Source organism: Wolbachia endosymbiont (group A) of Brachyopa scutellaris (genome assembly GCF_964026995.1).
Classification (GTDB): domain Bacteria; phylum Pseudomonadota; class Alphaproteobacteria; order Rickettsiales; family Anaplasmataceae; genus Wolbachia; species Wolbachia pipientis.
Map to the genome: position 1 here is coordinate 865074 of NZ_OZ034720.1, position 57208 is coordinate 922281.

At 35.4% G+C, this 57208-nt stretch carries 61 protein-coding genes, 1 tRNA gene and 3 pseudogenes (2 of these 65 only partly in view); 31 read left to right on the top strand and 34 right to left on the bottom strand.

All coding sequences use genetic code 11. The features are described 5' to 3' along the window. From AAGD93_RS04325 to AAGD93_RS04350, 6 genes are all read right to left on the bottom strand, one after another. A protein-coding gene (locus AAGD93_RS04325) for a PD-(D/E)XK nuclease family transposase (protein WP_341819139.1) crosses the window boundary here: on the bottom strand, window positions 1-57 show its 5' portion. Its footprint begins 387 nt before the window's first position; 57 of the gene's 444 nt are visible here — the first part of the coding sequence; the start codon lies at window positions 55-57; its stop codon lies off the left edge, out of view. Window positions 58-119: 62 nt separating this feature from the next. Further along, the gene (gene typA, locus AAGD93_RS04330; RefSeq protein WP_341819141.1) at window positions 120-1949 is read right to left on the bottom strand and encodes a translational GTPase TypA; all 1830 of its coding nucleotides are present in this window, start codon (window positions 1947-1949) and stop codon (window positions 120-122) included. Window positions 1950-2046: 97 nt separating this feature from the next. Continuing rightward, window positions 2047-2643 (bottom strand): orotate phosphoribosyltransferase, encoded by a 597-nt coding sequence (gene pyrE / locus AAGD93_RS04335; protein ID WP_182319415.1) that lies wholly within the window; start codon window positions 2641-2643, stop codon window positions 2047-2049. A 3-nt stretch (window positions 2644-2646) separates the two neighbouring features. Continuing rightward, a complete protein-coding gene (locus tag AAGD93_RS04340; protein WP_010082165.1) occupies window positions 2647-3831 on the bottom strand; it encodes a dicarboxylate/amino acid:cation symporter in 1185 nt (394 codons plus the stop codon). Window positions 3832-4029: 198 nt separating this feature from the next. After that, window positions 4030-5355 (bottom strand): dihydroorotase, encoded by a 1326-nt coding sequence (locus AAGD93_RS04345; protein ID WP_341819142.1) that lies wholly within the window; start codon window positions 5353-5355, stop codon window positions 4030-4032. A 122-nt stretch (window positions 5356-5477) separates the two neighbouring features. Next, complete coding sequence (locus tag AAGD93_RS04350) at window positions 5478-6719, bottom strand: hypothetical protein (RefSeq protein ID WP_341819143.1); 1242 nt, start codon at window positions 6717-6719, stop codon at window positions 5478-5480. A 168-nt stretch (window positions 6720-6887) separates the two neighbouring features. Here AAGD93_RS04350 and AAGD93_RS04355 point away from each other — a divergent pair, with 168 nt between their 5' ends. The 3 genes from AAGD93_RS04355 to secF all read left to right on the top strand — a co-directional run bounded on the left by AAGD93_RS04355 (window position 6888) and on the right by secF (window position 12326). Further along, window positions 6888-9014: a heme lyase CcmF/NrfE family subunit gene (locus tag AAGD93_RS04355; protein ID WP_341819144.1), complete on the top strand. Its 2127-nt coding sequence runs from the start codon at window positions 6888-6890 to the stop codon at window positions 9012-9014. Between the two features lie 173 nt (window positions 9015-9187). Continuing rightward, a complete protein-coding gene (locus AAGD93_RS04360) occupies window positions 9188-11269 on the top strand; it encodes a hypothetical protein (RefSeq protein WP_341819146.1) in 2082 nt (693 codons plus the stop codon). A gap of 181 nt (window positions 11270-11450) precedes the next feature. Further along, on the top strand, window positions 11451-12326 hold the full coding sequence (gene secF, locus AAGD93_RS04365) for a protein translocase subunit SecF (protein ID WP_341819147.1): 876 nt from the start codon (window positions 11451-11453) through the stop codon (window positions 12324-12326). 6 nt (window positions 12327-12332) lie between these two features. On the opposite strand, the gene AAGD93_RS04370 is transcribed toward secF, so the two are convergent. Next, window positions 12333-12848 (bottom strand): TIGR02281 family clan AA aspartic protease, encoded by a 516-nt coding sequence (locus tag AAGD93_RS04370; protein ID WP_006279648.1) that lies wholly within the window; start codon window positions 12846-12848, stop codon window positions 12333-12335. Between the two features lie 134 nt (window positions 12849-12982). On the opposite strand from AAGD93_RS04370, the gene yidC reads away from it, so the two are divergent. The 4 genes from yidC to AAGD93_RS04390 are packed head-to-tail and all read left to right on the top strand — an operon-like array spanning window position 12983 to window position 15760. Next, entirely contained in the window at window positions 12983-14692 is a 1710-nt protein-coding gene (gene yidC / locus AAGD93_RS04375; RefSeq protein WP_341819148.1) for a membrane protein insertase YidC, read from the top strand. Beyond that, a complete protein-coding gene (locus tag AAGD93_RS04380) occupies window positions 14670-15098 on the top strand; it encodes a 6,7-dimethyl-8-ribityllumazine synthase (RefSeq protein ID WP_182366498.1) in 429 nt (142 codons plus the stop codon). The genes yidC and AAGD93_RS04380 overlap by 23 nt, the downstream gene beginning before the upstream one ends. Beyond that, window positions 15098-15580 carry a transcription antitermination factor NusB gene (gene nusB, locus AAGD93_RS04385; RefSeq protein ID WP_064125037.1) on the top strand — a complete coding sequence of 161 codons (483 nt, stop codon included), beginning with the start codon at window positions 15098-15100 and terminating at the stop codon, window positions 15578-15580. Before AAGD93_RS04380 ends, nusB begins: the two co-directional genes overlap by 1 nt. Window positions 15581-15625: 45 nt before the next feature. Further along, window positions 15626-15760 (top strand): hypothetical protein, encoded by a 135-nt coding sequence (locus AAGD93_RS04390; protein ID WP_341819149.1) that lies wholly within the window; start codon window positions 15626-15628, stop codon window positions 15758-15760. Between the two features lie 187 nt (window positions 15761-15947). On the opposite strand, the gene AAGD93_RS04395 is transcribed toward AAGD93_RS04390, so the two are convergent. The 4 genes from AAGD93_RS04395 to yihA all read right to left on the bottom strand — a co-directional run bounded on the left by AAGD93_RS04395 (window position 15948) and on the right by yihA (window position 19040). Then, the gene (locus AAGD93_RS04395) at window positions 15948-16568 is read right to left on the bottom strand and encodes a hypothetical protein (RefSeq protein ID WP_341819150.1); all 621 of its coding nucleotides are present in this window, start codon (window positions 16566-16568) and stop codon (window positions 15948-15950) included. Between the two features lie 78 nt (window positions 16569-16646). Further along, the gene (gene dut, locus AAGD93_RS04400; protein WP_006279458.1) at window positions 16647-17108 is read right to left on the bottom strand and encodes a dUTP diphosphatase; all 462 of its coding nucleotides are present in this window, start codon (window positions 17106-17108) and stop codon (window positions 16647-16649) included. Between the two features lie 422 nt (window positions 17109-17530). Further along, entirely contained in the window at window positions 17531-18442 is a 912-nt protein-coding gene (gene argB, locus AAGD93_RS04405) for an acetylglutamate kinase (RefSeq protein WP_341819913.1), read from the bottom strand. Window positions 18443-18446: 4 nt separating this feature from the next. Continuing rightward, on the bottom strand, window positions 18447-19040 hold the full coding sequence (gene yihA / locus AAGD93_RS04410; protein ID WP_410529782.1) for a ribosome biogenesis GTP-binding protein YihA/YsxC: 594 nt from the start codon (window positions 19038-19040) through the stop codon (window positions 18447-18449). Between the two features lie 98 nt (window positions 19041-19138). Here yihA and prfA point away from each other — a divergent pair, with 98 nt between their 5' ends. Continuing rightward, window positions 19139-20218: a peptide chain release factor 1 gene (prfA, locus tag AAGD93_RS04415; protein WP_007548640.1), complete on the top strand. Its 1080-nt coding sequence runs from the start codon at window positions 19139-19141 to the stop codon at window positions 20216-20218. A 28-nt stretch (window positions 20219-20246) separates the two neighbouring features. On the opposite strand, the gene AAGD93_RS04420 is transcribed toward prfA, so the two are convergent. Next, complete coding sequence (locus AAGD93_RS04420; RefSeq protein ID WP_341819152.1) at window positions 20247-21410, bottom strand: multidrug effflux MFS transporter; 1164 nt, start codon at window positions 21408-21410, stop codon at window positions 20247-20249. A 463-nt stretch (window positions 21411-21873) separates the two neighbouring features. Here AAGD93_RS04420 and AAGD93_RS04425 point away from each other — a divergent pair, with 463 nt between their 5' ends. The 5 genes from AAGD93_RS04425 to AAGD93_RS04445 all read left to right on the top strand — a co-directional run bounded on the left by AAGD93_RS04425 (window position 21874) and on the right by AAGD93_RS04445 (window position 24934). Continuing rightward, complete coding sequence (locus AAGD93_RS04425; RefSeq protein ID WP_182365630.1) at window positions 21874-22803, top strand: AEC family transporter; 930 nt, start codon at window positions 21874-21876, stop codon at window positions 22801-22803. Between the two features lie 209 nt (window positions 22804-23012). Beyond that, window positions 23013-23147, top strand: a complete 135-nt coding sequence (locus AAGD93_RS04430; protein WP_007548354.1) for an IS3 family transposase — start codon at window positions 23013-23015, stop codon at window positions 23145-23147. Beyond that, window positions 23144-23278: a hypothetical protein gene (locus tag AAGD93_RS04435; protein WP_259349141.1), complete on the top strand. Its 135-nt coding sequence runs from the start codon at window positions 23144-23146 to the stop codon at window positions 23276-23278. The genes AAGD93_RS04430 and AAGD93_RS04435 overlap by 4 nt, the downstream gene beginning before the upstream one ends. 53 nt (window positions 23279-23331) lie before the next feature. Continuing rightward, entirely contained in the window at window positions 23332-23484 is a 153-nt protein-coding gene (locus AAGD93_RS04440; protein ID WP_341819125.1) for a transposase, read from the top strand. Window positions 23485-24074: 590 nt separating this feature from the next. Continuing rightward, a protein-coding gene (locus tag AAGD93_RS04445; protein WP_341819153.1) for an IS630 family transposase occupies window positions 24075-24934 on the top strand; the annotation gives its coding sequence in 2 pieces (ribosomal slippage) (window positions 24075-24399 and window positions 24399-24934; 861 coding nt in all). Window positions 24935-25259: 325 nt separating this feature from the next. Here the strand turns inward: AAGD93_RS04445 and AAGD93_RS04450 are convergent. The 5 genes from AAGD93_RS04450 to rsmA form a co-directional block, all read right to left on the bottom strand. Beyond that, window positions 25260-25412, bottom strand: coding sequence for a transposase (locus tag AAGD93_RS04450; protein WP_341819125.1), 153 nt, complete (start codon window positions 25410-25412; stop codon window positions 25260-25262). A 53-nt stretch (window positions 25413-25465) separates the two neighbouring features. Next, window positions 25466-25600 carry a hypothetical protein gene (locus tag AAGD93_RS04455; protein WP_259349141.1) on the bottom strand — a complete coding sequence of 45 codons (135 nt, stop codon included), beginning with the start codon at window positions 25598-25600 and terminating at the stop codon, window positions 25466-25468. Then, window positions 25597-25731, bottom strand: coding sequence for an IS3 family transposase (locus AAGD93_RS04460; protein ID WP_007548354.1), 135 nt, complete (start codon window positions 25729-25731; stop codon window positions 25597-25599). The genes AAGD93_RS04455 and AAGD93_RS04460 overlap by 4 nt, the downstream gene beginning before the upstream one ends. A 63-nt stretch (window positions 25732-25794) precedes the next feature. Next, a complete protein-coding gene (gene guaB / locus AAGD93_RS04465; RefSeq protein WP_065095043.1) occupies window positions 25795-27288 on the bottom strand; it encodes an IMP dehydrogenase in 1494 nt (497 codons plus the stop codon). A 528-nt stretch (window positions 27289-27816) separates the two neighbouring features. Further along, window positions 27817-28629, bottom strand: a complete 813-nt coding sequence (gene rsmA / locus AAGD93_RS04470; protein ID WP_264338199.1) for a 16S rRNA (adenine(1518)-N(6)/adenine(1519)-N(6))-dimethyltransferase RsmA — start codon at window positions 28627-28629, stop codon at window positions 27817-27819. A gap of 80 nt (window positions 28630-28709) precedes the next feature. On the opposite strand from rsmA, the gene AAGD93_RS04475 reads away from it, so the two are divergent. Continuing rightward, window positions 28710-28782: transfer RNA gene (locus tag AAGD93_RS04475), tRNA-Thr, on the top strand. A gap of 24 nt (window positions 28783-28806) precedes the next feature. Beyond that, on the top strand, window positions 28807-29532 hold the full coding sequence (locus AAGD93_RS04480) for a triosephosphate isomerase (protein WP_341819155.1): 726 nt from the start codon (window positions 28807-28809) through the stop codon (window positions 29530-29532). Window positions 29533-29684: 152 nt separating this feature from the next. Here AAGD93_RS04480 and AAGD93_RS04485 read toward each other — a convergent pair whose 3' ends face one another. After that, window positions 29685-29864 carry a hypothetical protein gene (locus AAGD93_RS04485; protein ID WP_341819156.1) on the bottom strand — a complete coding sequence of 60 codons (180 nt, stop codon included), beginning with the start codon at window positions 29862-29864 and terminating at the stop codon, window positions 29685-29687. 12 nt (window positions 29865-29876) lie between these two features. Further along, complete coding sequence (gene dprA, locus AAGD93_RS04490; protein ID WP_341819158.1) at window positions 29877-30965, bottom strand: DNA-processing protein DprA; 1089 nt, start codon at window positions 30963-30965, stop codon at window positions 29877-29879. A gap of 61 nt (window positions 30966-31026) precedes the next feature. Between dprA and AAGD93_RS04495 the strand changes: the two genes are divergently transcribed. Beyond that, complete coding sequence (locus AAGD93_RS04495) at window positions 31027-31401, top strand: ferredoxin family protein (protein WP_341819159.1); 375 nt, start codon at window positions 31027-31029, stop codon at window positions 31399-31401. Between the two features lie 18 nt (window positions 31402-31419). Here AAGD93_RS04495 and AAGD93_RS04500 read toward each other — a convergent pair whose 3' ends face one another. Continuing rightward, window positions 31420-31548 carry a hypothetical protein gene (locus tag AAGD93_RS04500; RefSeq protein ID WP_341819161.1) on the bottom strand — a complete coding sequence of 43 codons (129 nt, stop codon included), beginning with the start codon at window positions 31546-31548 and terminating at the stop codon, window positions 31420-31422. Window positions 31549-31683: 135 nt separating this feature from the next. Between AAGD93_RS04500 and AAGD93_RS04505 the strand changes: the two genes are divergently transcribed. The 3 genes from AAGD93_RS04505 (at window position 31684) to AAGD93_RS04515 (ending at window position 33719) form a co-directional block, all read left to right on the top strand. Further along, entirely contained in the window at window positions 31684-31845 is a 162-nt protein-coding gene (locus AAGD93_RS04505; protein ID WP_341819162.1) for a hypothetical protein, read from the top strand. 181 nt (window positions 31846-32026) lie between these two features. Then, the gene (locus tag AAGD93_RS04510) at window positions 32027-32980 is read left to right on the top strand and encodes a D-alanine--D-alanine ligase (protein WP_341819163.1); all 954 of its coding nucleotides are present in this window, start codon (window positions 32027-32029) and stop codon (window positions 32978-32980) included. Continuing rightward, the gene (locus tag AAGD93_RS04515) at window positions 32961-33719 is read left to right on the top strand and encodes a cell division protein FtsQ/DivIB (RefSeq protein WP_006280710.1); all 759 of its coding nucleotides are present in this window, start codon (window positions 32961-32963) and stop codon (window positions 33717-33719) included. The genes AAGD93_RS04510 and AAGD93_RS04515 overlap by 20 nt, the downstream gene beginning before the upstream one ends. Window positions 33720-33765: 46 nt before the next feature. Here the strand turns inward: AAGD93_RS04515 and AAGD93_RS04520 are convergent, their stop codons facing one another. Continuing rightward, complete coding sequence (locus AAGD93_RS04520; RefSeq protein WP_341819164.1) at window positions 33766-33927, bottom strand: hypothetical protein; 162 nt, start codon at window positions 33925-33927, stop codon at window positions 33766-33768. A 591-nt stretch (window positions 33928-34518) separates the two neighbouring features. Between AAGD93_RS04520 and AAGD93_RS04525 the strand changes: the two genes are divergently transcribed. From AAGD93_RS04525 to AAGD93_RS04540, 4 genes and pseudogenes are all read left to right on the top strand, one after another. After that, window positions 34519-35625 carry a D-alanyl-D-alanine carboxypeptidase family protein gene (locus AAGD93_RS04525; protein ID WP_341819165.1) on the top strand — a complete coding sequence of 369 codons (1107 nt, stop codon included), beginning with the start codon at window positions 34519-34521 and terminating at the stop codon, window positions 35623-35625. A 99-nt stretch (window positions 35626-35724) separates the two neighbouring features. Beyond that, window positions 35725-36039: a DMT family transporter gene (locus AAGD93_RS04530; RefSeq protein ID WP_341819166.1), complete on the top strand. Its 315-nt coding sequence runs from the start codon at window positions 35725-35727 to the stop codon at window positions 36037-36039. A 15-nt stretch (window positions 36040-36054) separates the two neighbouring features. Continuing rightward, on the top strand, window positions 36055-36399 hold the full coding sequence (locus AAGD93_RS04535) for a DMT family transporter (protein WP_265023425.1): 345 nt from the start codon (window positions 36055-36057) through the stop codon (window positions 36397-36399). 266 nt (window positions 36400-36665) lie between these two features. After that, window positions 36666-37684 (top strand): annotated as a pseudogene (locus AAGD93_RS04540) (transposase); the annotation flags it as partial. A gap of 28 nt (window positions 37685-37712) precedes the next feature. Here AAGD93_RS04540 and AAGD93_RS04545 read toward each other — a convergent pair. From AAGD93_RS04545 to secB, 5 genes are all read right to left on the bottom strand, one after another. Further along, window positions 37713-38572 (bottom strand): IS630 family transposase gene (locus AAGD93_RS04545; RefSeq protein ID WP_341819168.1). Its coding sequence is split into 2 segments (ribosomal slippage): window positions 37713-38248 and window positions 38248-38572, totalling 861 coding nucleotides; the frame shifts between segments, so codons are not numbered across the junction. 330 nt (window positions 38573-38902) lie between these two features. After that, window positions 38903-42043: a bifunctional proline dehydrogenase/L-glutamate gamma-semialdehyde dehydrogenase PutA gene (gene putA, locus AAGD93_RS04550; protein ID WP_341819169.1), complete on the bottom strand. Its 3141-nt coding sequence runs from the start codon at window positions 42041-42043 to the stop codon at window positions 38903-38905. A 131-nt stretch (window positions 42044-42174) separates the two neighbouring features. Further along, complete coding sequence (acnA, locus tag AAGD93_RS04555; protein WP_341819170.1) at window positions 42175-44757, bottom strand: aconitate hydratase AcnA; 2583 nt, start codon at window positions 44755-44757, stop codon at window positions 42175-42177. A gap of 27 nt (window positions 44758-44784) precedes the next feature. Beyond that, complete coding sequence (locus AAGD93_RS04560) at window positions 44785-45288, bottom strand: hypothetical protein (RefSeq protein ID WP_245611052.1); 504 nt, start codon at window positions 45286-45288, stop codon at window positions 44785-44787. A gap of 76 nt (window positions 45289-45364) precedes the next feature. Next, on the bottom strand, window positions 45365-45868 hold the full coding sequence (gene secB / locus AAGD93_RS04565; RefSeq protein ID WP_341819172.1) for a protein-export chaperone SecB: 504 nt from the start codon (window positions 45866-45868) through the stop codon (window positions 45365-45367). 164 nt (window positions 45869-46032) lie between these two features. Between secB and AAGD93_RS04570 the strand changes: the two genes are divergently transcribed. The 7 genes and pseudogenes from AAGD93_RS04570 to AAGD93_RS04600 form a co-directional block, all read left to right on the top strand. Continuing rightward, a complete protein-coding gene (locus AAGD93_RS04570; RefSeq protein ID WP_341819173.1) occupies window positions 46033-46683 on the top strand; it encodes a Tim44/TimA family putative adaptor protein in 651 nt (216 codons plus the stop codon). A 17-nt stretch (window positions 46684-46700) separates the two neighbouring features. Then, a complete protein-coding gene (gene dnaQ / locus AAGD93_RS04575) occupies window positions 46701-47396 on the top strand; it encodes a DNA polymerase III subunit epsilon (RefSeq protein WP_064124802.1) in 696 nt (231 codons plus the stop codon). 44 nt (window positions 47397-47440) lie between these two features. Continuing rightward, the gene (locus tag AAGD93_RS04580) at window positions 47441-48049 is read left to right on the top strand and encodes an SCO family protein (protein ID WP_010962368.1); all 609 of its coding nucleotides are present in this window, start codon (window positions 47441-47443) and stop codon (window positions 48047-48049) included. 30 nt (window positions 48050-48079) lie between these two features. Further along, the gene (locus AAGD93_RS04585; protein WP_341819174.1) at window positions 48080-48427 is read left to right on the top strand and encodes a hypothetical protein; all 348 of its coding nucleotides are present in this window, start codon (window positions 48080-48082) and stop codon (window positions 48425-48427) included. Window positions 48428-48522: 95 nt separating this feature from the next. Continuing rightward, the gene (gene gyrB, locus AAGD93_RS04590; RefSeq protein WP_341819175.1) at window positions 48523-50910 is read left to right on the top strand and encodes a DNA topoisomerase (ATP-hydrolyzing) subunit B; all 2388 of its coding nucleotides are present in this window, start codon (window positions 48523-48525) and stop codon (window positions 50908-50910) included. A gap of 93 nt (window positions 50911-51003) precedes the next feature. Then, complete coding sequence (locus AAGD93_RS04595; protein WP_010962372.1) at window positions 51004-51261, top strand: hypothetical protein; 258 nt, start codon at window positions 51004-51006, stop codon at window positions 51259-51261. Between the two features lie 180 nt (window positions 51262-51441). Further along, window positions 51442-51935 (top strand): annotated as a pseudogene (locus AAGD93_RS04600) (IS630 transposase-related protein); the annotation flags it as partial. Window positions 51936-51982: 47 nt separating this feature from the next. Here AAGD93_RS04600 and AAGD93_RS07685 read toward each other — a convergent pair. From AAGD93_RS07685 to AAGD93_RS04635, 8 genes and pseudogenes are all read right to left on the bottom strand, one after another. Next, window positions 51983-52198: an IS3 family transposase gene (locus AAGD93_RS07685; protein WP_353277370.1), complete on the bottom strand. Its 216-nt coding sequence runs from the start codon at window positions 52196-52198 to the stop codon at window positions 51983-51985. Beyond that, on the bottom strand, window positions 52188-52466 hold the full coding sequence (locus AAGD93_RS04605; RefSeq protein WP_341819176.1) for a DDE-type integrase/transposase/recombinase: 279 nt from the start codon (window positions 52464-52466) through the stop codon (window positions 52188-52190). The genes AAGD93_RS07685 and AAGD93_RS04605 overlap by 11 nt, the downstream gene beginning before the upstream one ends. Then, window positions 52463-53322 (bottom strand): IS630 family transposase gene (locus tag AAGD93_RS04610; RefSeq protein WP_341819153.1). Its coding sequence is split into 2 segments (ribosomal slippage): window positions 52463-52998 and window positions 52998-53322, totalling 861 coding nucleotides; the frame shifts between segments, so codons are not numbered across the junction. Before AAGD93_RS04610 ends, AAGD93_RS04605 begins: the two co-directional genes overlap by 4 nt. A 33-nt stretch (window positions 53323-53355) precedes the next feature. Continuing rightward, on the bottom strand, window positions 53356-53529 hold the full coding sequence (locus tag AAGD93_RS04615; RefSeq protein WP_341819178.1) for a hypothetical protein: 174 nt from the start codon (window positions 53527-53529) through the stop codon (window positions 53356-53358). A gap of 18 nt (window positions 53530-53547) precedes the next feature. Next, window positions 53548-53754 (bottom strand): annotated as a pseudogene (locus AAGD93_RS04620) (IS3 family transposase); the annotation flags it as partial. A 21-nt stretch (window positions 53755-53775) separates the two neighbouring features. Beyond that, entirely contained in the window at window positions 53776-54069 is a 294-nt protein-coding gene (locus AAGD93_RS04625; RefSeq protein ID WP_341819051.1) for a transposase, read from the bottom strand. A 170-nt stretch (window positions 54070-54239) separates the two neighbouring features. Beyond that, the gene (locus AAGD93_RS04630) at window positions 54240-55412 is read right to left on the bottom strand and encodes a porin (protein WP_341819914.1); all 1173 of its coding nucleotides are present in this window, start codon (window positions 55410-55412) and stop codon (window positions 54240-54242) included. A gap of 62 nt (window positions 55413-55474) precedes the next feature. Continuing rightward, a complete protein-coding gene (locus tag AAGD93_RS04635; RefSeq protein ID WP_341819180.1) occupies window positions 55475-56290 on the bottom strand; it encodes a hypothetical protein in 816 nt (271 codons plus the stop codon). Between the two features lie 233 nt (window positions 56291-56523). Between AAGD93_RS04635 and AAGD93_RS04640 the strand changes: the two genes are divergently transcribed. Then, window positions 56524-57208 carry the 5' portion of an enoyl-ACP reductase gene (locus tag AAGD93_RS04640; RefSeq protein WP_006280349.1) on the top strand. Its footprint extends 101 nt past the window's final position, so only the first 685 of its 786 coding nucleotides appear in the window; it begins with the start codon at window positions 56524-56526; its stop codon lies beyond the right edge, outside the window.

A 57208-nucleotide genomic window follows, 5' to 3' on the forward strand; every position in this document is an offset into this window, starting at 1 on the left:
AAATATTCTCTTGAACGCGAAATTGTTTTTTGGATCGAGAAATTTCGAAAAGGCCATAATTAAATACAATTAGGAGACGAATAATTATACACTATTTTTCGCAAATGTTCAACCTCTGATTACTCCTTATTCTTTGCCCTTCCTGCACGCTTACGTTCATTTGGATCAAGGAATTTCTTGCGTAAACGTATAGATTTTGGAGTTACTTCCACCAATTCATCATCATCTATATACGCTATCATATCCTCCAGTGTCATTATCTTTGGTGGAGTGAGCTTTATAGCTTCATCACTACCTGAAGCTCTTACGTTTGTTAATTGCTTACCCTTTAACACATTTATCTCCAAATCATTGTCACGGCTATGCTGGCCGACAACCATGCCACAATATACCTTATCCTGTGGCTTAATAAACATAATTCCCCTGTCTTGCAAATTGAAAATTGCATATGCCACAGCCTCACCCTTATCTGTAGAAATTAAAACTCCATTGCGCCTTCCAGAAATTGGACCTCTATGTGGAGCATAACTGTGAAATAAACGGTTAATTATGCCTGTGCCACGAGAATCAGTTAAAAACTCTCCTTGATAACCGATTAATCCTCTTGATGGCACTAAAAACGTTAATCTTGTCCTGCCATTACCAGAAGGTCTCATGTCAGTTACTTCACCTTTACGGAAGCTGAGTTTTTCCATGATGATTCCACTATATTCATCATCTACATCAATTACTACTTCCTCTATAGGTTCAAGTTTTTTACCGCCTTCTTCTTTAAATAACACGCGAGGGCGTGATACCGAAAGCTCAAAACCTTCTCTCCTCATATTTTCAATTAACACTCCAAGCTGTAACTCACCACGCCCACCTACTTCAAATGCTTCACCGCTTGGTGCCAAAGTCACAGTAATTGCAACATTTGTTTCTGCTTCCGCATATAAACGATCCTTTATAGCAGTTGAAGTAAGCTTTGTACCTTCTTGCCCAGCAAAAGGTGAATCATTAACGCTCAGAGTAATCGCCATTGTTGGCGGATCAACTGGAGTTGAGCTTACTGCAGTTGTAACTTCTGGTGCTGCTATAGTATCTGAAACCGAAGCTTCCTCAAGTCCTGCAATTGCAATTATGTCTCCCGCCACAGTTTGTTCTACTGGAATGCGTTTCAAGCCAGAAAATGAGAGCAACTTAGTTAATCTTCCTCGTTCAATTACTTTGCCATCGAGGTCAAGCACCTTAAGATCTGAATTGACTTTTGCAATGCCCTGATAAACCTTTCCTGTCAATATTCTGCCAAGAAACTTATCAGACTCAAGTAGAGTGACCAACATAGCAAAAGGTGCATTTTGATTATAAACAGAAGGTTTTATATAATCTATAACCGTTGAAAATAATGGGCTTAAATCTTTTCTTTCATCAGAAAGCTCCTTAGCACACCAGCCATTTCTACCTGAAGCATACAACACTGGAAAATCTAGCTGCTCGTTGGTTGCATCAAGGTTAAAAAATAACTCATATATTTCATTTAATACTTCATCAATTCTGCTGTCTGGTCGATCGACCTTATTGATTATCACAATTGGCTTCAAATTTGCTTTTAGTGCTTTTGAGAGCACAAATTTTGTTTGTGGCATGGGACCTTCTGCAGCATCAACCAGCAGCAACACGCCGTCTGCCATGCACAATACCCTTTCTACTTCTCCACCAAAGTCTGCGTGCCCTGGCGTATCAATAATATTGATTTTTTCATCACCCCACATTATTGATGTGCATTTTGCAAGTATTGTAATCCCGCGCTCACGTTCTTGGTCGCCACTATCCATAACTCGCTCTTGAACTTCTTGATTCTCGCGGAACGTACCACTTTGTTTTAACATGTTATCAAGCAAAGTAGTTTTACCGTGGTCAACGTGTGCGATTATTGCTATATTACGGATCGATTTAAATTCGTTCATTTTCTATCATTTCAAAATTAATTTAGTAATAAGTATACATAAAATACACTTAGAGTAAATAACTAAAGCTGTGCTGTGCTTCCAAGATATTATAGGATTACTTTGTTAAATATTCTCTACTCCCAGGTTTTGTTATGGGTAGTTGTTTTAATTCACTTGGAAGTTCTTCCTCGCTGTAGTTTTTGATGTTCAGTTCAATCAAAGATATGACAGGAAAAGGCAGTTTCGTTTCACTATTTCTCTTTATCAAAGAAGCTTCAGCAACAACTTTACCCCCTTCCCCTTCTGCACATTCCACTGCTTCAAGTGAAGATTTGCCTGTGGTTATCACATCCTCGATAAGTAATATTTTCTCACCTTTTTTAATTTCAAATCCACGGCGTAATTCAAACTTGCCATTAACGCGCTCGCAAAACATTGTCTTTATTCCAAGCTGCCTGCCAATCTCATAACCCACAATTATTCCACCAATTGCAGGAGATAGTATTAAATCTATGGAGCTATTTAATTCTTTTTTTATTTTATCTGCTAATAATGCACAAACTTTCATGGCTCTGCTTGGATTTTCAAAAATCTTCGCACACTGTATGTATGTGTCACTATGCAGCCTGGATGATAAAACAAAATGCCCATGCAAAATTGCTTCTGCTTCTTTAAATTCTTTTATTATTAGGTTATTTTCGTCTAATATCATTTTTTAAGTTTCACTATTACATTCTTTATTAATTATCTGAGTGATACAAACATCAGACCACACATTTATTGCAGTTTCAAACATATCGATGATTGTATAAATAGGCAAGATCAGTCCCATAATATGCAGAGGAACATTCATCGACATGAGATAACTGGTTGCCATAAAATAGCACCCCATCGGCACTCCAGCGTTACCAATTGCAGCTCCTGTAGCTAAAAAAATCCATATCAACATTTCGCTTAAGGAAAATACGTATCCGTTCATTTCTGCAACAAACATTACAGTGATTAGTATAAATGCAGCACATGCATTCATATTAATTGTTGTGCATATTGGTAAAATAAAAGACGATAATTTCTTTGGCACCTTTAGCTTGTTCTGCACACATTCTATAGTTGTTGGCAATGTTGCACTGGATGATTTAGAAAAAAACGCAAGTGTGAGTGCCGGCATAACCCCTTTCAGCGTTTGAATTGGTGATATGCCTTTATACCACATAAATAGCGGTAAAATCAGAAATGCCTGCACAAAATTTGCAGACATTATGCAAACAAAATACCATAAAAGGTTGTAGAACTCACTACCGCCTTTTAATTCATGCAAAAAACATGTAATAAAAGACCAAACAGCAAGCGGAATAAATTTTAATAACCCTTGAGCAATTTTAAGTAGCGTATCAAAAAGTGCAGAGAATACTTGATATAATATATCCTGCTTTTCTTTTGAAAGTGAAACAATAGCTCCACCCATCAAAAAAGCGATTAATATGCTACCAATCATATTATTTTCAAGAAAAACTTGCACAAAATTAGAAGGAATGAGTGATTTTAAATATGAAAAATAACTGTGGTTATTGCTGTTAATACTCCCTATTGTATTACTTATGAAATTTTTTCTTGCTGGATCTATTAACAAATAAAACGATAATGCAACAAACGCAGCTATAATAGTTGTAAGCAGAGTATAAAATAGTGTTTTCTTAACTAAGACTTTGATTTCAATTGAGTCTTTGAGCCCGGAAATTGTGGAAACTATGGATAAAAAAACCAGAGGTAAGCTTATTAATTTGAGCAAGCTGATAAAGATATCACTAAATAGCTTTGCTATTTCAAATATGATTTCATTGTTTAGGTAGTAAGCAACTATTGCAAGCAGTATAGAAAAGAGTATTGCAAACTTGTGCATTGAAAATAAAACTTCAAAGTAACATTATACAATAATTTTGCTGTTTTGGAATCAGATTGATAGACAAAATAACTTTACAGATTAGGGAAAGATAAGAGGATGTGTTTATTCGGAGACAGTGTAAGATTTCTTAATTTAAATTTAGGTGCACTTAGCCCATTCTGGTGATAACAAATTGGAATAGATAAGATATGATAACTAACTCTTCTGCGAGTATATAGTTTTGCCGGACACAACAGTACGTACTACGTGTCCTTTTACTTTGCGACCATCGAAAGGAGAATTCTTTGATTTACTAGCAAAATTGTCAGTTTTAATTTCCCATTCATGATTGAGGTCAACTAAAATTAAGTCTGCAGCAAGGTTTTTTTGTATACGACCACGTGGTATGTGTATTATATCTGCAGGCTTATATGTCAATTTTGCAAGCACATCAAGTAGACCCATTTGCCCACTGTGATAGAGTTCAAGTGAAAGGGGCAGCATTGTTTCAAGACCAACAATACCAAATGCAGCATTTTCAAGTGGTAGATCTTTAGAACTACGATCATGCGGAGCGTGATCAGTTGCAATGCAATCAATCACACCTGTCTTTAAACCTTCAACCATAGCTAAACGATCTTCTTCAGTGCGAAGCGGCGGATTCATTTTTGCAATTGCTCCATGTTGTTTTACTATATCTTCAGTCAAAGTGAAGTGATGAGGGGTTACTTCGCACGTAACATTTAATCCCAAATCTTTTGCACGTTTAATAGCATCAAGTGAATCTTTTGAAGAGACATGTAGAATATGGTAGTGCACATTTTCCATATCCTTCATTAGCAGTATATCACGATTTACCATAACCGATTCTGACGCACTCAAGATCCCCTTTACTCCCAATTCTTCAGAAATTTTACCTTCGTTGATTGCGCCACCAGCAGATAAATTTAAATCTTCTGCATGTTGAGCAATAGGAACATTCAGCATACTTGAATAAAGCAGCGCCTGTCTCATAATCATTGGGTTCATAACTGGCATGCCATCATCAGTGAACCCAACTGCACCTGCTTCCTTTAAAAGTGCCATTTCAGTCAACTTTTCTTCCGAAGTGGTGATTTTAGCGTAAAATTCAACGTTTACATGTGAAGTTTCAAGTGCTCTATATTTCAAATATTTAGCCAAAATAACGCTATCAATTGCTGGAACAGTGTTTGGCTGACAAACTACAGTTGTAACTCCCCCCGCAGATGCAGATTTGCTGCCTGTATATATAGTTTCTTTATGTTCCTGGCCTGGTTCACGAAAATGTACGTGAATGTCAATAAGGCCTGGCATTAGAACAAGCGCTTTACAGTCTATTGTTTCATCAACTCCACTTGTTGAAAATAATGATTCACCAAAGTCAACAATTTTATCCCCTTCAGTCAATAATGAACCTTTTATATCAAGTTTAGTTTCCGGGTCGATAATACGAGCATTAGTATACGCAATTTTATAGCCTTCCTTTTGCCCTGTTTGCAACAAATCCCAAGTTTGAGTCATTATATTTAAGTATCGATTATAAAATAAATCTAAAGTTTTTTTAATAAAACACAACCAAATTAAAACACAGACTAAGAGCTGTCTTGAATTAAAGTGCTTTCATTACCCTAAAGATTTGGTTCTTATAACCTAGTTAGCTCAGTTTTAACGTTAATGTGTGAAGCTCTGAGTTCCGTTGAAGGATTTTCCAGCTGAATATCTAGCTCATTCTGTATGTTCGATAAACAAATTAAAGCTGAATCAAAAATTTCATCACACTGCTTTGCTTCATGTATATCATCAATTATTTCCTCGAATTCTTCCACATCATCCATTTCTTGCGGCGCACTTTTTAATATCGCTTTTATTTGGTTTAAGTTTTGACGAATTTTCTCCTGATATCCAACAATTCTCTCTTGATATATATCAATCATTTTTTGACATGCGTTGCCTCTAAATGGATGTTCTTTTTTCTCTTTTATGTAAGAATTTTGAAAGTCTTTACAGTTAAGGATTGCTTCTCTATGTTTTTTTATGTCATTAATTGCGCTGATTATCGACTTATCTATTTTCTTTAAATTTTCTTCCCGTTCTTCTCTTTTAATTATACTTTTGGATTCATTTTTTATCTGGTTCATTTTGTCATACAGGTTTCTGCATCCTTTGTAAGATGCCATTGGTTGTAATATTCCTTCTTCTACACCTTTATTGTAAAAATTCTTCAACTCATCACTTGATAGTATTGTTATAGCATCTTCCCTTTTACCTTGTGATTTAGGATACTTTTTATTCAATAAACTAACATGATTTAACAAGAAATCTCTAACTAGCCCTTCTTTTTTTACTTCGGATAATCTTTCTAGTGTTTCTATATATTTCAGAGTTTCCGCAAAGAGCTGTCCACCAGAGGGAGCAAATCCTTGAAGTGATTTACTCTGTGCTTTACAAAAATCGGTTTGTAAAAAATCTTCAGCTTGTTTTTTTATTACTGAAAGTTCATTAAAGGCTTTTTCTGGATTGATTTTTCTCAAAATACTAATAGCTTTTCTAATCGCTTTTTCTCTCTTTTTATTATCTTGCTTTTCATTTAATATGAGATGTTCAGTTTTGGTAAAAGCATTACCTTGATCACTCTTTGCAATGTTACAAACGATGTTTTTTACAACTTCTTCGGTTGCTGCATAATCTATTTCTTTTGCAAAGCAGTCAACAAATGATTGCCAAACTTTTTTATTAACAAGTTTACTTGTCTTATTTTCAAAACCTTCTATATCTTTGAATCCTAAAATAGTATAGAGATTTTTTTCGATTATTGGTTCGGCATGTTGTTTTGCCACTTTACCTTTTATATTGAATGGAAATTTACTAAGCTTAGTTGTACCCACAATGTTACCTCAATATTAATGCTATCTATAAAAGTATAAAGATTTAATATTTAATTTTTAATTAATACTAGCACAGCTAACTACGGGAGCATTATGCTAGCATCAATTAACACTTTAACTTCTAACTTGTCATCAGTAATATTGTTTATATAAAAACTATAATTTTTTATGCCTGAATTTGGGAATATATTGCTATTGGTAGCCTGCTTATTGTCTTTGACATATTTGTTTTTACCGCTTAGTTCTTGTCGGTTTATTACCACTGCCATATTTTTTTGTGTATCAGCGTCAATGGCTATTTTGATCTACTGCCACATTACAAATGATTTCTCACTCGAAAACGTATATTACCACTCACACACAACAAAACCTTTGATCTATAAGATTTGTGGTGTTTGGGGAAATAAAGAAGGGTCCATGTTGCTTTGGGCATTAGTGCTTGTCATGTATTTATTACTAATGGATATTTATATACCTTCTGTCATCCCAGTTTCCCCCTCTGTCATCCCAGCCTCTTCTTCTGTCATCCCAGTGCCTAGACACTGGGATCCAGACAATTTAATTGCAAATGAGTACATCAAATGGCAGTGTAATAAAAACTGGATTCCAGTGTCAAGCACTGGAATGACACCAGAACGAACTAATGGTAGTAAATTAAAAAAAATATCTCTTATCACTCATGGGCTGATTTGTTTTTGTTTTTTACTGTTCACTTTAATTGAATCCAGCCCCTTCACTAAAATGCCAGGCATTGAAACAGATGGATTGGGTTTTAATCCGATATTGCAGGATATAGGCCTTGCTATTCATCCACCGATATTATATTTGGGGTACCTTGGATTTAGCGTTCCTTTTTCGCTCTCTATAGCTGGATTAATTTTAAATACTGAAGGAAATGTTTGGGCTAAAATTGTCAGGCCTTGGGTACTTATTTCTTGGTCGCTGCTCACTTTGGGCATCAGCTTGGGTAGCTGGTGGGCATATCGCGAACTTGGGTGGGGTGGATTTTGGTTTTGGGATCCAGTGGAAAACGTTTCTTTGATGCCGTGGCTAATTGCAGTAGCGCTGACACATTTGTTGCTCGTTGTACGAAACTTCAATACTTTAAGGAATTTTGCTATTTTACTTACGCTCACAACTTTTATATTGAGTGTGACTGGAACATTTCTAGTCCGCTCAGGAATACTTACCTCAGTGCACACGTTTGCAGATGACCCAAGATATGGACTATATATATTAGCTCTACTTGGTGTAATTACAGTCAGTAGCTTAGTAATATTTGTAGTATTTACGAGAAAAAATCACACGTCTGCGATGTCATTCCAATGCTTGACACTGGAATCCAGAAAGAAACTTGCTACTCAAGTGACAGAGGGTAGAAGATTCTTTTCACGCTTTACGATGATACTGATGAACAATTTATTATTCATCACTGCCTTTTTCATCGTGTTCGTTGGCACTTTATACCCTACAGTGCTTGAGTATTTAACCGGTGAATTAATTTCAGTTGGAGCACCATATTACAATTCTTTATTTAACTCTATTGCACTAGCTATTCTAGTGCTCACCATGATAGGGCAATACTGCAGTTGGCAGGGAAATAGTCTATTGCCAATATTCCGTGAATACAGATTCTCATTCTGTAGTGCTGCAGCTATTTTGCCGTTTATCTTTCACATGGAGCTAATGATTGTGCTATCAATTACTATCTCCATAGCATTATTAATCTTTGTTTTAGAAGCATACAGTAAAAGAATTCGTTTATTTAAGGTAGCATTTGGTGAATCAATTTTATTAGCAAGAAGAGTTTCTAAGTCCTACTATGCAATGATGCTTGCTCATGCTGGAGTGGCAATTCTAGTGCTTGGTATAGCTTATTCAGTTGGTTGGCAGGAGAAAAAAGAAAATTACTTAAAAATAGGGGATAGCATAACAGTCAATAAATTTAAAGTTACTTTACGAAATATTGAGCTAATAAAAGAAAAAAATTTCCATGCAGTGAGGGGTACAATGGATATCAGGAATTTGCTGAATAATAAGATATTAGGTGAAGTAACTCCTGAATATAGATTTTACCTTGCGGAAGGTCAGAAAAATGTTGAAAGCAGTATCTACCACAATTTATTTTCTGATATTTATGTTGTAATTGGAGAAATTGATAAGAGTAAGAGCAAAATTGCAGCTAAAGTGCACTATAAACCTGGAATGTCTATAATCTGGTTTGGATCCTTTCTTATCGCTTTTGGTTCGCTCCTTGCTGCTTTGCCTTCTAGTAAACGGGCGAAGGTTGTCTAGCTGTCGTGGATTTATTAACAACGCTCCTAGGTCCAGAGTGCAATATATGAGAAATTACCGGGCTATAGATACTGATTTGCAAAGGTTAGAACCAAAGAAAGTTATATTTTTTTATTGACAGACCTATATATTACGATATTCACTAAGGGATTAGTGAGTAATGGTTATACAATATGAATGGTGGGGTATCAGGCAAGGAAAAAGTTATACGCACTGCTTTCGACTTTAATAAGGATCCTTGCAGTGAGTGGCGTAAAACTCTTAAAAGTAATGCACAAACTCCTCTACAGCACTTCGATGATTCTCGTACAAGCGATAACAGTAATAATCATAGTCAAGTGCTTTTCACTACGCACCGTTCTAATCAACAGTATAACCCTTCCAACTATGATTCGTCGAGCGAAATAAATGAACATGATATAGAAACTCAAAAGATTAAAGAAGGTGATGGCCATGATTCAGGTATTAGTTCCGATGATGAGGATGACCGGACAACTTATACAGCAGTACAATTAACTAATGATTCTCTTGATAGCCAAAGATATACAGGAATATATATTCCAACAACAACTTATGGTTGGGTAGGTGAAAATAATCATCAGACTGGTTTATCAGGTAATTTGCCAGACGGAAGTAATAATCCACAAATTTTTGAAAGTACTGATTCAGTAGAGCATAATTCTACCTGCAATGATCATGTAATTTGTGATTCAGGTCACAATTCTGACGATGAGGATCAGTTTAAACTGTTGTACGAAAAGGAGAAAATAGAAGCACAAAATAATCAAAAATATACAGAAAATGTATGTAATCCAACAAATGGTGGTTTATTAGGTGAAAGTGATAATCAACAGATTTCTGAAGATACAGAAATAACTTCTGATTGTAATCCAGATGATTCAGATCCAAAAGGGAATGAGGGCTATGGTTCAGATGGTTCTTGTGAAAGTAAAGAAAATTTGACAAAGGGCGCTGGTGGTAGTAATCAGACTTTTGAAGGTGAACAGAAAAGCTCAGAATTTCGGAAAGTTGACAATTGGTCAGATAGTGATGGGAACTCAGAAGATAATTCGGACTCAAAAAAGGGTTCGTACTATAGTTCAGGTAATCTTGATTCAATGGAGTTAACAGATGATTTGGATTCAGAAAATGATCGGGACCTAGAAGATGATAATCCTTTTCTAAAAGATTCACTTTTTATGAAACTAAAAATATCGTTAACTCAAAGTGAACAGAATCTGATTAATAAATGCTGTGAGGAGGTGAGAGGTATAACAAAACAAAATAAACAAGAATGTATAGAAATTCTAGAAAGTATTAAGCACACAGTAGCTGGATACTTAGAAGAAGGAGTAATGTTAAATTTACAATGTACTTGTTGTGAAAAAACTGTAACAAATACAGTATTTGAAGAAATAAAAGATCTTACTAGTGGTAGTCATATAAGTAACAGAAGTAACACTTTTGTATTCGATAACTCTCCCTATCAAAGTAAAGATCAAAACTGTAACAAAGAAAATGAAGTGTCCGAAGAGGACATTACCAAAAGCATTGTTAGTAATTTATTGTTAAAAAGTGGAAAAGTAGAACGCCCTAATTTTTTCGATGGGAATGAGTTTGAGCAGATAGTTACTTATAAAGGATTTGATGATGGCCTTTCTGAGAAATGTAAGGAAATTGAAAGCAAGCTAAAAGATTTAGCATATGAAAGTATTGTAAACAAAAGCAAGCAGACTCAAAATGTATTAGGAGTAGACAAGGATAATAGATATTTTTGTATAGAATACTCGCAAGATAGTATTGTTGAAGTTGCAGAAATCCTAAACAATGAAAAAGCCAAAGACTTAAATTTAAGAGTTGGCATACTCAAAATTGGAGAAAGTATAGTAAGAGTTGAAAATGTAGAAGAAATAGGGGGAAAAAGAAATTACATGGATGTCTCAAAAGGTGGTATTGAAATGTCTTTTACTACTGAGGTAGGAGAGATAAGTATTTATCTAAGTCCTAGTGAGAAAGGCAGCAATAAAATAAAAGTGGAGATTGATGGGGAAAACAGAGCAAGGCTTAATGAGTTAAAAAATAGGGGAAAAAGTTTAGGGGAAAACTGTCTTTTAGGAGGAAAAAGTGTTGAGGAAGCTATAGAGCATGAAAGTTTTGAAAGATATGGCAGTGTACCTAACACTGCTATGAAGGAACCTAGCTTAGGTTGCGTTGCTAACATAGCAAGGGGGGATAAGCTTGCAGAGATAAAATGATGGGCCAAATTGGCAGTATTTCGCTTTTGTAATGTACTTCAAAATGGTAGTATGCAAGCTAGATAGAACTTAATTGACAGACAAGAGTTAACTGATGGAAAAATTGACATAATCAAACAATCACAGAATAAACTAGTGAATTTTTTGAAAAGTATATAAAATTCAAGTTTAAGTAAATAGCATGGCACTTAGACTCATTCCAGACAACCTCGATATCAAGTTTAGTAAATATAGGGATTTGACTGCATTAATTAGCATTATTCTTATCATCTTTTCAATATTTACTGTTGTGCTGCGTGGAGTGAACTTAGGCATAGACTTTGCAGGCGGAATTTTGATAGAGATAAAATCTTCAGATGAGAATCACTCTATTCTCGATGCATTAAAAGAAAATGGTTTTACAGTGCAGAGTTCAAAAGCGGGTGATAATTTAGTCATGCGTTTTAAAGATGAAGGAGATGAAGATAAAATCAAAAAGATAAAAAGCATACTAGAAGAAAAGCTGGGGAGCTCAATAAGCTATCGTAAAATAGACTATGTTGGCCCACAAATAAGCTCAACACAAATATTTGAAGGAATGTTATCCATGTTGATCGCAATTGTTGGAATATTTTTTTACGTTTGGTTTAGATTTAATTGGCAATGTGGATTCAGTGGAATAACAGCACTGATTCATGACGTGATTTTAACTGTTGGTTTTATTAGCCTAACTGGCATTGAGTTTAATATTTCATCAGTTGCAGCTCTTCTCACTGTCATTGGTTATTCAATCAATAACTCAGTAATTATATACGATCGGATTCGAGAGTATTGCAAGAGTAGTAAAAGTGGGCGGATGAGTGAGATAGTAGATGCAAGTATCAACGCTACATTATTTCGCACTATATTAACCTCGGGTACAACCCTTCTTGCTGCTCTTCCTTTGGCATTAATCTGCACAGATGCAGTGAAAGACTTCAGCTTGATCATTTTTTTTGGTATTTTGATTGGCACTTGTTCTGCAATATTTATTTCTGCTCCTATATTAACCTACAGAGCTTTGATAAGTAGATTGTAGAAGTGTTTAGTCGCGGTATAATATCAACTTATTATCTCTTATAGTGAAATGAAAATACCTTAAAAAGCTCATTCCAAGTAGTGAATGAGACATAGAATGAGTGTTAACGCTTGCCTGTACATCATTAATCAAAAAATTTCCTATTTTAACTTGAGGTATTTGAACCACTCCAGCTTTTATTTGACCTTTCGCAGTTTCATATATTTTAAAATCCTGAACATTTTGTAAGTTAATACCAACATGTAATGCGTCTTTTTGTGATAGAACAATATCGGTTGCTCCAGTATCAAGCAAAAACGTTATATTGCGATCATTGACTTGAGCCTGAATATAAAAGTGTCCATCATATGACTTCGTAAATTCAATACTTCCACTATTCTGACCGCTATTTTGAATTCTTCCTTTATATGGTAAAAAAGTACTGAGAAATCTGTCGCTTAGTTTGTCCCTTTGTGAATCAATAAGCATTGCAGTAGTGGCTATTATTAGCAACCAAATAACTAGATTTTTCACCGCGTTCATATTGTTAAAATTTGAAGCTATTAAAATAAATTTTAAAGATCAGCGTTAAAAGTTATTATTAAAAATAAGTAAATTTCATTGTTTTAGTACAATATTTAGTATACACTTTAAGAAGATATGTTTGATTTAATTTCATGTCAGAAGCAAAAAGTTTAATTTTAGCAGCTATCCTTTCCATGTTGATCATGGTATCTTGGCGTATTATTTATGATAATTTTTTTAGTGCAAACCAAAATCAGCCATTGATTGAAAATATTGAACATATCGAATCTTTTAACGACCTTGCTCCTATAATACACCAAAATCGTTCTGAAATTATTAATTCTACTCGAGAACAGAGGGTTAGTTTAATCAATAACATGATTAAAGGATCAATTTCTCTGAAAGGTGCAAGGTTTGATGACTTAATTTTAACTAATTACCACTTAGAACCGAGTTCTTCTTCTCCACAAGTGGTGTTACTGTCACCTGCAGAATCAAAAGATATATATTTCGCAGAATTTGGGTGGCTCGATCCGAATAAAAAGATTAAAGTTCCAGATTCTAAGACAGTCTGGCAAGCAGATAAACTCAATCAAAAAGTAGTTAATTTATTTTGGGATAATGAAAGTGGCATTGTGTTTAAAATGAAAATTAGCCTTGACGATAACTACATGTTTAAAATTGAGCAGATTGTTGAAAATAACACAAAAGATAATGTAGTTTTGGTTCCTTATGGTAAAATTAACCGTAAACGTGACAATATCAACGAATCTTATTGGATATCCCATGAAGGAGTACTGGGTGCATTTGATAATAAACTAGAGGAGTGGACATATAAGGATATTTCCAAAAAACATTTAGTAAAAGCAAGCACGAGTGAAAAAAATTGGTTTGGTTTTGCTGATAAATACTGGCTTACAGCCATCATACCTGAGAAATCCGATAAAATAAATGTAAGCATTAAACACACAAACGTTAATAATACTGATAAATTCCAAGTAGATTTTGTCAAACCTTACAAGAGCATACTTCCTGGTGCAAGCGTTTCTAATGTGAATTATTTTTTTGCTGGAGCAAAAAAGTTGAATTTACTGGATTCTTATAAGGATACTCTCAATATACCTTTATTTGATAAAGCTGTAGATTTTGGTGTTCTTTACTTTATAACTAAACCAGTGTTTTTACTGCTTGAATACTTTAACTTCGTTTTAAAGAATTTTGGCTTAGCAATATTATTGCTGACTTTAGTAATCAAACTTTTGATGCTTCCCTTATCTACTAGATCATATATTTCGATGTTTAAGGTAAAAAGCCTGCAGCCTGAAGTAACTCGTATAAAAGAACTATATAAAAATGATAGTTTAAAGCAGCATAAAGAAATAATTGTATTATACAAGAAAAATAATGTAAATCCAATGTCAAGCATTCTTCCTATGCTAATACAAATACCGGTATTTTTTGCTTTATATAAAGTATTATTTGTTACTATAGAGATGAGACACGCCCCTTTTTGTTTATGGATTAAAGATCTTTCAGCTCCTGATCCAACGAACATTTTTACATTATTTGGGTTGTTTAATTACAATTTCCCTATTTCTATAGGCATTTTGCCTATAGTTTTTGGTATTACTATGATAATCCAGCAGAAGCTAAGTGAGAAAGATCAAACCAGTAAAGATGATATTCAAGTAAATGTTATGAAGTTTTTACCTTACATTTCTGTCTTTATTTTTTCTTCTTTTCCTGCCGGTTTGGTAATATATTGGATATTTAGTAATATTATAACTCTAATTCAACAATCATTAATAAAGTTGTTTTTAACGAAAAAAGTGGTAGTGAATGTCGAAAATACTAATAGTTAATTCAATTTATTATACTGAAATAGCAAACCTTTTGCTTGAGGGTGCAATTGATAAATTCAAAGGAAATAATGTTGATTATGAGATAATTGAAGTTCCTGGTGCATTTGAGATACCAGCTACAATTCTTTTTGCAGTCAAAAGCAAGAATGCTAATTATGACGGTTATTTAGCTCTTGGGTGCGTGATTCGCGGTGAAACCGATCACTATCAATATGTTTGTAAAGGAGTAATCGAAGGCTTAAATGAAGTTATTATGCATTATGCAATGCCCCTTGGTATGGGCGTAATTACCGCTAACAGCAAAGATAAAGCACTAGTTAGAGCTGACAAAAACAAAAAGAACGTTGGTGGCCATGCAGCCTCAACTGTTTTGCGTATGATAGATTTACACAATAAATTAAAATAATGGAGGAAAAACCAGTAGATAAAAAGTGGCGCATAAAAAGAAGCACGGCAAGATTTCTTGCTGTACAAATTGCTTATTCAAATATTTTCGTAGGTTACAACAAAAGCACTTTTAAACTGGAAAATTGTGAGCTTAAGGACTACATAAGTAAGTTGAGAGATATATTTGAATGTGAAGAATTTGAACATCAGTTCTTAGAAAACTTGTTATATAAGGTTATAAAAAGCAGTGAAGAATATGATAAAATAATAGAGTCTTACTTACACCCAAGCTGGTCCCTTTCACGGTTAAATCTTATAAGCTTATCTATTTTGCGTGTTGCAATATGTGAGTTAGCTAATTGTGATACGCCAGTTCCAGTTGTCATTAATGAATATACTAACATTGCATCTGATTTACTTGATAAACCAAGCGAAATTGGCTTTATTAATGGGTTATTGGATAAGGCAAAAGATGCGGTTAAATTAAATAAAAATCCTTAGCAGTTATAACCAGCAAGCACAAGGTGTCATCCGAGTAGCTGCTGTATGAACGTTGTCTACCAGGAGGGTGTCATCCCAGTGCCCAGACACTGGGATCCAGCTTTTGATCGAAAATGTTGTATAGTGCACAGTCAATTTTTCTGGATCCCAGTGTCAAGCACTGGGATGACACCATCATAAAGTGAACCAGTGTCAGCTACTTGCATGACACCATTTGTTGTACACTCACTTTTTCTTGATTTTTTAGTTTATCTTGCCTACCTACTTTGCCACTCTGCTGAACGGATACATTCCCATAATGAATTTGAGTAACCGACACTAAAAAAACAAAGAGGCAGACTTAATCTACCTCTTTTATTTCACTTGGCTATACTGTCTGTTGTTGAGAAGCAACTTGTTCAACAGAAATAAGTTGGCCTAAATAAGTGTTAACCTCTTTAGCACCATCTTTGTCTAAACCTAATGTTTTACTCCACTTTGTTTCATTTACTGCCTCGAACTTACCTTCATCGTTTTTCTCTTTTAGTGAATCTATCTTGAAGAGTAAAGTATTGCCTAGCGTCTTGGTAAGCTGATCAATATCAACAATAATACGGTAGTTCTTGCCTTCTAAGCTGAAGTCTATATAATATTTATCCTTTTCTACCTTACCTTCTTCATCTTTAACTTGGTTATTCCTTGCAATTTCCCTAAATGCGTCTTCTGTTACTAGCAACCCATCCTTAATAACCTTCAGAGCTTTCAACTCAGATATTTCGTTATTTTTGCTGATAGCATATATTGCTAAATAAGCCAGCGCAGCAGCAACAAATGCTAAAACGCCCATTCCAAGTGGTGTAGCTGCAAAAGCTGCTAGCTTGCAAGTTGAAGGCCTCCAAAGCGGTGTTGAAAGTATTGCTAATCCACCTATAACGTATATAGCAGTAAATGCAACAAATACAGTGTTTGCTTTGTGGAGCTGGCCACAATGATTTTTGAAAGTTAGCATAAACGACTTCATTTAATAAAATATTAATATGCTTAAATTGTGTATAAAAGAACTGTCATAGTCAAGCTTTTTCGTAAGCTACCTGCCGCTTGAGCCAAAGCCCCCTGCATTGCGACCGGTTTCTTCTGCACAGAATTCTTCTCTGTCATCCCAAATTACCTGAGATACAGGAGAAATAAGGATTTGTGCGATTCTATCTCCTCTTTTTATTTCGTATGGCTGATTACTTAGATTAATTAGACAAATTTTAACTTCACCTCGATAATCAGAGTCTATAGTGCCCGGAGAATTTAAGACAGTGATTCCATGTTTTGCAGCAAGACCAGAACGTGGGCGGATTTGCCCCTCAAAACCGTTTGGTATTGCAATCACAATTCCAGTTGGAACAAGTAATCTTTCAAGTGGATTTAAAACAGCAGAATCATTCAATGCAGCATAAAGATCCATGCCAGCACTCTGCGTAGTTGCATAACATGGAAGAGACAAGTCTTCTCCGTGTGATAATCTTTTTATTTCTACTTTAATTTTACTTCTTTGCACTCCAATTTACCATCTATGAAGACTCAATTATAGCATGTAAATTGTATCTGCAAAAGTGATAAATGTTACATCGTAAATGATGTCATTCCAGCGCGTGACGCTAGGCCATAAAATTCCTTGACAAGTTCAGTGCTCCTTTTTTTGTCATCCCAGTGCCCCTATGATGTTATTCCAGTCTGGAATCTAGTCCTTATTATGCAGCCACTTGGTTGAAATTAAGTCTTCTGGATCCCAGTGTCTGGGCACTGGGATGACATCATAAGGGCGCTGGGATGACACCCTGACAACCGTCATCCCGCTACTTGTTAGCGGGATCTAGAGATACCGCGAATGAATCGCGGTATGACGTAGATTGCTGTCATTCCAGTGTCAGCTACTTGAATGACACCCTCTTGGTATTCGTGTAGTTGTAAGCAGTATAGCTATAAATCACTCACAATCGATATGCTTGAATTATTCTCAGTAAATAAATCAAGCATAATGTTAGGTATTCTACCATCAACTATGTGAACAACTCCAGCACATTCCTCCGCCATTTTAACGTATGCCATAAGCCTTTCAATAAATTTTTCCCCTTTAATTTTCCCACAATCAATCGATGCATTTAAATTTTTAACAGATATCTTCCTGCCACCAATTTTATCTATTTCTTCATCTGTGTCACTCAAGATTATCATTTTAGATGCAGAAACTGCGATTGCGATTGCGCTTGCAGTGCTATCGGCATCAATATGATATGTTTCCCCATCTTTTCCATGACCAATTGGTGCAATAACTGGTATAAAATCTGATTCTTCAATAAAAAATAATATATCAGGATTGATTTCAGTGGGTCTACCGATGAACCCCATGTCTAATATCTTTTCGATATTATTTGATCTATCTTCTCTAAGCGTAGCGGTTATTTTTTCGGCTTTAATTAAGTTACCATCTTTTCCACATAATCCAATAGCTGAACCACCAGCAGAATTTATATGCTGAACAATTTTTTTATTAACTGAACCACACAGTGCCATTTCAATGATTTTCATAGTGTCTTTGTCTGTAAGTCTGATACCATTCACAAACTTACTGTCCATACCCAGCACTTTTAACACCGAGTTAATTTCATATTCTCCGTCATGAATTATTACCGGATTTATACCAAGCTGCTTCAACAAGACAACATTATGCACAAAAGTATTAAATAGTGTTTCATCTAAGATTATTGTACCACCGCATTTAATGACAAAAGTCTCGCCTACAAAGCTAGGTATATTAGATAGCACTTCAAGTAATATTTCTGCTTTTTGTTCAAATGATACCTCACCCTTTAAAAATTCACTACTCTTCATTTTTTTATCTTGTAAACTTGAAAAACTCATCTCTTACCTTGGTTATTTTATGCTTAACACGGATGCTCATTTGATGAATTGACACATTCTCATTATTAATCCATCTTTGAATATCTTCTATAACAGCACCTAAGCTTTTTTGACTTACTTTATCTATTTTTGTTAGCACAACGTTAAAGTTAATGTTATTATATATTAACCAATAAATGAAGTCTTTGTCTATTTCTTTTAATCCTACCTTGCTATCTATCAACACAAACACTCTTCTTAGATTTCTTCTTTGAATTAGATAATACTCAATTAAGTTTAAATATTGTATAATTTCTTCCTTACCTGCATGAGAATAACCATACCCTGGTAGGTCAACAAGTCTGAACTTATCATCGTACATAGAGTAAAAATTTATTTGTCTAGTGCATCCAGGTTTAGAGGAAACTCTGGCAGCTTTTTTGCTGTTTATCAGTAAGTTGATCAGACTGGATTTTCCTACATTTGATCTACCAGCAAACGCAATCTCTGGAGCCGACTCATTTGGTAATGTTTTTATGTCCGAAGCTCCAAATATGAAATTGCAGTTTGATGTTATCTGTTTTGCCATTATATTCAACTAGAAGGTAGTAGGTATATTATAGTGTTATTGCTTGATATAAGAAATTTTTTATTTCAGTATATATTACTTAGCTAGATCTGTGCTATATGGATATGGAAAATAATTTACAAGACTTAAAGAAAAAATTTAATGATATAGAGAGGAATTTGGAAAATCCTACCAATTTAAGTCAAAAAGAATTCATTACCCTTTCAAAGGAATACTCTGAGCTCAGGCCAATAATCAAGATAATTGATGAATATAACACGCTGAAAGAGGAAATTTCAGACTTAGAAGAAATAATGAAAGATGAAAACAGCGAAGGTGATATAAAAGAGTTAGCAAAAGAAGAATTCTTCGAAAAGCACAAGGTATTATTACCAAAAATAAAAGCAAAATTAAAGTTAGCATTATTGCCCAAAGATGAAGATGACTCAAGAAATGCAATATTAGAAATTAGAGCAGGCACAGGCGGAGAAGAAGCAGCATTATTTGCAGCAATGTTATTTCGTATGTATCAAAAATATGCAGAAAGAAGAAATTGGAAGTTCGAGCCAATAAGCATTTCTAATACAGGTATAGGTGGATATAAGGAAGCTTCTGCACTCATTAATGGAACAGAAGTTTTTGCAAGGTTGAAATTTGAATCAGGAGTGCACAGAGTACAGAGAGTGCCAGAAACTGAATCTTCAGGAAGGTTGCATACCTCTGCAGCTACTGTTGCGATATTACCTGAAGTAGAAGAAGTTGACTTTAAAATAGAAGAAAAAGACTTACGAATAGATGTTTATAGATCCAGTGGTCCTGGAGGGCAATCAGTGAATACAACCGATAGTGCAGTAAGAGTCACCCACTTGCCAACAGGGATAGTTGTAATACAGCAAGATGAAAAATCGCAGCACAAAAATAAAGCTAAAGCGCTCAAAGTATTGAGGGCAAGGCTATACGAAATTGAAAGACAAAAAAAAGAAATGGAAAGGTCAACAATGAGAAAAAGTCAGATTGGCTCTGGTGATCGTTCCGAGCGCATAAGAACATATAATTTTCCACAATCAAGAATAACAGACCACAGAATTAATCTAACTTCACATCGGCTAGAGCAGATCATAAAAGAAGGTGAACTAGATGAATTTATTGAGGCATTAATTTCACGTAATGAAGCAGAAAGATTGGCCGGGGAAAGTTAATCGCTCACATCTGTAAAAAGATCATTAATTATACCGGATCTTTTAAAAACAATAAACAGGCAGTAAAAACAAGTTCTAGTACTATCGCGGATAGAACAAGAACAGCTACACTAATTGTTTGACCATTGTAAACGTAGCTTGTTAAGCCGATAAAAATAGCCATGATAAAAGCTCTAATGAACGAGACTGCAGAAGAAGCCGTACCTTTAATTTCAGGGAAAACATTTATTGATGCATTAAAAATCACTGCCTGGCAAATTGCACAACCGATAGAAAAAATAATCATAGACAGTGTTACTAAGTAGAAAGAGTGGGGTACAATTATACTGAATATTACAAGCAATAGAGACCCAATAGCACCCACGCTCGTACCAGAAATTACACACTTTATTGCTCCAAGTTTCTGCAAGATTTTGCCAGCAAATAGACTGATGAGTGAGAAGCACCCAACTATTGCACCTTGATGTAGTGCATAAATAGTGCTAGATAAACCAAAAGTCTTCATATACAGAAAAGGTCCACAAGTAATGAATGACATATACGCAGCAGAAAAGAGGCTTGACATCAAAGACAACGTAACAAACCTCGGACTAGATAGTAGTTTTCTGTAATCTTTCATCATTTTTTTCAAACTGAAAGTATCACGGTCCTTTTTTGTTTCTGGTAACGCTAAAAGCAGCAAAACCCAAGAGATTAAACAAAGTATTGCAACAGTTGCATAATTACCACGCCATCCTACAATTTCATTGATGAAACTGCCTAACACTGGCGCAATTGCCATGACAACTGTAAGAACAGAATTCATGATTCCAATAAATTTCACCGCTTCGTCGCCTTTGTAGCTGTCTGCAACGATTGCAAACACAACTACAGATGTGCTAACACCAATGCCCTGAACAAAGCGAGAGATTAAAAGCCAAAAAATCGACGGTGCAAAAACACAACCAACAGCGCCGATTAATAACAAAGTGTTACCTATGATCATAATTCTCCTTCTGCCATAGCATTCAGACAATGGACCAAAAAACAACCCTCCTATGCAAAAGCCTAGGAAATTATAAGCAATAGTTAATTGAATTATGCCTTCCGGTACGTTAAAATAGTGCACCATATCAGGAAAACTAGGTACGGAAATGTCAATTTCAATGAACTTGGCAATGAGAGACAGGATTAACAGAAATGGTAGTAACATTTGAGATTTTTAATTAATGAATAAAAATATCACATTTAAAGCGTTGAAAGAAAACATTTTTTACTGTTATTAAAATGGTTAGAAACACCTCATGTGAAGGAATGGTGGATAAATTGGACACTAGGGTTAATTAAAGAAAAATATGACAACTATGTTAAAGCTCTTACTCTCTGTCCTAACTTTACTTATTTCCTCTTACTTTTTCAACAGTCCGTCTAAATTACTACAAGCAGTTTAATTTTTAGTAAATATGTCATTATTCAAAAATATGCAAGAAGCTTTACAGAAACTTAACATAATTTTATCATAAAAATGTCATTCTTAAGTCCTATGTAAAAACAAATTTTGGCACTAATTTAATTAACTATGAGCTGGATAAATTGGAAAATAAATTTTGTTTACTTTTACAACACCTTAAGATCTAATGTCACTTTATCAATCAAAAATATTACAATAGGCTAGTATGTTCCTTACTCTTTTTCTCAAAATATTACCTATTTATATTACAATATTTATTGGTTACTTAGCAGGAAAATATCTTAAAATTGATAGAAACACTATATCTCAAATACTTTTTTATATAGCTAATCCAATAGTGATTTTATATGGAGTCTCTCATACAGAAGTTAACTTAAAAGTAATTTCTCTGCCGATTTTGATATGGTTTATAGGTAGCACTATGTCCTTATCAGTGTATTATCTTTCTTCTTTTTTATTTAAGGATAACACAAGAAACATATTAGCATTTAGCTCGGGCAGCACAAGTATGGGTTATTTTGGCCTGCCGATTGCCATGGCTTTATTTGATGAAGATTCAGTATCTGTATATGTTGTTTGTTATATAGGAATGGCGTTGTTTGAAAATAGCTTAGGATTTTACATAGCCGCAAATGGTATTTATACCGCAAAAGAATGCATATTAAAGTTGTTCAAACTTCCTTCGCTTTATGCGATGGTTCTGGGCTTCTTTTTAAGTATATACGATATACAAATACCTACTTTTTTAACAGATGTTATGATGAATATTAGAAGTACATTTGTTACACTAGGAATGGTGCTACTTGGAGTGAGCATTGCAAATATTACAAGCTTTAAAGTAGATTGGAAGCTTGCTTTGATCACTATTACAGCAAAGTACGTATTCTGGCCACTGTTTGTTTTAGGAATTGTCCTTTTAGACAAGCATGTTATAGGTATATACGATGAGAGCATATATAAAGCACTGATGTTGCTAGCTATTATTCCAATTTCTGGGTCCAGTATAATACTTGCTAATATTTTGAATTATCAACCAGATAAAGCTACTCTGTTGCTTTTAATCAGTACTGCAGTGGGACTGTTTTATGTTCCACTAATAATATCATTATTTTTTACTAAACTTGTTCCTTTTTGATCAAAAAATTAAGCGCTTGCACAACCATTATTTGGGTAACAACACAAGACATTGATAAAACTTGAACTTATAGCTAAAGCAACTTCTACAATTTGGTAACCCGTCATCCCGCTACTAGTTAGCGCCGCGGCGGTAAATTGACCTTACCCAGAAAAAGTAGAGAGAAAGTTAAGACGTTTTTGGAGTAAAATAAAACGTTTTTTCAAAATATGACAAATAGAAGAGAATATACAGCAGAATTCAAATTAGAAGCTGTTAAGCTGGTTAAAGAAACAGGTCAAGCAAGTACAAAAATAGCAAAAGATCTAGGTATAGATGGCAGTATGTTAAGTAAGAAAATATGATGGAAAAATGTCTGGAGCATACGCATTTCCAGGCAAAGGCTCCTTATGACAAAGAAAGATTTGATCTAAAAAAAGAACTAACAAGAGAAAGAGACATTTTAAAAAAAGCCCTGGGCAAAGAAAAAGAGTAAAGTATTGTTTTATATAGAAATTGCTATAAAACACAGGAACTATGTAGGGTTTTGTGCTGGTGGTATGGGTTGCTAAGGAAAAAAGCAGTAAAGAATTAGCAAAAGAAGGGCTTCTAGGAGATATTCAAAAAATACATCAAGCTTCTAAATGCAGATATGGAGCACCTAAAATTCACGCTGAATTAAAAGCTTTAGGCAAAAATTAAAACAGTACAAAGTGTTATGCAAGAAAATGGCATTAAAGCCAAGCTTAGACGAAGGTTGAAAAATAAAAAACAGCAAATAAGCAACCGAGTTGTGGCTCCGAACACATTGGATCAAAATTTTACTACTGATCAGCCAAATAAAGTTTGGGATTACCTACATAAAAACTAAAGAAGGTTGTTGGCGGCAATAATTGACCTATATTCACGCATGGTGGTTAATGAGTAACACGATAATTAGTTATAGATTCTTTATTGATGGCCGTTGATAAACGCAAACCCGATAAAAATCTGCTGTTACATAGAGATCAAGGGTCACAGTATACCTCTCAAAATTACCAATTTCTATTGAATACAAAAAACATCATTTCCAGCATGAGCCATAAGGGCTGTTGTTACGATAACTCTGTTGCAGAAAAGTTCACTTAAAAGGGAGCTGCTTATTGATACTTCTCGCTCAACAAACCAGAACTGCCATATTTGAATACATAGAAATCTTTTATAACAAATAACGTAGACATTCTACTATTATAGCTCTTTCCATAAAAGTCCGGATGTGATAGGATAAGGATAGATGATGATAAGGAGGTTGAATGCCAGCAGCATATAGTTATGATTTAAGAAAAAAAGGAATGGAAGCGCTAGACGAAGGAGAAAGCAGAGAAACAGTGGCAGCAAGATTTAAGATTGGACGAACTACTTTATGGGAGTGGCAGCAAAGAAGAAAAGAAACAGGAGACTTTCAATCAAAAAAACTTGGAAATGGGGGTTACAATCACAAAATTACCGACTGGGATACCTTTGCCAAATTTGCCAGAGAACACGGAGGAAAGACTCTATCGGAAATGGCTAAACTTTGGAACAACGTTAGTATCCAAACGATCTATCGAGCCCTTAAAAAAATTGGATTTACGCGCAAAAAAAGACATATGGATACAAGGAAAGAAACGAAGAAAAACGTGCTGAATTTTTGAAAATTATAGCGACAAAAGAACCTAAAAACTTAGTGTATATAGATGAGTCTGGCATTGATAACACCGAAGACTACCCCTACGGATATTGCCAGAAAGGACAGCGGTTTTATGCCTTAAAATCTGGAAAGAAAACTCAACGAATCAGTATGGTTGCAGCCTTAAGTGGAAGAAAGATAATTGTTCCGTTAACCTTTGAAGGCCACTGTAATATGGATGTTTTTAATGGATGGTTTGAGCAATTTTTGACACCGATCTTGGAACCTGGACAGACTGTCATTCTTGACAATGCTACTTTTCATAAGTCTGATAAGATTATCGAGCTTGCTAAAGGGGTTGGTGCAGAAATTTTGTATCTGCCGCCTTATTCTCCAGATTTCAACAAAATTGAGCATCATTGGTTTGCTATAAAAAACAGAGCCAGGAAAAACATTCCTCTATTCGAATCCTTTCGTCGTGCTGTTGATTCTGCCTTCCTATGACCTGTTCGGACTATTATGAGAAATGCTATAACAGCAGATTTTTATCGGGTTTGCGTTTATCAACGGCCATCAATAAAGAATCTATAACTAATTATCGTGTTACTCATTAACCACCATGCGTGAATATAGGTCAATTATTGCCGCCAACAACCTTCTTTAGTTTTTATGTAGGTAATCCCAAACTTTATTTGGCTGATCAGTAGTAAAATTTTGATCCAATGTGTTCGGAGCCACAACTCGGTTGCTTATTTGCTGTTTTTTATTTTTCAACCTTCGTCTAAGCTTGGCTTTAATGCCATTTTCTTGCATAACACTTTGTACTGTTTTAATTTTTGCCTAAAGCTTTTAATTCAGCGTGAATTTTAGGTGCTCCATATCTGCATTTAGAAGCTTGATGTATTTTTTGAATATCTCCTAGAAGCCCTTCTTTTGCTAATTCTTTACTGCTTTTTTCCTTAGCAACCCATACCACCAGCACAAAACCCTACATAGTTCCTGTGTTTTATAGCAATTTCTATATAAAACAATACTTTACTCTTTTTCTTTGCCCAGGGCTTTTTTTAAAATGTCTCTTTCTCTTGTTAGTTCTTTTTTTAGATCAAATCTTTCTTTGTCATAAGGAGCCTTTGCCTGGAAATGCGTATGCTCCAGACATTTTTCCATCATATTTTCTTACTTAACATACTGCCATCTATACCTAGATCTTTTGCTATTTTTGTACTTGCTTGACCTGTTTCTTTAACCAGCTTAACAGCTTCTAATTTGAATTCTGCTGTATATTCTCTTCTATTTGTCATATTTTGAAAAAACGTTTTATTTTACTCCAAAAACGTCTTAACTTTCTCTCTACTTTTTCTGGACTACTCCGAATCGGTTGACAAATTGGACGTTTGATAAGCATAATTTGGAGCTTCTTGTGTAATGACTATATCATGAGCGTGACTCTCTCTTAATCCTGATGCAGTAATAGTAACAAATTTGCAGTTTTTCTTCATTTCTTCTATATTCCTGTTACCAGTATAACCCATTGCAGCTTGCAATCCGCCAATCAATTGATGGATTACTCCTGAAGCTGGACCTTTGAATGGAACTCTTCCTTCCACTCCTTGTGGAACTAATTTGAGTTTTGAATCTTTATCTTGAAAATAACGGCTAGCTGAACCTCGTTTCATTGCACTAATAGATCCCATTCCTCGATAGCCTTTATATGCTCTGCCCTTATACATAATAATCTCACCTGGGCTTTCGTCAGTGCCAGCAAAAATCGAACCAATCATCACAGAGTCAGCACCAGCTGCAATAGCTTTTGCAACATCTCCTGAGTATTTTACCCCACCATCAGCAATTAGTCTGACGTTTCTTGCTCTACACGCCTCTGCAACATTCTTGATTGCAGAGAATTGTGGCACACCAACACCTGTAACTATTCTGGTTGTACAGATTGATCCTGGTCCTATTCCAACCTTCACTGCATCAACACCCGCATCAATCAACGCTTCAGCAGCCTCCTTTGTTGCAATGTTTCCGCCAATTAATTGCGTATTAGGATACATCTTTTTTATTTCCCTAATGGTATTGATAACGTTTTCGGAATGACCGTGAGCAGTATCCACAACAACTACATCAACTTCTTCTCCGATCAAAGCTTCACATCTGTCTATACCATCTTTTTTACCAGTGCCAATTGCAGCGGCAACTCTGAGACGCCCTTTACTGTCTTTACATGAATTTGGGTATCTATTGTATTTTTCAATGTCTTTAACCGTAATTAAACCTATACAACAAGAATTTTCATCTACGACCAAAAGCTTTTCTATTCTATTTTCATGCAACAATTTCATTGCTGAGGCACTATTCACTCCCTGCTCCCGCACTGTCACTAACTTATCTTTTGTCATCACTTCGGAAACTTTTACATTCATGTTCTGGTCTTCAATAAATCTCACATCTCGGTTAGTTAAAATTCCAACTAACTTGCGTTGATCGACTACAGGAATGCCAGAATAATTGTGCTCTCTCATTAATGAAATTGCTTCCGCAACTGTTTTATCCGGTGAAATCGTAATTGGGTTATACACGATCCAACTTTCATATTTTTTCACCCTTCTCACTTCTAAAACTTGTTCATCTATTGATAAATTCTTATGTATGCAACCTATCCCTCCATGTTGGGCAATAGCTATTGCAAAGCCCGATTCAGTAACAGTATCCATTGCAGAGGATATGAGAGGGATATTTAGTTCTATACTATTTGTTAAATAAGTTTTTGTATCTGCATCGCAAGGCAATATATTAGAATAGGCTGGCAAAAGAAGTATATCGTCAAACGAATAACAAGCTTCCATTTTTTTCATAGGCTTTATTTAAAGCTTATACGCCAATTAATTAAATTGCAATAGGCAAAATTAGCTAGGAGCCTTTAATTGTATAGCTCTAACTGTTTTTAGGAGATAGAAAAGCTATATGGTTGCTAATACATTTTATTGCAGAATAAGCATTCTATAGCTAACCCAAGAAAGGTTTCCCTACGTCATACCACGATTCATTCGCGGTATCTCTAGATCCCGCTAACAAGCAGCGGGATGACGGTTCTTCAAATCGTTAAGGTGTCATCCAAGCCTCCTATGATGTCATCCCAGTGCCCAGACACTGGGATCCAGGAATTTTATTAAGTATAAAAGTAGCCGTTTTATGTTAAAATACAACGTTTTAATGATTATGAAAAAGCTGGATTCCAGACTGGAATGACATCGTTTACTATGTGCCATATTGCAATGTTCGTACAGTAAGCCATAGGATGACAGAAGCGGAGCTATAGAAGTCGGTGTGGCTCTGTCGTATAGCTCTAACTGTTTTTAGGGGATAGAAAGGCTATATGGTTGCTAATATATTTTATTGCAAAATAAGCATTCTACATTATTTGCCAGCAAACAAAACTGCTCAATGGTTAAGTCTTCTGGACGCTGGTTTCCACTCAATTTAGCGTTTTCAAGGACAGTTTCAGCGTGGTTCGTTATATTTTGCAAGCTATTTCTCAGCATCTTTCTTCTTTGAGAAAAAACAGCACGTGTTAATCTTGTTAAGGTTTCCAAATTTACTGCAAATTTTGGGATAGGCAAAGGATTTACTGTAATTACTGAAGAATGTATTTTTGGTCTTGGAAAAAACTCTTTAGGTTCAATATCAAATTCCTTTTTAATATCACATAGTAACTGGCTTAGCACTGATAAGGAACCATAATCTTTAGAATTGGGTCTTGCCGTAATGCGATCTGCTACCTCTTTTTGAAACATTAATGTCAAGTTCGTAAAAAATTTTATATTATTTAACCACTTTAAAAATAACACTACCGAGATATTGTAAGGCAAGTTAGCAATAACTTTGACTGGACGTTCTATCAGCTCTTCTTCTATAACGTGCAGTGCATCTGCTTCTATAATTTTATACTTTCCTTGATGCTCATTTAGCAGTTGATCATGGTGTTTTACTAAATCTCTATCTTTTTCTATAGAAAGTAGAGACTTTGGATTATGCACCAATATTTCTCTTGTTAATGCACCATATCCAGGACCAATTTCAATGACATTAAAATTCTCCAGACTACCAGCTAAAGCGACTATTTTTTTTGTTATCTCACTCGATAAAATAAAATTTTGCCCTAGACTCTTTTTTGGCTTCAGTAAAAATTTTCTCATATTATTTTCATTATACAGTATTTTATAAAAATTAGTTGACGAAAATTCATTGATAATTGTATATTATTAATGTGTTTAACGCCGGCTTAGCTCAATTGGTAGAGCAACTGACTTGTAATCAGTAGGTTGTCAGTTCAAGTCCGACAGCCGGCACTCTCGCCCATATAAGTAAAGTTGATGTCCTTTTTAATAGTAGCAAATTGGAAAATGAATGGAATGCGTTCTTCATTTGTTGACTTTATAGGCAAACTTAACAACAAGAGCAACGAAATCACCTCTAAATTAGTAATTTGCCCTCCTTTTACATCATTTCCAAGCAGTATAGAGTTGAACAATAATATTAATATAGGAGCACAGAATTGCCATCAGAAAAAGTCCGGTTCTTACACAGGTGAAATTAGCGCAGAAATGTTAAAAGAACTAGGGTGTACTTACGTAATACTTGGGCATTCTGAAAGGGCCAATGAAAAAGATAGTGAAATAAAACTTAAGTCGGAAATAGCAATAGAATCAGGCTTACACCCAATTATCTGTGTAGGTGAAAATTCAGAAGATTATAAGAATGAAAAAACAAAAGAAGTAATAGAATATCAATGCAAAAACCGCTTGCCAACACACGGTGAATATACCGTAGCATATGAGCCAATATGGGCAATAGGCACAGGTCATGTGCCAAATAATGATGCAATTGCTGAGGTGATAGAGGTAATAAAATTGTGTACTAGTAAAAAACACATTATATATGGTGGTTCAGTCAGTTCAGAAAATATAGAAAATTTGTTAAATATTTCAAATTTATCAGGAGTTTTAATTGGCAGTGCAAGCTTAGATTTCGATCACTTTTATAAAATCATACAACAGGTTGAAAAAAAGTTTTCTCTTATCAATTCTAAAAGTAGATAAGAGGGAATTACTCACTATAGAAATAGGGCTATCACGGGCGTCTCAGTAGATTCCGCTAACGCGTACTCCCTAGTCATACCGTCACGGTATCCGCTAACACGTAGCGAGATGAAGGTTGTCAAGGTAACACTGGTTTCCATACAAAAGTGGTGTCATCTAAGTAGCTGATACTGATTTCTATCCAAGACGCCAGTGCCCAGACTACTTGGATCCAGAAGACTTAATTTCAACCAAGTGGCTGCATAATAAAGGCTGGATTCCAGCGTCACGCGCTGGAATGACATCTTTCTTGGTGAACTCAAATCATAATGTTCGTACGGTTGTGGGCTCATAGCTAAAGTAATCTAGAAAATTAACGATATTTTATTCCCCGGTGAACGCTCTATTTTGTTTTCCAACTCTAGTTCTAAAAGAGCCATTAGAGATATGTTGGTAGAAAGTCCGCTTGCTAGTATAAGTTCATCTATGTCAACAGGTACAGAGTTAATATGATCAACTATAACAGATTTTGCCTGTTGTAATTTTTCTTGTTTTTGGTTAACAAAATGGTGCTCAACATCAAATAGGTTTTTTTGCTGCGGAGGTAAACTAAACCTAATACTCTCTATTATGTCATCAGCGGATTCGATAAGCTTAGCACCGTTTTTAATTAAATAATTACTACCACTACAGCGTGAATCTAAAGGGAAACCAGAAACTGCAAACACCTCTCTCCCTTGATTTAAAGCAAAATCTGCTGTTATTAGAGAGCCAGAACGTTTCGATGCTTCAATCACTGCAACACCCAGCGATAGACCAGATATAATTCGATTCCTCTGAGGAAAATATTGAGGCTTTGGTTTCGTAGCAAATGGAAGCTCAGTAATTACTAAACCACCGTTCCCAGTGATTTTTTTGTATAGATCAAAATTCTCTTTTGGATACACCACATCAATTCCGCTTGCTGTAACAGCAATAGTGGGATGATTTTTGTATATTACACTGTTTGCTGCAGTATCGATTCCTTTTGCAAATCCAGAAACAATAACAAAACCAGCTTCGCTTAAATCAAGTGCCAACTTATTGGCAAAATTTCTTCCATTCATTGAAGAGTTACGCCCACCGATTATTGCAATTATCTCACGGCTTAATAATGATATATCACCAAGCGCAGTTATTACAGGAGGACAACTAGAGATATTTCTTAAAAGATCAGGGTAATCTGGGTCACATGCGGGTATAATTTTAGCTCCAATTCTTTCTGCATTATTGATTTCTTCTCGTGCATCTTGAATGCCATACACCTTATTATTAGCCACCCTATTGAGATATTTCAACACCTCATCTAGCGATCCATGTGTTCTTAGTATACTAAAAAACTTTATTGGTCCTATAGTTCTAGCCAAGCTTAACCATACTTCTAATTCTTTGTTGTTCAATTTATTTATCTTCATAAAAGACTTGAATTTCTTATCAATTTAGTGTACCCAAGATAATACAAATATACAGTGTTTTATGACGCATTTTGTTACAGATAAATGCATAAAATGTAAATATACGGACTGTGTGGAAGTATGTCCCGTTGACTGCTTCTATGAAGGTAAAAACATGCTCGTGATTAACCCAGATGAATGTATTGATTGCGGAGTGTGCATACCTGAGTGTCCAGTAGATGCAATTGTAACTGATGATTCCATAAAAGATATTTTAGAACTAGATGAAGAGTTGCTGAGCAGCGAACAAAAAACTTTCAAGTCATTTTACAACATAAACGTAGAATACTCACAAAAATGGCCAAATATCACAGCTAAAAAACAACCTCTCTATACTGCAGAAGAGTATAAGGAAAAAAAGGATAAAACAACTTATTTTGAGGAAAATTTAGAATAATATTAACAAAGAAAAAGATCAGACTCCTTGCATAACCATATGAAAAACTAGCAACTCACTCTTCTTTGTCATTCCAGCGGGTGACGCACAATCGTACGAACATTGCAATTTGCAGGTGGCAGATGGTGTCATGCAAGTAGCTGACACTGGTTTCCATCCAAAAGGGCAGTGCCTCTATGATGTCATCCGAGTAGCCCCTATGATGTCATTCTAGTGCCTCTATGATGTCATCCCAGTGGCCTCTATGATGTCATCCGAGTAGCCCTCTATGATGTCATCCCAGTGCTTGACACTGGGATCCAGAAAAAAGAATGGTGTCATTCCAGTGCCCCTATGATGTCATCCCAGTGCTTGACACTGGGATCTAGCAAGCTTTGCTTGCAAATAAGTCTAATACGCGTCGCGTTTTATGCCAAAACACAATTGGAGTTACATGCAAAATAGATCCCAGTGTCAGCTACTCGGATGACAAAAAAAGGAGCACTGGGATGACACCATTTGTTGTATCTTAACAAAACAAACGTTCGTACAGTTGTGCATAGGATAGAGCTATAGAATTTTTCAAAGCGTTTTTTCTATTGAAGATAAGAGCATCTTTTATATATGCTATATAGTAAAACATAGAATGCTTATGGTTCCAACTATAGCAATTTTAAGTGGTGGGTTTTCTTGCGAAAGAGAAATATCGCTTATAAGTGGAAAAGCAGTAAAGAAGGCGCTTGATAGCTTTTCATATAATGCAATAGAAATAAATGTTGATAGCAACATTGCTGAAAAGCTTAAAAAAATTAATCCGGGCCTTGCTTTTATCGCTCTGCATGGACCTTACGGCGAAGATGGCTGCATTCAAGGTTTACTGGAGATTTTAGGTATAAAATATACACACTCAGGAGTTATGGCTTCTGCCGTTGCTATAAATAAAGTGATGTCAAAGCATATATTTCGATCCCTTAATATCGACACTCCAAAAGGTTATGTAATTAGCCGAGAAGATGTACTAAAAAATAATATTAAAATCGATTATCCGTACGTCTTAAAACCAATTAATGAAGGTTCAAGTATTGGAGTGTACATAATTTTCTCGCACGAGGATTACTTAGAACTGAAAGATAATAGTTCTACTATAATGGAAAAGATGATCGTAGAAGAATACATACCGGGCATAGAGTTACATACTGCTGTATTGCTGGATGAAGCAATTGGCACTATAGAAGTACGACCAAAAAATAAATTCTATGATTATGAAGCAAAGTATACAGATGGATTTGCAGAACATATATTTCCTGCTGAAATTCCTAACAATATATATAAAATGACCTTGGAACACGCACTGAAAGTTCATCAATTTTTAGGATGCAAAACTATTTCCCGCTCAGATTTCCGTTATAATCCCAAAAATAACACTTTAAAAATGCTTGAGATTAATACACATCCTGGCTTTACTGAGTTATCGTTAGTGCCAGAAATTGCAAAATTGGCAAAAGGAATCAATTTTAATGAATTAGTTAAAATTATTATTGAAGATAGTTTGCAGCACAAAAATATTAGGGATTTAAGTCATGTTGAGCAGTATTACTAGAAGCCAAAGGAGTTTTTTGCGTAAGTGTGCCTTGGTTATTATCACAGCACTTTTTCTTACGCTAATACTTTACAGCTCACTTGATAAAATAATAAATCGATTTAATTACTACTTTACTTGGTATAATGACTGCCTATCTAGTTTATTACTCAGTAGTGGATTTTCAATCGACGAAGTAGTCGTGAGCGGCAATAAATTTACAAACAAAAAGGATATTCTAAGTTTGACAGATAGAACGCAACCTATCCTGTATATATCACTTTCAAAACTTGCCGGTAACATACAATCCGTAAGCAGGTGGATAAAACACGTAAGAGTTCACAGAATTTTGCCCAATACTCTACACATTAATATAGATGAGCATAAACCGTTTGCTCTCTGGAAAGATAATAACAAAACCTCGGTAATTGATTTTGAAGGTAAAGTGATCGTAGATGACTATCTAGTAGATGATCTTGTTGTAATTACAGGACAAAACTCGTTATCAAACCTAGAATTTGTTAGAGATGTGTTGGAGAGTAAAACTCAATTAAGAGACCACATTTCTTCTTTTGCTTATATAGGGAATAGAAGATGGAATATCATACTTGATAACGATTCCACAGTAAAACTGCCTGAAGATAACCCTTATAGTGCATGGGACTATTTAAACCACTTACACAATACAACTGATTTTACTTTCAGCGATTGGAGTATTATTGATATGCGTATTACTGATAAAATCTTTGTGAAGAGGTGATCTGCTGTCATCCAAGCAGCGGGATACTTAACCGTCATACCGCGATTCATTCACGGTATCTCTTGGCATAGATCCCGCTAACACGTAGCGGGATGACGGTTGTCAGGCTAGCTGTCATCCCAGTAGCCTCCTTTCTCCTATCATCCCAGTAGCCTCCTTCTCCTGTCATCCCAGTGCCCTCTACCTTGTCATCCCAGTGTCTGGGCACTGGGATGACACCCTACTAGCGGAAGTTACTCTCAAATGTTTGTTCATGTTAGCTATAAATATTAAGAAATTTACCAAACGAAAAGAAAGGCAAAAGAAGCCCCGTGGTGGTTGGCTATTTACTATGTACTAAAATATCGGCGTTTTTTTTATTCTAAAACGCTTGATTAAGAGCGATTTAGCTGCTTTTAACTTGCAACTAACCTACACCGTAAGTGTTTAAGAAATTTACCAAGCAGGAAAAAAGGCAAAGAAACCCCATAGTAGCTAGCATTCAAATTCTCCCTTGTCAATTTGACGTTTTTTGCTGTCTTAAACGCTTTGTAAGCGCGTTTCGGCTTATATAGGTAAAAACCCAGAAATTTTTAAAGACATGCGATGCACGTAGTGCGAAAAATTAAACATGAGACGCCAAATACCCTAAGTTTTTTGTCATTAACCTGCACAGATTGCAAAGATAAATAAATAGCTTCAGTTTCATGATAAGGGGGCTGGCGAAGGGTGTCAAGGAATTTTTATGTAAGAGATCTATTGAAATGCCCCTATAAAATTATACTATTAATTAGTACACTGTAAATTTAAAATTATAAATATGTTAAGCAGATTGGTAATTTTGCTATTAGTTTTTATACTTCCTTTTTCTTCATACTCATACCAGTTTAGAACCAAAGCAAAGCAAGCAGTAGTCTTAGATTTAGCTTCAGACTCATTCATTTTTGACCATAATTCTGATGAAAAAATGGCCCCATCTTCAATGAGCAAGCTAATGACTTTATATATAGCCTTCGATTATCTAAAAGCTGGAATAATACACATGGAGGATAAATTTCGAGTAAGTAGAAAAGCGTGGGAAAGGAGAGGCTCTTCTATGTTTTTGAAAGAAGGTCAATCCGTTACGGTGAGGGAATTACTTGAAGGAATTACAATAGTCTCAGGCAATGATGCCTGCATAACACTAGCCGAGGGCATTGCAGGATCAGAAGAGAATTTTGTGGCTGAAATGAATGAAGTTGCACAAAATTTGAATCTGAATGACAGTCATTTTGTCAACTCAAGCGGGTGGCCAGATGAAAATCATTTTATGAACGCAAAAGACTTGGTAATGCTGGCAAAAAGGATTTTCACCGATTTTCCTGAATATTATGATTTATTTTCCGAACAATATTTGACATATAATGAAATTGTACAAAAGAATAAAAATCTTCTACTTTTTCACGATATTGGGGTTGATGGCTTAAAAACCGGTTATACAAATGCTGGTGGTTACGGCATTGTAGCATCTGCAAAACGAAATGATAGGAGAATTTTTGCTGTCGTAAATGGTTTAAACACTGAGAAAGAGCGAATAGAAGAAGCAAAAAGATTGATACAATACTCCTTAAATCATTTTAACACTAAGAAAATATTCGTTAAAGACAGCGTAGTTGAGGAAGTAAATGTTCTCTATGGAAAAGATAGAAAAGTGCCTATTACAGTTGCAAACGATGTTACCATAACTTACAACCGCAAATTGCATGACCAAATTAAGGTGCGTATTGAATATAAAGATATGATACCTGCACCCATTAAAAAAGGTCAAGAAGTGGGCAAAGTTTTTGTAGAAATACCAGGTATTGAGCAACAAACTACACCACTTTATGCAGCAAATGACGTGCAGGAATTGAATTTCGTAGAAAAGTTTTTTAGGATGTTGTTTTAAGTTTGATATTAAAGCAATTCCGAAAGAGAGATCTATTGCACTTTAGTGTAGTTTTAACTAACAATTTCTGTTACAATACAAGATTGAAATGTTACGAAAATGTGCTGGTTGTATTTGTTGCTGTCTAGTATCCTAGAGATACTGTGGGCTGTAACGCTAAAGTTTAGTAACAGTTTTACTAAAGTTGTGCCTTCGATTGCAACATTGGTAATTATGATCATTAGCATTTACTTTTTATCTCTTGCAGCATGCTTTCTACCTATTAGAGTATGCTATGCAGTTTCCTCTGGAATATGCACAATTGGAATAACTATAATTAGTGCAACCACTTTCACAGAGAATATTAATTTATCTCAAGTTTTATGTATCGTTTTAATTGTAATAGGAACCATAGGGCTAAAGCTCTCTATTTAAACCTAAAGTTTATGCATGAATTGGATATATTTACTCTTATCGTCACTAATTGAAGTGTTCTGGGTCATAACACTTAAGCATAGTTGTGGATTTACTCATCTCGTACCATCAATAATTAGCATACTCTCCATGGCTCTTAGTACATATTTACTTTCGCTCGCTACACGTTCTATACCTATCGGAGTATGCTATGCAATTTGGACTGGAGTGGGCGCTATAGGAGCTTCGATACTTGGAGTTTACCTATTTGATGAACCAGTTAATTTATTCGAAGTAATATGCTTTATTTTAGTTACATTCGGGATTATAGGATTAAAATTGTTTGATACTGCAAAACAAACTGTTGATAAAATGGAATAAAAGATCCCACTGGGATGAAAGAAGCAGATACTCCATATTGTCATGCAAATTGGAATCCAGACTTTTTTCTATACAGCATGGTGAAGACGGGAAACCGTAACCGTTCACACAATGGCGTCAACTTAAGGAAAAATGTCAGAGATTGTGTATAAAATTTCTCTCCAAATTTTTTATCATTAAATTATCCAAAGAGTGCAAGGGACAGCACTTTTGTTTCTGTTTTATTTCAACAAAGAAGTCTAAAATGTGTCCTTTTTAGGTGAAATATGCAAAAAGGAAAAAACCTTATTCTACAAATTAAAAATATAATATACTCGAAAACTTTTCAGAAAATCCATTGTGTTGAGTTTTACACGAACAAGAAAACTTCCTTTTTCGACAGTATTTTCTATGATTTTAAAGTTAGTTAAAAAAAGTTTGGGAATAGAATGTGAACTTATGGAGCCATTGACATGTACCCTCAAAGCAAGCTTTTTCTAAAGCAAGGTATAAGATTTGCCATACAGGCTTTCAAGAATTTAAGCATCCAAACAGCCTATCAGGATGAACCTGAGTTGGAGAGGCTATAGACTTATTGCAGCAGATGGTTCTGGTATGAGATTACCCAGCTCTGGGGAAATTGTATCCGAGTTTGAACCAAATGGAACAACAGGCACCATTGGCAATTTGTTTGTTGATTTGTGTACTTCGCTGATTTGTAGTGCTCGTCTTGCAGCTTGGAATATAGGTGAACAAACGTTGGCGGCAGAGCAATTACCCGAAGTTATCACTCAAATGCGTTTATTAAATCAAGAGAAATTATTATTTATCTATGATCGTCTTCAGTAAAATTCATTCAGCAGCATTATGATTTGGAAGTAGATTTTATTTTTCGCTTGCAAAAAAGAAATTATAGTAAGCTATGGGAACGCTGGCGAATTAGATTTTGATTTTATATTAGAAAATGAAAAGCTAAAAAATAAAATGAAAGGACAGAAAGTAAGAGTTATAGTGCTGACATTAGCCAACTGAGAAACAGAGTTTTTGACCGAGACTTTGGAGCAAAGCTTATGTGTTAAGGTGGCACATAGAGGAGTGCTATAAACGACTCAAAGTAGGAGCAGAGTTAGAGAATTTTTCTGGAGAGGCTGTATTACAAGAATTTTGGGCAAACTTGGTCATGTGCAATATATTATCGCTTCATATGTGTGATGCACAAGGGCCTTGGAACCCAGATCAAATTACTGAGTATCGTTTAAATTTTTCAGTTTTATTTGGTGTAATGAGGCAGAAACTCTATCAGGTATAGCATTTCTCATAATAGTCCGAACAGGTCATAGGAAGGCAGAATCAACAGCACGACGAAAGGATTCGAATAGAGGAATGTTTTTCCTGGCTCTTTTTTTTATAGCAAACCAATGATGCTCAATTTTGTTGAAATCTGGAGAATAAGGCGGCAGATACAAAATTTCTGCACCAACCCCTTTAGCAAGCTCGATAATCTTATCAGACTTATGAAAAGTAGCATTGTCAAGAATGACAGTCTGTCCAGGTTCCAAGATCGGTGTCAAAAATTGCTCAAACCATCCATTAAAAACATCCATATTACAGTGGCCTTCAAAGGTTAACGGAACAACTATCTTTCTTCCACTTAAGGCTGCAACCATACTGATTCGTTGAGTTTTCTTTCCAGATTTTAAGGCATAAAACCGCTGTCCTTTCTGGCAATATCCGTAGGGGTAGTCTTCGGTGTTATCAATGCCAGACTCATCTATATACACTAAGTTTTTAGGTTCTTTTGTCGCTATAATTTTCAAAAATTCAGCACGTTTTTCTTCGTTTCTTTCCTTGTATCCATATGTCTTTTTTTGCGCGTAAATCCAATTTTTTTAAGGGCTCGATAGATCGTTTGGATACTAACGTTGTTCCAAAGTTTAGCCATTTCCGATAGAGTCTTTCCTCCGTGTTCTCTGGCAAATTTGGCAAAGGTATCCCAGTCGGTAATTTTGTGATTGTAACCCCCATTTCCAAGTTTTTTTGATTGAAAGTCTCCTGTTTCTTTTCTTCTTTGCTGCCACTCCCATAAAGTAGTTCGTCCAATCTTAAATCTTGCTGCCACTGTTTCTCTGCTTTCTCCTTCGTCTAGCACTTCCATTGCTTTTTTTCTTAAATCATAACTATATGCTGCTGGCATTCAACCTCCTTATCATCATCTATCCTTATCCTATCACATCCGGACTTTTATGGAAAGAGCTATACTTATTGCGCCAAAAAACTTTCAAGCCCTTTTTAAGTATACGCGCTAAAGTTAAAATCCGACCGGGAGAGCCGCAATAAAGTAGATAAGCCTAAACGCCATCATGTCTTTAGGAGAGTTTGCTAATGAAAGTTCTTAAGTTGACGTCATTGGCTGAACGGATACGATTTATTTCAGTGCATGAGCTGGTCCTTTTCGGATTTTAGCGCTGTGTACATAACTGCACGAACGTCTAGTTTAGGGGTAAGAAAAATTAGGGCCTGCAAATTAATCCAAACACATAAGTGTAGTGTTACCACCAAATGCTGTAGTGTTAACACTTACAACTTTTTCTGTAGAAAAACGCTGTAAATAATGAGGACCACCAGCTTTTGGCCCAGTGCCAGATAGTCCTCTACCACCAAATGGTTGTATCCCCACTGCTGCACCTATCTGGTTACGGTTGATGTAGACATTTCCAACTGATATTTTTTTACTTATAGTGTCAATTTGACTTTGTATACGACTCTGCAAAGAAAACGTAAGTCCATATCCAGTACTATTTATATCACTTATAACTTCATTTAATTGTGACTTGTTAAAACGTATGATATGTAAAATAGGACCAAATACTTCTTGCTTTAATTGCGAAATTTTTTGTATCTCATAAATATATGGAGGAAAGAAATAACCATTATGAGAATTTGTATCCATGGGTACTTTAAATAACAGATTTGAATCTTCGTCCTCTGACATTTTTTGCGTATGTTGGATCAGCACATCGAGAGACGTTTTGTCAATTATTGGCCCAATATCGGTACTAAGTTGTATTGGGTCACCAATCTTGAGTTCTTGCGCTGCACCACATATCATTTTTATCTGCTTCTCTGCTATGTCCTCTTGAATAAACAGCACTCTAAGTGTAGAACAGCGTTGGCCGGCACTGCGAAACGCAGAAAGTACAACATCTGTAGTCACTTGCTCTAAGAGAGCGGAGCTATCAACAATCATAGCATTGAGCCCTCCTGTTTCAGCAATAAGCGGCACAATAGGCCCATCCCTATCCGCAAGCATTTTATTAATTATTTGAGCAGTTTGTGTTGAGCCAGTAAAAGCTACTCCAGCAATTCTATTGTCTGGAACTAATATTTTGCCTAAATATCCACCATCCCCAGGAATGAGGTGTAACACATTTTTTGGTATTCCAGCTTCATGTAGTATCTTAACAGCTTCGTAGGCAATGATCGGCGTTTGCTCTGCCGGTTTTGCCAGCACCGCATTACCTGCTGCAAGTGCAGCTGAAACCTGCCCAATGAAGATAGCAAGTGGAAAATTCCATGGTGATATACACAGGAAAACTCCTCTGCCTTCAAAAAAGATGAAGTTATCTTCACCCGTTGGACCTGGCAATCTTTTCCAGTCGCTCAGTTCATTTTTTGCTATCGTTGCGTAGTAACGTAAGAAATCCACTGCCTCTCTTACTTCTGCTATTGCATCGGATAAAATTTTTCCTGCTTCCACAATCAGAATGTAAATTAACTCCTTCATCCTTTCCTCAAGCAAATCTGCAGCTTTTTCGAGGTATTTAGCGCGCTCTACTGCTGAAACATTCTGCCACTTAGTAAAAGCACTATGTGCTATTTCAAGAGCGTTTAAAGCTTGATCGCTTGTTGCACTTGACACTTCTCCAATTACATTTTCCAAATGTGCAGGATTCACTACTTCGATAAATTCAGCACTATCAAATAGTGCCTTTCCATCAATTATTGGCCCAATTTGCCATTTCTTTTCACTAAATTTTTTTATATCATTTGCAAGTTGCGAAACTGTAATTGAATCACTAATATCCATTCCCAAGGAGTTTTTCCTTTCCTCTCCAAAAATATCTTGTGGCAATGGAATGCTTGAATGGGGTTCATACTCTAGGCTTTTAGCTTTTTCTAATGGATCTAAAACCAACTCTTCAATTTTAACGTTAGAATCATTTATTTGATTGATAAATGAACTATTAGCTCCATTTTCAAGAAGACGACTAATAAGGTATGGTAATAAATCACTGTGTTTACCAACCGGTGCATATATACGACAACTGATACTTGTTGCAAGTTCTGACATTGCATAATCATATAAACCTTTACCCATTCCGTGTAAGCGCTGAAATTCAAACCCAGGATGATTTTTATCAGCAAGCTCTATTATAGTAGCAAAAGTATAAGCATTATGAGTTCCAAAGCATGGGTAAAAGTGATTTACTTTGCTTAAAAGCTTCTGTGCACATGCAAGGTAACATACATCTGTGTAGCTTTTTCTTGTAAATACTGGATAACCGTTTAACCCTAGCTCTTGTGCGCACTTGATTTCTGAGTCCCAATATGCTCCTTTCACAAGTCTCACCATAATTTTATGTTTTGACCGAATAGCAACATCCTCAACAAAATCAAGAACAGACAAAGCACGTTTTTGATACGCTTGCACAGCCAAGCCAAGCCCTTCCCACTCAGAAAGTGACTCATCAAGACGCAATTGCTCGAATAAAACTAATGACATCTCAAGTCTTTCTGATTCTTCTGCGTCTATACATAATGAAATGTTGTATTTTTTTGCTTCATGACAAAGCTCTAATAGCTTAGCTCTCAGCTCTTCAGCTATATTATCGAATTGGCTGAATTCATAACGTGGATGCAACGCAGACAATTTGATTGAAATTCCATGCGATTTAAAGCAATCATTTATGTTAGTGGATTCACCTATAGCTTTTATTGAATGCATATATGAATTAAAATACTCTTCTGCATCCTCAGCTGTGTGAGCAGCTTCACCGAGCATATCAAAAGAGTATAAAAACTTACTATTGTCATCTAGTTTTGCGTACCTTAAAGCTTCTTCTATGGTTTCTCCAACAACAAAATGATTACCAAGCATAGACATTGCTTGTTTTACTGCTTTGCGAATGATCGGTTCTCCTAAATTCTTAAGTAACTTAGAAATTGCGTAATAGAACTTCGAATCGCCTTCATTATCTCTCAATATACTGCTACCTATCATCAAGCTCCATGTGGAAGCATTAACAAACAACGAAGAAGAGTGCCCTAAATATTTATTCCATTCCTGATTGGCAATTTTATCTTTGATTATTTCGTCTATTGTATAATCATCTGGTATTCTAAGTAGCGATTCAGCAAGACACATAAGCGCTATTCCTTCGTCGTTGGAAAGCGAGTATTGCTGCATAAAGGAATCTACAATACTTAATTTATTGTGTTTGATTTTTTCAATAACTTGTTTTGCAATATTATAAATTCTATTTTTTGAATCAGCCGAAAGCTCTGTTTTTTCTACAAGGCGACGTACATAACTTTTCTCATCAGTACGATAAAATCCTTGTAAACGTTTTCTGAGTTCATTAGGTTCTTGTATAGAGCTTATCATATATAATTATCTCCAAAAAATACTCCGACACCATATGTATGGTGAAATTATATCATAACTTTGCGCAGAGCAAATTGCTATTTACAAAGGGACCAGGGCTGGAGCTAAAAGAAGTCTAGTACTTACTTTTACTAAGTCGAGAGAAGTATGTAGCTCAATACTCCGCCATGCATTAAGTATTTAATCTCAGTTGCGGTTTGTACACAGCATTTGAGTTGAATTGATTGTTCTGAATTATCCTTTCTTTTGATGATACATTCTAGATTTCCATTTGGTACTACTTCACCTTTTATGCTTATTACCTCATCACCATCAAATACCTTTCTAGTTATTCCGTTTTGGAATATAAGTGGAAGAACACCCATGCCAACTAAGTTGGATCTATGTATGCGCTCGAAGCTTTCTGCAATGACAACTTTAACCCCCAACAATAAAGTACCCTTTGCTGCCCAATCCCTACTTGAACCTGTGCCATATTCCTTCCCTGCCACAATGATGAGAGCTTCCTTGTAGCGCATTGCTGCATCGAAAATTGACATAATTTCTTGAGAAGGAATATATTTTGTATATCCACCTTCGGTGCTAACCATTTCATTTTTTATTCTAATGTTAGCAAAAGTGCCACGCATCATTACATTGTGATTACCACGACGAGATCCATACGAATTAAAGTCCTGTGGCTCAATTCCAAGATTTTTTAAATATAGACCGGCAGGACTACTTGAGGCAATATTTCCCGCAGGGGAAATGTGATCAGTGGTTACGCTATCGCCAAACATTGCCAATATTTGTGCACCTTTTATATCGATTTTATTATTTTTAGGTGATAAATTATCAAAATAGGGCGGATCTTGTATGTAAGTGCTGTTTGCATCCCAATTATAGATTTCACTTTTTTCACACTTTATCTTTCGCCAATGTTCATCACCAGAAAAAACATCCTTATACTTTTGTATGAACATCTCACGTGTTACCACACTTTTAACGCAATCTTCGATTTCATTGTTTGTTGGCCATATATCTTTGAGATAGACATCATTTCCATTCTTATCTTTGCATATTGAATCTTTTGTCAAATCAGTTTGCACAGTACCAGCAAGTGCATATGCAACAACAAGTGGCGGAGATGCCAAGTAATTAGCTTTGACTAACGGATGAATTCTTCCTTCAAAGTTACGATTGCCAGATAAAACTGCAGCAACGGTTAAGTTTTTGTTTTTAATGCCATCTTCTATATCTTTATTAAGTGGACCAGAATTCCCAATGCAAGTTGTGCAACCATATCCAACTAGATTAAAACCCAAAGCATTTAGATCTACCTGCAATCCAGACTTTTCTAAATATTCTGTTACAACTTGTGAACCTGGAGCAAGAGAAGTTTTAACCCAAGGCTTTGATTTTAATCCAAGTTTAATTGCATTACGAGCTACAAGACCTGCAGCAATCATCACACTTGGATTAGAAGTATTAGTGCAGCTTGTTATTGCTGCAATAACTACACTTCCATCTTGGAGTTTATCGCTTTCCTTTGACTCATTAACTGAAAATGATTTAGAAAAAGACTCTGCCACTTGTGAAAGAAAAACCTTATCTTGTGGTCTTTTGGGACCAGCCATTACTGGCTTCACGCTTGATAAATCAAGCTCTAGTGTGTCAAAAAATGCTAATTCGTCATTGCTGCGCCACAATCCCTGCTCTTTTGAATAGACTTCAACTAATTTGATCAGCTCTTCTGGTCGCCCTGTTAAATGTAAATAATCGAGTGTTTTCTGATCAATTGGAAAAAATCCACAAGTTGCACCATACTCCGGGGCCATGTTTGCTATAGTGGCTCTATCTGCCAAAGATAAATAATCTAAACCATCACCATAAAATTCTACAAACTTACCAACAACGCCTTTTGTTCTTAGGATATTGGTAACCGTCAGCACTAAATCGGTCGCAGTTACTCCTTCCGACAATCTGCCAATTAATTTAAATCCAACTACTTCTGGAATCACCATACTAATTGGTTGACCAAGCATCACAGACTCAGCTTCTATGCCTCCAACACCCCAACCAAGAACTGATAATCCGTTAACCATTGTAGTATGGCTGTCAGTACCAACTAAAGTATCAGGATATATGACTCCATCATTATTACACACAACTTGCGCTAAATATTCAAGATTCACTTGGTGGCAAATCCCTGTGCCAGGCGGCACTACTCTAAAATTTGTGAAGGACGATTCTCCCCACTTTAAAAATTGATATCTCTCCAAATTTCTTTTTACTTCTAGCTCAACATTCTTACTGAATGCGGAAACACTTCCATAATTATCTACTTGAACAGAATGGTCAATCACAAGGTCAACCGGTACAGACGGATTTATATTGCTCGGGTTTCCTCCATTTTTCTTAACATAACTCCGCATTGAAGCTAAATCAACAACAGCAGGAACCCCTGTAAAATCTTGCATCAACACCCTTGCTGGTTTATAGCTAATTTCGTGATTAGTGTGTTTATTAACGCAGTCTGCTAGTACTCTTATGTCATCCAGCTTTACGTTTACTCCATCTTCATTGCGCAATAAATTTTCAAGCAGAACCTTAAGTGAGCAGGGCAATTTAGTCACATCTATTCCTAAAAATTCACTAGCACTACTTAGGCTAAAATAGTTGTATGACTTCCTGTCAATGTTTAAAGTCGTTTTTGCGTTTAAAGAATTATTCATCCTGCATAACCATTTTTAAGTGAAAAATCAACTAATGATGTCATTCCAGTGCATGACACACAACTGTACGAACGTCCCGTGTTGCAGTAGAGTAAGCATAACTACCAATGTCATCCCAGTGCCCAGACACTGGGATCCAGAAAATTTGATTGCAAATAAGCACGCTATACAACACTTTTGATGAAATTGAACAACGAAACTGGATCCACAACTGTACGAACATTGTGATTTGAGAATAATCTCCGCCAGGAAGGGTGTCATCCCAGTGCTTTGGCACTGAGATCCAGAAAACTTAATTTTAAATAAGTACACCAGATAGCTGTATAATAAGAACTGGATTCCAGTATCACGCACTGGAATGACATCATTTATTATGCAACATCGTGTCACATTGCAACGTTCGTACAGTTGTGAACTAGATCCCAGTGTCACGCACTGGGATGACAAGAATAATTTGCACCTGGATGACAAGGATGAAGTACATTTGGATGACAACTGGATATATAGATCACATTCAAAATTATTATGCATATTCTGCTTCATTTCAGATATTTCCTCCTTTGGTACCTCAGTAGCACAGCTATTTTCAGCTATATATTACACTGTATTAGTTAAAATTGGAATTACTACCGTTACTTTTTTGTTGTTGACCTTGCTGCTCATACATAGTTTCAAAATCTATAGGATCTAGCATCAGTGGGGGAAATCCACCACTACTTGTAACTCTTGCAATTATTTCTCTTGCAAAAGGGAAAAGAAAAGTAGGTCCGCCAATAAACAAAGCTTGTCTTACCTCTTCCTCACTCAACTCTTTTAAATTTTCTATTGAAAAAATGCCACAATATTTCGTCTCACAAATGAAAGCTACGCCATCTTTTATGCCTTCATCTTTTACCATTGCTTTGACTTCTATATGCAAAGTAATTTCATGGAAAGATTTTTCTTCATTCGCTCCTTCTTTGTTTTCCATTCCTTCTAATTTCGCTGAATTGATATTAACCATTACATTAATATCGGGAGCTCTACTAGAAGAAAGGAATGGCGAATTCGGATTCTCAAACGATAGATCTTTAACATATTGACCGTGAATTCTCATTTTTTGTTGTGGCATTTCTTACGTCTCCTTTAATTAAGTTGAGATATTTAATACTTTCTTATATAATATATTCATTTACAAACGAATAGCAAACCTGATTATAAGTTGATATGAAAAACATATTTTCATTAATAATTAATAATGTTCGGATACTTTATATGCCAAGGAGTTAAGTTACTATGATAGAGCTTGCAATATATGCTTTATTAGCGGCGTTCATTTTTTCACGTTTGTATAATTCTTTAGGAAGGTCAGCCAACCTCAACCTAAAAAACCTAACTAGTGTATTGGATGTAAGCCGAAGTAGAGAAGATGTAGTAGAAAACATTGAGGGTTACATTGATAGCAACAACAAAAGTTCAATAAAAGTTACTTATGAACAAATATTACAAAAAAACAAGAACTTCTCCATTTCCCACTTTATAGAAGGTTCAAGCATAGCTTTTGAATTAATAATAAAGTATTTCAATCAAGGAAATCTGTCCCAGTTAAAATCTCTCTTGGATAAAGATTTATACAACAACTTCGTAGAGAAGATTAAACATCGTAAAGAGGTGCACGAGTCTATAATTGTTTCTGTCGTTTCACAAAAGATTTTAGAAATAAAGCTAGTAAAAAATGTAGTGTTTATTGCAGTATATTTCCTTTCAGAGCAAATTAACTTTATTAAAGATAGCTCAGAAAATATAATATCAGGTAGTACATCCACCATTAATAAAGTTGAGGATGTATGGCAATTCAAAAAAAATATTAATTCATCAGACCCAAGCTGGTTGCTTGTTTCTATTCACTATAAAAAGACAAGTAACGATAAGACAAATGATAAGTAAGATGAGTTTTATTTGAAATGGAAAGCAAGCTACGCGAAATAGTACTTGACACTGAAACGACAGGTCTTGACACTGAATCTGGTCATCGAATTATTGAAATAGGGTGTGTGGAATTAATTAACCGCATTCCAACAGGTAAAGTATTCCATCGGTACCTTAACCCAGAAAGAGATATACCTTATCACTCGTTTAAGATTCACGGTATTAGTGAAGAATTTTTAGAAGATAAACCATTATTTTCAGATGTTGCACTTGAATTTCTTGACTTTATATCTAATGATATTTTGGTAATTCACAACGCTGAATTCGATGTTAAGTTCCTTAACATGGAGTTAAGCAAGCTGAATGCTGGGTTAATTTCCTCAGATAGAGTGCTAGATACATTACCTCTTGCGAGGAAAAAATTCGCAGGATCACCTGCTTCTTTGAATGCATTATGTAAGCGTTTTGATATATCGCTAGAGAATAGAGAATTGCACGGAGCACTAGTTGATGCTCAATTGCTTGCAAAGGTATATGTTGAACTTACAGGAGGGTTACAAACCTTTCTGTTTGATAATGAATGCAATCAGGACAGTAACTCCACATTCGTTCAGCATAAAGTACGTAATCTAACTCCCAGAGAACATTCACCAAATAGTGAAGAAATTGATGAACATAAGAAACTGTTAGACAAAATTAACAATACACTTTGGAATAAATATATTGAATAGGTTAACCAATAAAGATACAATTCAATTTTACTGAGAGCATTCTAATGGTAAGGTTTATAAGATTATTATCTAATGTGCTAGCAGCATTAGCAGTTGTTTTTTTAGGTTATTGTTATTTCACTAAAAAAGGCATATTTGCCCCAGCAGCGATTCACAACGCAGAAGTTAAGATAGGCGGAGATTTTTCTTTAATTAATCAGGACGGACAGATCTTGCGCAGTAGTGATTTTAAAGATAAATACATGATGATTTTCTTTGGGTTTTCCTCATGCAAAAGAATTTGCCCTATGAACCTTGGAATAATTTCAGAAACACTTGCAAAGTTAGATGAGAAAACTAACAACAAGCTACAAACATTCTTCATCACAGTCGATCCTGAGCGCGATAGCACGGAAAGACTTAAAGAATTTCAGCAGCAATTTGACCACAGAATACAAATGTTAACTGGTGAAAGAGAAAAAATAGACGAAGTAATTGCAAAGTATAAAGTATATGCTAGCAAAGTTGGTGGAGAAGAAGAAATCAACCATTCTTCAATAATGTACCTTATTGGCCCTGGAGGAAAATATGTTACACACTTTGCAGCTGATTTAAATTCAGACGAAAGTCAATCTGATAAGATTTTGGCTGAGATAAGAAAATACGTAAACTGAATTATAGATTTTTCTGTTAATTAGTCGAGCATGCAACTGCATGAGCATTATGATTTGAGAGCAATCTCCATGGGAAGACACACACAACTGTACGAACGTTGTAGTTTGGGAGCAATTCCCACCAGTGGGGTGTCATCCCAGTGCCCAGACACTGGGATCCAGCTTCTATGCAACTTAATTAAAAACGTTTGTTTTAGCGTAAGACAACTACCTTTAGCTCATCAGCTCAGTTATAAGCAAAATTTCTGGATTCCAGTGTCAAGCACTGGAATGACATCATCTGTTGTGCAATTTACCTTCAAAAATAAATGTTCGTACAGTTATGGAAGACACATTGGAATGACACTATTTGCTGTCTTCAAAAATAAACATTCGTAAAGTTGTGCTTTTAATATGGGTTATCAGTTTAAAAATGTTGCTAATCAGCATATATGAATGTAATATTAATTAACATTCATAAACGAAGCAATACCATGGAAAATAGTTATAATGCCGATGCAATAAAAATCTTAAGGGGTCTTGATGCTGTAAGGAAACGTCCAGGTATGTACATTGGTGACACTGACGATGGATCTGGCTTGCACCACATGGTATATGAGGTTATTGACAACGCAATAGATGAATCTTTAGCTGGATATTGTGATAAAATTGAAGTTAGCATAAATAAAGATGGTTCAGTATCAGTAACCGACAATGGTCGTGGCATTCCAACTGACATTCATGAAGAAGAAGGAATATCAGCAGCAGAGGTAATAATGACTCAACTCCATGCTGGTGGTAAATTTGACAGTAATACCTATAAAGTTTCTGGGGGATTACATGGTGTTGGAATCTCAGTTGTGAATGCATTATCAAGCTGGTTGGAATTAATTATTTGGCGCAATAAGAAAGAACACTTTATGCGTTTTGAAGATGGTGAGTCTATTGAACCTTTAAAGGTAGTCAACGAAAATACAAACAAAAGAGGAACTAAAGTCACGTTCATGCCATCAACAGAGACTTTTAATGGCATTAATTTCAGTTACTCAACGCTTGAAAGTCGTATAAGAGAATTAGCATTTTTAAATTCAAATATCGACATTACTTTACGTGATCTGCGCAATGAACCATATATAGAATCTCATTTCAATCAGAGCAATCAATCTAAAGACAATTTTGGTACAGCGAATTTTGTGCGGTACTTAGATAAGAATAAGACACATGTAACTAAAATTGCCAGTATGAAAGGAGATGCAGAAGATCTCGGCATCAGCTTGGAAATATCGATGGAATGGAATGATTCCTACTATGAACATATGTTATGCTTCACAAATAATATAAGACAACAAGATGGTGGTACGCATTTGGCAGGATTTAGATCTGCACTAACTAGATGTATCAATAACTATGCAACTAATGAAGGGTTTTTAAAGAAAGCAAAAGTAAATTTAACTGGAGAGGACGTTAGAGAAGGTTTAACTTGTGTTTTATCTCTCAAGATGCCTGACCCTAAGTTTTCTTCACAAACAAAAGATAAACTAGTTAGTTCTGAAGCACGTGCAGTTGTAGAAAGTATAGTTTCTGATAAATTGAGCACAATCCTTGAAACTGATCCCAAATTGGCGGCAAGCATAGTAGAAAAAGCAATTAGGTCAGCAAAAGGAAGAGAAGCCGCAAGAAAAGCACGAGAGCTAGTTAAAAGCAAAAACAATATTGATATTGCAACTCTGCCAGGAAAGCTTGCTGATTGTCAGGAAAAAGCTCCTGAGTTATCGGAATTATTTATAGTAGAGGGTAATTCAGCAGGTGGTACTGCAAAGCAGGGGCGTAATCGTAAAACACAAGCAGTGCTTGCCTTAAGAGGAAAAATTCTAAACGTAGAACGTGTAAGTTTAGATCGTATTTTTTCATCTGCAGAAATAGGCTCTTTAATTACTGCAATTGGTGCTGGAATAGGGAGTGAACACTTCGATATTGAAAAAGCTAGATATCATAAAATTATCATCATGACAGATGCAGATGTTGATGGTTCACATATAAGAACTTTGATTCTGACTTTCTTTTTTAGACACATGCGTGAAGTTATTGAAAAAGGCTACTTATACATAGCACAGCCACCCCTCTATAAAGTTACAAAGAATGCTAAAGACACTTATATTAAAGATGACGAAACTTTTGAAGAGTATATAATAAACTCAGCAGTTAAAAGATTAACACTAAGTAGTACAGCTACAGAATTTAACGATTTGCGCCTTATTTTGAATAAATGCGTTAGCATTTCTAATATTAGCAAAAATTATGATAGAGAGATACCACAAAATCTCTTAGAGTCATTGCTAATTTTAAGCAAAAAGAATGCTCTATCATCGGCTGATGATATATTAAAGTATTTGAAGTTAATGTACAGCGAATATACTTGGGAAGTGGAAATAAAAGATGAAGAAAAAGAAATTCACATCTCTAAATTGTTTCAAGGATTGGCAGACAAATATATATTTGCACTTAGTATGCTTGAAGGCAAAGATATGCAAAACATATTAAGTTTGCTTGATGGTATAAGTAATTTATTTAATGGTGATTCATTTTTAAAATCACAAGAAACTGAAATAAGAATCACTTCTCCAAGTACGCTTGCAAAAATAATAATGGACTATGGTAAAAAGGGTTTAACTCTGCAGAGATTTAAAGGTCTTGGTGAAATGAATGCTGATCAGCTATGGGATACTACGTTAAATCCTGAGGCTAGAACTTTACTAAAGGTTGAAATAAAAGATTGTGAAGAAGCTGATTCCATATTTTCAATACTAATGGGTGATATAGTTGAACCACGCCGTGATTTTATTAATAGCAATGCACTCAACGTGCATGATGTTGATATTTGAACTTTTAGCAAAATGTACGAACGTTACGGGTTTAAGCAAAGACTGTGTCATTCAAGTAGCTGACACTGGTTCCTTTATAACGGTGTCATTCCAGTGCTTGACACTGGAATCCAGGTTGCTCACAAGCAAACTAGCATAGAAAGTGGTTACAACGTTTTCGATGAGATTGCAGAAAGGCTGGATTCCAGTGTCAAGCACTGGAATGAAAGCAGTCCTACGTCATGCCGCGATTCATTCGCGGTATCTCTAGATCCCGCTAACAAGCAGCGGGATGACGGTTGTCAGGGTGTCATCCCACTACCTTCTCCTGTCATCCCAGTGCCTCCCTCCCCTGTCATCCAAGTAGCTTGACACTTGTATCTTTATGATGTGAGGCATTAGAGCTAAAATACCTCACAGGGAGGGTGAAGCTGATGCGACGCTAATGCCATTAAGGCCGAATCCCAGATTTTGCTTCCCTCCCATAGAGTTATAGCTCTTCTCATAATAATCCAAATAAGGTAAGAATGGATTTATGGTAGAGGGGTTTGTATGCCAGCAGCGTATAGTTACGACTTAAGGAAAAAAGCAATGGAAGCATTGGATGAAGGAGAAAGTAGAGCAACTGTTGCCAAGAGATTTAAAATTGGAAAAACGACTTTATATGAGTGGCAGAAAAGGCGTGAGGAAACGGGAGATTTTCAGTCAAAAAAGCCTGGAAGCGTAGCATAAAATTACCGACTGGAATGTCTTCACCGAATTTGCAAAAAACCATGGTGGCAAGACTCAGTCAGAGATGGCCAAACTCTGGAGTCGACAAATGATTCACCGCGCACTTAAAAATATTGGATTTACAAGAAAAAAAGACCTACGGATATAAAGAAAGAAATGAAGAAAAGCGAGCTCAATTTGCAAGGGTTATAGCGACAAAACATCGTGATAATCTTGTATATATTGATGAATCTGGGATATACAATACAGAAGACTACCCATACGGATATTGCAGAAAAGGAGAGAGGTTTCATTCACTAAAATTAGGTAAAAAAACTCTGACCTTACCCAGAAAAAGTGGAGAGAAAGTTTGGAATGTTTTTCACAAAGAGAATGATGAATCAAAATGCTCAGGAATGCAATAGTTAATAGTGGAGTGTCTACGTTGTTTGTTATAAAAAATTTCTATATATTCAAATATAGCAGTTTTGATATGCTGTTTAGAGTGCCGAGAGGTGTCTATTGGTAACTCCCTTTTTAGAGAACTGAAGAAGCTTTCCACAACAGAATTGTCGTAACAACAACCTTTATGACTCATCTATGTTTTTTATGGATAAGAGATATTGATAACCTTGCGAAGTATATTGTGAACCTTGATCACTATGTAATAGTAGATTTTTGGCAGGTTTACGCTTGTTAACGGCCATTAATAAAGAGTCCATAACCAATTGTTTATTTATTGAACTGCTCATTGACCAGCCAACTACCATGCGTGAATATAGATCGATTATTGTTGCCAAATATAGCCATCCTTCTTTGGTTTTTATATAAGTATAGCATTTCTCATAATAGTCCGAACAGGTCATAGGAAGGCAGAATCAACAGCACGACGAAAGGATTCGAATAGAGGAATGTTTTTCCTGGCTCTGTTTTTTATAGCAAACCAATGATGCTCAATTTTGTTGAAATCTGGAGAATAAGGCGGCAGATACAAAATTTCTGCACCAACCCCTTTAGCAAGCTCGATAATCTTATCAGACTTATGAAAAGTAGCATTGTCAAGAATGACAGTCTGTCCAGGTTCCAAGATCGGTGTCAAAAATTGCTCAAACCATCCATTAAAAACATCCATATTACAGTGGCCTTCAAAGGTTAACGGAACAATTATCTTTCTTCCACTTAAGGCTGCAACCATACTGATTCGTTGAGTTTTCTTTCCAGATTTTAAGGCATAAAACCGCTGTCCTTTCTGGCAATATCCGTAGGGGTAGTCTTCGGTGTTATCAATGCCAGACTCATCTATATACACTAAGTTTTTAGGTTCTTTTGTCGCTATAATTTTCAAAAATTCAGCACGTTTTTCTTCGTTTCTTTCCTTGTATCCATATGTCTTTTTTTGCGCGTAAATCCAATTTTTTTAAGGGCTCGATAGATCGTTTGGATACTAACGTTGTTCCAAAGTTTAGCCATTTCCGATAGAGTCTTTCCTCCGTGTTCTCTGGCAAATTTGGCAAAGGTATCCCAGTCGGTAATTTTGTGATTGTAACCCCCATTTCCAAGTTTTTTTGATTGAAAGTCTCCTGTTTCTTTTCTTCTTTGCTGCCACTCCCATAAAGTAGTTCGTCCAATCTTAAATCTTGCTGCCACTGTTTCTCTGCTTTCTCCTTCGTCTAGCGCTTCCATTCCTTTTTTTCTTAAATCATAACTATATGCTGCTGGCATTCAACCTCCTTATCATCATCTATCCTTATCCTATCACATCCGGACTTTTATGGAAAGAGCTATAATATCAGTTACCCATACTTTATTTGGTTGATCGACAATAAAGTTTTGGTCTAATATATTGGGAGCTACGACTCTACTGTCCGTTTGTTGTTTCTTAATTTTAAATTTTCTTCTCAATATAGCCTGAATACCATTTTTCTGCATAATACTTTGCACTGTTTTTAAGTTGCAACTTTTACCCAAAGCCTTTAATTCAGCATGAATTTTAGGAGCTCCATATCTACATTTAGAAGCTTGATATATTTTTTGAATATCTGCTAATAACTCTTTATTTGCTGATTCTCTACTGCTTATTTTCCTTGTAGTCCACTTATAGTAGCCACTAGCAGAAAACCCTACATAATTCCTGCACTTTATAGTGTTTACTATGCTCTTTTATGAAAAAATATTTTACTCTTTTTGACTGGCAAAATATCCCAGGGCTTTTTTTAAAATGTCTCTTTCTCTTGTTACTTTTGCTAACTCTTTCTGTAAATCAAATCTCTCTTTGTCATAAGGTGCTACATCTGGAAATGCATTTGCCGCTGACTTTTTTTCGTTATTTTTCTTCATCCATTTTCCTAATACACTATCCCTTATTCCTAGATCTCTTGCTACTTTTGCAACTGGTTGACCTACCTTTCTTTGTTCATTTGCCAGCTTAACAGCTTCCAATTTGAATTCTGCCGTATATTCTCTTGCCATTTCTAATCCTCCAAAATTTTATTTTACCCGAAAAAACTCCTTTCTTTCTCTCCACTTTTTCTGGGTAAGGTCAGTTTACTGGCCTCTCCATGAGTGAGATTGAAAAATTAAGTGGAAATCTGTGAACGGTTACCTTGGATGACAGAAAAGAGTGTTGGAAGGAGGCAATATTAAAAACTTAATTTCAGTCCAGCCAAGAACACATAACCAGAGCTGTTATTTTCTATTTTAGGCTCTTTTGTACTAAACTTTACAATATCGAAATAGTATGAAGTACCTAAAAAAAGAGAATTTTCAAGACTTAAAGCATATGATGTTAACTCGTTTGTACCTTCGCCTGCAATATCCCTACCACTACTAAAATATGTTAAGCTCGATTTGTAAGAATCAGAACGGTAAGCGATACCTGCATTCATATAATACGTATTATTTGTTTCAGGATTACGCTTCTCACCAGATTTACCACCATTACCATACGAAAAAATGCAATCAAGATCGAACAATTTTAGCTTCAAACCAAAATTCCAGTGTAGTAATTGATTGCGGCATTCATAATTTTTAGAAGTCCCATCTGAGCAATCAGTTAAATTTTCTCTTGCAAATTCACCAGTTAAGGCAGTAGTAAAACCTATATCATCTGACAAGCTGTTTTTATAGGAAAGGCCAGCAGCAATTAAATTGCTGTACTGTAAGTTATTTTTTCCTGGAACATAACTGAATCCGAGTTGAAAGTTATAGATTTCAGGGGAGATGTAGTTAATTGATGATTGTTTTAACCCTAGTTCGAGTTCATTATAATCGCTATAAATATTGGGCTTGACCCAGAACACCTTGTCTTGATCATATCCAGGGTCACCATCTTTTTTATGATCACCGCGCAAATTTGCATAGTTTGTCCAATGACCATTTACTCCTCCAGCAGCTGCATAAATTTTTGAAGTGTTAATTAACATGCTCTGACCAACTAAACTTCTTTTACCATATTCAATTGATCCAAGTTCCTGGTTTTTTATGATAAAATACCATTCCTCCATGTCTAACTTTTCTATGTCTAACGCTTTTAGGTTTGCAATACCAGAAACCCCTACCTTAACATTAACCCCCATTTGAGTATTTGGATAAACTTGCTGTAAATAAAGAAAGCGCAAGTATGAATAACTTGAAGTTTTATCCTTAGGCTTAGCATTGAAAGAATCTCTGTTGAAGGCGTAGCCGAATCTCAAATCTATTTTTCCGTCTAGTTCTGCATAAAATATTTCCTTATCCAAAATTGTTTTAGAGCTAGCACTATTCTGCAAAAACAATGATGAAAGCAGTGCTACCAGGTAGTACTTTAACTTCATAAATAAACTTAAATCTTTATAAAAATTTAAGTTTAAACTCAATATAAATAAAAAACAACTTTTCAGAAGGCACCGCTGGTAGATTTTGCTGCCTGTTTTTGAGCTATATTCCCATAAATTATTGATACACTTGGTAATTTTTGCATTAATAACTGCTTATTAATGGCAGAATGTATACGATTAATTATTTTAGATGTACTTTTTACATCGCAGTTAATCAAAACAAAAAGCACTTTATTCTCATCAATATACCCTAGAAAATCATCACTACGGCAATTTTTATAAAAATGTTCTATGATAACTTTCAGTGCATTATTTGTCTCACTACAGCTACTATTTAAGCCAATCACTCCTATAGCTGCATTAATTTGATGTTGAAAGGCAAAATTTAATATAACGTATAACTCTAGAATAGTGGACTCATTGCCCGGTATATCGAATAAGTCATGGTTTTTATATTTTTTACCCATTAGATATTTATCTCTAAAGATTCCTAGTTTATGGGACAAACTGATATCACGTATTAATAGCTCATAATTTATTTTATTACTGGCAAATTGTGCAGTGCGGAAAACTTTTACTTTTGTCCTGATATCTTCTCCTTTAGCATCAGTTAAGGAAAAATCTATCACTTTAGGTAATATATCAAGTAAATCGTGCCCATTTTCGGTATACTCTAAATAATTCTTCATGTCGTCAGCTGTTCTTGCACTTAAAATATTGATTAACGGCTTATTAAGTAAATTCCCTTCCTCGTATTTTAACAAATTCCTTGCGGCTTGATTGAGCCCTAAAATTAACACGTTTTTTTTCTTATTATCCTGACAAACAGATACCACAGCATCATCTTTTCTTCTTGCAGTTATGAAATCATCCATACTTTCATTCTATACAGCGTATTTATAAGTATAATAAGATTATATTAAGATTTACTTACTTATTAATATGCTTAATTGGGTATAGGCAAAATGTCATATGGGATGGCTTTGTTGTAGAAGAATCAAGATTACTGTTTATAGACTTCAAGTTACTGCAAAAAATATTTTAAAACATAGTGATATCTTGACTTTACCTAGTTAATATTCCAAATTATAAAAAAACAGATAGTTCTATGACGACAAGTCTATTACAAGGCAAAAAGGGATTAATAACCGGAATAATAAATAAGAGATCAATAGCATACGGTATAGCAAAAACTCTCTCAGAGCACGGAGCAGAACTTGCAATCACCTACCAGAATGAAATAATAAAAGAAAAACTATCACCAATAGCAGATGAACTAAATGTGGAGCTAATATTACACTGCGACGTTTCAAATGAAAAAATCATAGATAACGCTTTCGAAATAATAGAGAAAAAATGGGGTACTCTTGACTTTTTGGTGCATGCAATAGCATTCTCCGATAAAAATGAGTTAGATGGTAAATATGTCAATACTTCACTGGATAACTTCCTCAATGCAATGCATATATCGTGCTATTCTTTTACTGCTTTAGCGCAAAGGGCTGAAAAAATGATGTCAAATGGTGGTAGTTTACTTACTTTATCTTATTATGGCGCTGAAAAAGTTATGCCAAATTATAACGTTATGGGTTTATGTAAAGCGGCACTTGAAGCAAGTGTAAAATATATAGCATGTGATCTCGGGCCACAAAATATCAGAGTAAATGCAATTTCCGCTGGTCCAATCAGAACTTTAGCATCTTCTGGAATAAGCGATTTTCACTCCATATCAGAATGGAATAGAAATAATTCTCCGCTCAGACGCAATGTTACAATAGAGGATGTTGGCAAGG

Bases quoted from the DNA above. Each gene is read 5' to 3' on its own strand.
- dnaQ (WP_064124802.1), top strand. From the start codon at position 46,701: ATGGAAAGCAAGCTACGCGAAATAGTACTTGACACTGAAACGACAGGT.
- guaB (WP_065095043.1), bottom strand. From the start codon at position 27,288: ATGAAAAAAATGGAAGCTTGTTATTCGTTTGACGATATACTTCTTTTG.
- AAGD93_RS04425 (WP_182365630.1), top strand. From the start codon at position 21,874: ATGTTCCTTACTCTTTTTCTCAAAATATTACCTATTTATATTACAATA.
- AAGD93_RS04360 (WP_341819146.1), top strand. From the start codon at position 9,188: ATGAATGGTGGGGTATCAGGCAAGGAAAAAGTTATACGCACTGCTTTC.
- AAGD93_RS04605 (WP_341819176.1), bottom strand. From the start codon at position 52,466: ATGACCTGTTCGGACTATTATGAGAAATGCTATACTTATATAAAAACC.
- rsmA (WP_264338199.1), bottom strand. From the start codon at position 28,629: ATGAGAAAATTTTTACTGAAGCCAAAAAAGAGTCTAGGGCAAAATTTT.
- dprA (WP_341819158.1), bottom strand. From the start codon at position 30,965: ATGAAGATAAATAAATTGAACAACAAAGAATTAGAAGTATGGTTAAGC.
- AAGD93_RS04515 (WP_006280710.1), top strand. From the start codon at position 32,961: ATGTTGAGCAGTATTACTAGAAGCCAAAGGAGTTTTTTGCGTAAGTGT.
- AAGD93_RS07685 (WP_353277370.1), bottom strand. From the start codon at position 52,198: ATGAGTCATAAAGGTTGTTGTTACGACAATTCTGTTGTGGAAAGCTTC.
- nusB (WP_064125037.1), top strand. From the start codon at position 15,098: ATGGAGGAAAAACCAGTAGATAAAAAGTGGCGCATAAAAAGAAGCACG.
- AAGD93_RS04355 (WP_341819144.1), top strand. From the start codon at position 6,888: ATGCCTGAATTTGGGAATATATTGCTATTGGTAGCCTGCTTATTGTCT.
- AAGD93_RS04535 (WP_265023425.1), top strand. From the start codon at position 36,055: ATGAATTGGATATATTTACTCTTATCGTCACTAATTGAAGTGTTCTGG.
- AAGD93_RS04345 (WP_341819142.1), bottom strand. From the start codon at position 5,355: ATGACTCAAACTTGGGATTTGTTGCAAACAGGGCAAAAGGAAGGCTAT.
- AAGD93_RS04435 (WP_259349141.1), top strand. From the start codon at position 23,144: ATGATGGAAAAATGTCTGGAGCATACGCATTTCCAGGCAAAGGCTCCT.
- AAGD93_RS04630 (WP_341819914.1), bottom strand. From the start codon at position 55,412: ATGAAGTTAAAGTACTACCTGGTAGCACTGCTTTCATCATTGTTTTTG.
- AAGD93_RS04530 (WP_341819166.1), top strand. From the start codon at position 35,725: ATGTGCTGGTTGTATTTGTTGCTGTCTAGTATCCTAGAGATACTGTGG.
- gyrB (WP_341819175.1), top strand. From the start codon at position 48,523: ATGGAAAATAGTTATAATGCCGATGCAATAAAAATCTTAAGGGGTCTT.
- AAGD93_RS04580 (WP_010962368.1), top strand. From the start codon at position 47,441: ATGGTAAGGTTTATAAGATTATTATCTAATGTGCTAGCAGCATTAGCA.
- AAGD93_RS04455 (WP_259349141.1), bottom strand. From the start codon at position 25,600: ATGATGGAAAAATGTCTGGAGCATACGCATTTCCAGGCAAAGGCTCCT.
- AAGD93_RS04380 (WP_182366498.1), top strand. From the start codon at position 14,670: ATGTCGAAAATACTAATAGTTAATTCAATTTATTATACTGAAATAGCA.
- AAGD93_RS04460 (WP_007548354.1), bottom strand. From the start codon at position 25,731: ATGACAAATAGAAGAGAATATACAGCAGAATTCAAATTAGAAGCTGTT.
- AAGD93_RS04615 (WP_341819178.1), bottom strand. From the start codon at position 53,529: ATGCAGAAAAATGGTATTCAGGCTATATTGAGAAGAAAATTTAAAATT.
- AAGD93_RS04510 (WP_341819163.1), top strand. From the start codon at position 32,027: ATGCTTATGGTTCCAACTATAGCAATTTTAAGTGGTGGGTTTTCTTGC.
- AAGD93_RS04495 (WP_341819159.1), top strand. From the start codon at position 31,027: ATGACGCATTTTGTTACAGATAAATGCATAAAATGTAAATATACGGAC.
- AAGD93_RS04370 (WP_006279648.1), bottom strand. From the start codon at position 12,848: ATGAACGCGGTGAAAAATCTAGTTATTTGGTTGCTAATAATAGCCACT.
- acnA (WP_341819170.1), bottom strand. From the start codon at position 44,757: ATGAATAATTCTTTAAACGCAAAAACGACTTTAAACATTGACAGGAAG.
- yihA (WP_410529782.1), bottom strand. From the start codon at position 19,040: ATGGCAAAACAGATAACATCAAACTGCAATTTCATATTTGGAGCTTCG.
- pyrE (WP_182319415.1), bottom strand. From the start codon at position 2,643: ATGATATTAGACGAAAATAACCTAATAATAAAAGAATTTAAAGAAGCA.
- AAGD93_RS04420 (WP_341819152.1), bottom strand. From the start codon at position 21,410: ATGTTACTACCATTTCTGTTAATCCTGTCTCTCATTGCCAAGTTCATT.
- prfA (WP_007548640.1), top strand. From the start codon at position 19,139: ATGGATATGGAAAATAATTTACAAGACTTAAAGAAAAAATTTAATGAT.
- AAGD93_RS04570 (WP_341819173.1), top strand. From the start codon at position 46,033: ATGATAGAGCTTGCAATATATGCTTTATTAGCGGCGTTCATTTTTTCA.
- yidC (WP_341819148.1), top strand. From the start codon at position 12,983: ATGTCAGAAGCAAAAAGTTTAATTTTAGCAGCTATCCTTTCCATGTTG.
- secB (WP_341819172.1), bottom strand. From the start codon at position 45,868: ATGCCACAACAAAAAATGAGAATTCACGGTCAATATGTTAAAGATCTA.
- AAGD93_RS04395 (WP_341819150.1), bottom strand. From the start codon at position 16,568: ATGCTAACTTTCAAAAATCATTGTGGCCAGCTCCACAAAGCAAACACT.
- typA (WP_341819141.1), bottom strand. From the start codon at position 1,949: ATGAACGAATTTAAATCGATCCGTAATATAGCAATAATCGCACACGTT.
- AAGD93_RS04340 (WP_010082165.1), bottom strand. From the start codon at position 3,831: ATGCACAAGTTTGCAATACTCTTTTCTATACTGCTTGCAATAGTTGCT.
- AAGD93_RS04485 (WP_341819156.1), bottom strand. From the start codon at position 29,864: ATGAGCCCACAACCGTACGAACATTATGATTTGAGTTCACCAAGAAAG.
- AAGD93_RS04585 (WP_341819174.1), top strand. From the start codon at position 48,080: ATGCAACTGCATGAGCATTATGATTTGAGAGCAATCTCCATGGGAAGA.
- argB (WP_341819913.1), bottom strand. From the start codon at position 18,442: ATGAAGAGTAGTGAATTTTTAAAGGGTGAGGTATCATTTGAACAAAAA.
- AAGD93_RS04430 (WP_007548354.1), top strand. From the start codon at position 23,013: ATGACAAATAGAAGAGAATATACAGCAGAATTCAAATTAGAAGCTGTT.
- AAGD93_RS04525 (WP_341819165.1), top strand. From the start codon at position 34,519: ATGTTAAGCAGATTGGTAATTTTGCTATTAGTTTTTATACTTCCTTTT.
- putA (WP_341819169.1), bottom strand. From the start codon at position 42,043: ATGATAAGCTCTATACAAGAACCTAATGAACTCAGAAAACGTTTACAA.
- AAGD93_RS04635 (WP_341819180.1), bottom strand. From the start codon at position 56,290: ATGGATGATTTCATAACTGCAAGAAGAAAAGATGATGCTGTGGTATCT.
- secF (WP_341819147.1), top strand. From the start codon at position 11,451: ATGGCACTTAGACTCATTCCAGACAACCTCGATATCAAGTTTAGTAAA.
- AAGD93_RS04480 (WP_341819155.1), top strand. From the start codon at position 28,807: ATGTCCTTTTTAATAGTAGCAAATTGGAAAATGAATGGAATGCGTTCT.
- AAGD93_RS04625 (WP_341819051.1), bottom strand. From the start codon at position 54,069: ATGGCAAGAGAATATACGGCAGAATTCAAATTGGAAGCTGTTAAGCTG.
- AAGD93_RS04560 (WP_245611052.1), bottom strand. From the start codon at position 45,288: ATGCATAATAATTTTGAATGTGATCTATATATCCAGTTGTCATCCAAA.
- AAGD93_RS04390 (WP_341819149.1), top strand. From the start codon at position 15,626: ATGAACGTTGTCTACCAGGAGGGTGTCATCCCAGTGCCCAGACACTGG.